Origin of the sequence: Acinetobacter sp. yr461 (assembly GCF_900110445.1) — a bacterium.
Lineage (GTDB): Bacteria > Pseudomonadota > Gammaproteobacteria > Pseudomonadales > Moraxellaceae > Acinetobacter > Acinetobacter calcoaceticus.
In genome coordinates this window covers 57,672-107,864 of sequence record NZ_FODU01000010.1, presented here as the reverse complement: position 1 = coordinate 107,864, position 50,193 = coordinate 57,672, and the positions used below count along the sequence as shown (strand labels likewise).

Sequence of the window (50,193 nt, the reverse complement as noted above, 5' to 3'; positions counted from 1 at the left end):
GTATTAGCTGTATTAGCTGTATTAGCTGTATTAGCTGTATTAGCTGTATTAGCTGTATTAGCTGTATTAGCTGTATTAGCTGTATTAGCTGTATTGAAACATCCAGAAATTAATAAGACTAGTATTAATAATAAGGTATTTTTCATTGGGTTATCTCTATATGCATTGCACCTTCTCCAGGTTCATCCCCAGAAATAAAGCCACTAATGATACCATTAAGCTTAGCATCCTTACAGGCTTGCTTAAATTTTTTCCCTTGTGCATTCAAGTGACTATTAGTACCAAAACCATTACTATTTAATCCTATATCTACTACATTAACCTTGTTATATTGTTCAGTACTGACACAATGTTTGGAAACTTTTTTATTTTGTTTTTGTAATTCAATAATTTTCTCTACCATTTTACTAATGGTTTGTTCCTTCGTCATATTCTTGGCTTTACATTCATCTCTGACTTTTTTTACTTCTTCTCCCGGTGCAGTATACCTAATATTCTGACTATACATTGCGTTAGCTTGAGATTCAGCTGTTCGAATTGTGCTTGTTATATATATTTTATTCATTCCCGCTTCTTTAGCTAAAAATGCTAATATTTTTTTGGTTTTTTCAGAAACAATCTTTCGTCTCCACTCTTCATTCACTCCGCTAAATAGAACACTTACTCCTTCAACCTTAGCTACTTCTGCTTTTTGAATTTTCAAATTAATCGTTGCCATACTATTTTCAATTTTTCCATCAAAAATAATTTTCTCTTTATTGGATTCCAAAACTATAATCCTAATAGATTCATTTATTACTCCCTTATGAATTTTTTTACCTAGCCCATTTGCACCACTGACATGACTACGTTTTGTTCCTTTATACTCAACAATATAACTACCACCATTAAATAATTGATTAGTTTTAATGTCATAAGTTAAAACTGTAAATTCAACTTCTCTACTATCATTAACCACCATTTTGGGATGACCATCTTTACTTACCGCAGTGTTTTCATCTCTCTTAGGAGTAGAGTCATGAGTTTCAACTGGCTTATCAACAGGTTGCTTATGTTTTGATGAAGGAACGGGTTGTTTAGATTGAGGTATTTCTACAACTTTAGCACCTGTCTTTATATTTTTTGATGCTTGTTCTATTGCTGAAGAATCAACATCAATAATACGAAGCGATTTATTTTTATCAACTTTGATAGTTAATAAATTCCTTTCATCTCTTAATTTATAATTCAGCTCGAATCCTGGCATTGCACTAACAGTTATCTTTCCATTACCATCAGTCTTTTTTTGCTTTAGCTGATTTCTATATTTTTGAATTAAATTCAAATTTGTTATAGGTTTTTTCGTATCTTTATGTCTGAAAAGAATATTAAAAGTATGTAAATTAAGCTTTATCGTCTTTTCGCCCATACCTTCTTGTGCTGTAAAACGAATAATTTCTTGTTTTGAGTCTAGCCCACTAATTAAAAATGTAATCTCCTCGCCACTTAATGCTGTTAAGCTATTTTCAATACCATTAGCACCTACACTATGCTTCTTTTCTGCATTTTTATATTTCAGAAAATAGGAAAAATTTGGAATCACTTTATTTTCACTGTCTATGACCTTAATACTAAAATTAACATTTTTTTGCTGATCATTACTTTTACTCACTTTCGCATTTTGCTCAACACTTGCTTTATTGTCTACTTTCACAGGCTCCGATTTCTGCGAAGGAGTCGGTTGTTGGGTATGGATATCTGTTTGGGATTTGATTCCACTTATACCATTTGCAACCACCAAAACTGCGGAATGATTTTTACCATCAGCAATTAATAGTACTGGCTTTTGATTATTATCAACAACAGGTTCTCCATCAACGGTAATCCTTGCTCCCCATCCTCCTTTCACTAAAATAGATCTAATTTTTCCTTGACTATTTGTCAATAAATTACTAAGAGTTGGCACTACTTTTGTTTTTTTGTAACCGATATCTACTCTAGAGTTAGCTAATGGGTGAGTACTTTTATCTACAAATTGCAAGTAAAACCGTGAAGTACCTTTGTATCTATGCCAACTCATATCATCATTTTCAGTACCTTTTATTTCAACTTTTTCCGTTTCAGAGTTTACAAATGCTGGTGGATACTTATAAATTTTCGGCTTATCTTTATGTAGTTGTGCTTGTGCTTGTGGGCTCCAATATAGCACGATGCCATTTGTAAAATCCTCTTCTTGTCTATTATAAATTGGTGACACCAAATCAATAATATGCTGAGTAGATTTAGAAATTTTATTAGATTTCATTTCCAATCTAACTTGCCGAACAGCATCAGTTTCATCTGTTAAAGCATCAAAATCATTTTTTAAATATCCCATTATACTTGTGTGTTGAGCCCATTCACCAAAACCTATTCTGTTCATTATACAATGTGCAACGGCTCTCTTTGAAATGTCTCCACAAATACCCGCTTCGCCTTTTATAGTTGCGATAAAATCAATAAATTCTTCAGAATAACTCATCGTTATTCTCCACATGGATTAGCTATTTTTTTATTAGCTAATACGGTTGATTCATTATTTGCTATTAAATTTAAACTACCATCAGGTGAAAAAGAACTCATCTTTTTGAAATAACTATAATAATCAAATCTTTCTATCAATCCATTAAATTCTTTAGTTTTTAAATTGACAATCTTTCTAGCCTTATTTGTAAACAATTTTCTTGCATAAATGACTTTCTTTTCACTATCACTTTCAATCAAACAATTATTCTTATTATCAATGGCAATAAATTCGTCTGTGGAATCCTCTTTATTTTGACTATAGAAAAGCGTAACTGAACATGGAGACCCACAAGATGTTTTTACTTTATATAAGTTTTGATTTATTTTTGAAATATTTAAAAGTTTGACACCTTTTATAACTATTTCATTCTGAGCATTTACAGTTCTCACAATGTCACAACTAGAATTATATTCATCCTTACATTTCGCCGAAACTACAAAAGTATCGTCATTTGCGTAAAGATTAAAACTAAAAATAATTGTGCTCAATAAAAAAATTGATATAAAAGTCTTTTTCATATTGAATCTCGAAACTTGCGTTGTTTTTCGTTTAAATATTTCAATCATGTTCATGCTCTTCTCCACACCCACAGCCATCAATCTCTTCACCGTCTAGTGATTCAGCTTCCTGTTCAGAAATTAACTCTTTAATCTCTGTTAAATAAGCTCCAGGTACTAAAGCCAGTTCTACATTATCAACAGAATCGCTGTAAACTCTCGCGCTACTTGCTTGATCAAACTCATATACTGCTTCGATTTTCTTAGAGTGATTAATCAATTTATATTTCATATTTTTTAATATTTTAGTATCAAATATCTCACTTAAATCAAATCTCATACTATACATCCCTGTTGCTGGCATTTTCGGCAACTCAGCATTTACTGTTGCCCCACCCGTAAACAAATGCTGCCCAGCTTTACTTTCAAACTTACCGCCTGTTGTTGAAAATACGCCATCCGCATTAATTTTGAGCTGCGACCCACCCGCTGTTAATACGATTTCTTTTGGGCTCGTAAGTTCGATTTTATCTTCAGTAGAAATGAGCTTAATGACCTTCTTGGCAATGGCTTCAATAGCATCATCTTGCGCTTGTAGCTCGAGCTTTCCTTTTGCTGCATAAGCCCGAAAACCCTTTTGTGCAGCAAACAAACTGATTTTTTCTTGTGCATGCCCAATAATATTTTTCTGCGCACTCAAATTAATTGAACCGCTGGCACTTTCAGCAATATCTTGCGAAGCTTGCAAAATAATATTTTCAGGTGTTGTTAGAGCAATGCCATTTGGCGATGCTAATAACATCAGAGCTTGTCTAAAGATTTTGCCTTGTTCTTGCTGTTTCACATCCGAACTACTTTCTAAACCTTGGGTATAACCCTCCATAAAGCCTTGTAAAGAACCCAATGCTTTAGAAGGTGTCACTTCCAATTTACTGCCTTTACTAAAAGTTCCACATACACTCATCAAGTCAAAATCTTTAGTCTCGACATTCCCTAAGACTTTGCTGACCTCTTTAAGACTTTCAAATGGATTTTGATGAATTCGATCTTTAATGCTTGCGAGTTTACCTTTAACAATGTCAGCGCCATGTTCTTCAACATTTTCAATAAAGGCTTTTAAATTCTCTACAGCATCTTTAGCATCGCTAAAGAAAGTATTAAATTCATCTACAACTCCTTTTGCATCGCCACCTAGTGCACCAATGTCTTGAATAAAACCACCACAATCTTTTAATGCATGAATAGGATCGTTATTAATCCCTTCTTTAAATAGATTTACCGTACTATTTAATGCCTGCCCCGTGGTTTTCAATTCAAGTGATTGGATGAATTTGGGTAACCGGTTAATCACGTTCAAAGCATCAGTTTGTTGCTTGGCTGCAACTTCACTGAGCATTTTCATGCTTTCATAGCCTTGTGAAAGTAAGGATTGAGCTTGTGCAGCTTCTAAATGATCTGCAATTGCCTGCTCTTGTGCATAGGTACTGATGAGCATGCCTTTGCCCGCACGCACAGCTCCCCACGCATCGGTTCTCAGCTCAAAGCCTTCACCACGACCCTGACTGGTTGCTTGTTCTTTAGGATGGCTTAAGTTACCTAAGTTCAGTTGCGTCGCTGCATGACTACTTTGTAGTTGGGTACTGATTTGCCCTGTTGTGTCATCAAATCGTAATTGGTTAAACCCACTGCCACTAACTTCCTGACTACGAATACCGCTGAGTTTTTTAGTATCAGGAAGCTGTCCTTTCACATCAAACTTGGTTGGTGAACGCTGCGCTTCATGGATTCGTCCCGTCACAAATGGACGATCGATATTGCCATCAAAGAAGTCAATGACCACTACTTCACCAATACGCGGTAAGAAGCGTGCTCCATAGCCTTCACCCGCCCACGGAGTCAGTACATCGACCCAAGCCGAGTCGGTATCATTGTCATTGCTGCCTGCCCCACCATCATGGCCATGATCATCACTACGGGTAAACAGAAAACGTACCTTAATACGCCCCCATTCATCAACATGAATGGTTTCTCCCTCTGGCCCCACGACTTTCGCTCTTTGTGGGTAGGCAATTGGTCGATGTTGTTCTGGATTATATTCAGGTGCAGTTTTAATTTGACGGCGTATTAAGGTCAGCTCATTACCTTGACGCTCAATATCTTCATAACCATGTTTATCCCAACGACTTTGGGTTAACAACTGGCTAACTTGCTGATGCAAATCTTTTGGTAAATTGTTTTGGTTGTAGAAATTTTTAGCGATAATCAGGAACTCTTGATCAACCCCTTCATGCTGATCAATTTCAGGATGCTCTCGAAGATTAAACCAATAGCCAACTTGGCTATCTCTGACACTGCTATAAGCCTTAAAGTATTTAGCCTGACTCGCATACATGTCATTAAACTGCTGATTCAATTTCTCTAGCTGATTACTAGTTGAAGCAGTAGCTTGATCCTCACCTTTTAAATCTTGCATCCAAGCTGGACTCATGTGCCATGCTTGCTCAAGGCTTAAACTCGCCGAATCAAAGTTATCTGAATGTGTATGGGTAGTGATGACGGAACCAGCGCCTTCTTCTTGTGCTAAGGCATCGGGCTGCCAGCGTTGCACATGTACCGCAGTCGGTTGCAAACTCCGCACCGCAACAAAACCTGTAATGCTATCTTGATATTCTGTTGCACTACTTCTGTGATAGCGAATGCTACGACGTGCTAAAGCTTGGTACTGGCTATTATCATCAATTAATCTAAGCTTTTGGGCCTGTACCGGAGCAGTAAAATGAGGAACAAAAAGCTCTGATTCATCAATTAACCAACTGACACCTTCACTTCGCCATAAACGCGTAAGAAAGTCATAGTCGGATTCATTATGCTGCATGATAAATGGACGAGTATCATAACTCTGGCTTAACCCACTCAGGTCTAGGCTTAAACTTGTCGCAAAAAGTGGACTTTTTTCTTGCCATTCTTTGAATAGAACTTCCGTGACTTCTACGATACTTTTATTCATAAAAACACGACTATTACGGCGTTTGTGCCATAAATTTGTCGCGTCTTTTAAGGTCAATTTATAAAGCGTTAAAGCGCCATCACTTTGGCCATAGCTGGCTTTAGTCACAATTCCTGTAGTTCGAAATAATAGTCCAGAATCTGTAACCTGATCAACAGCCACCTGAACGCCTATAAACTGCTTCAATGCAATTTGGGCACTCGTCGAAAGGCAAATTAACTCAGCTTCAATTCCCCCATTTAGCTGATGTTGGCCTTCTATACGTTGTAAAAAAACTTGGTGATTGAGCAATTCATTAGAAAATTGCACGTGGATCGCACGTTTCTGTGCACTTAATCCTATTTTTTCCAAAACATTAAAGATATTAAAAAACATTTTTTATAATCATAAGGATATAAAACGGCTGCACTTTATAAAAAACAGACCTATCTGTCTATATCATTATGCTTTTTTTTAATTCATTTTTTTATATTTTGATTAATTCTAAAACAATAAAAAAAGCCCAACATTATGTTGGGCTTTTTTTAATCTATTTAAACTCTTTTTTAGCAGTCTTAAACACTGGGTAGAAGCGGAACAATTGCCATAAACATACGAGTAATAGCAAAATGAAATAGACCAATGACCAAACTGGTAAAGACTGGCCTAAAAAGGTCCAGTCAATTGCTGCACATTCACCTGAACCTGACAATACTTCTTGCAAAACTGTTTTCATTGGTAAGGCATCAACTAAATAGTTTAAGCCCGGACCACAGCTTGGTACTTGATCAGGTGGTAAATGTTGTAGCCAGACATGACGCCCTGCTACACCCACTGACCATAAAATTGCGATGCCAGCCAAAAATGCGTAAAAGCGTTTAACCGCTTTAGAAACAGGGTTATGCAAAAATGCAATCAGTGCCACAAGGCCCATTGCCATTAAGCCAACACGTTGAAAAATACAGAGCGGACATGGCTCTAAACCTTTTACATGTTCCAGATACAACGCAAAAGACATGCCGACAATACTTGCTAAAACAAGTAGTCCACTCACCAAACGGTAACTTAATCGCATGTAAAACCTCATTTTATTATCGATATTGTTCAAGATATTGGTCAAAACTGACCTGAGTATCTTGCTCAAGTTGTTCTTGCTGCTGTAAAGATTGTGCAGCCAATTGCTCAAAATGTTTCAAGGTTTCCACACTAAGCTCATGCTCCTCATAACTTTCAGCATGTAACTGGGCCATGTGGCTACCAAAACTCCAAGTTCCACCATGCTTTAACGTATCGTCAATCACATGGGCTGACAAAGTTTCATCAACTTCATCAATTCGTGCTTGCATGATCGCTAATGCAGAACCATACAGTTCTGTTGCATAGGTCTGATCGAGTAACTGCGCACAATCTTGCATTTGAGCAATATACAAACGTGCCCAATCTTCGATGTGATAAGACCCGTTTAAATCTGTAATGGTTGCATTCGGCGCTCGGCCACGATTCACCACTTCAGTCTGGTTCTTTTCAATCAAATCTTGCTCAGGGCCTAACAGCTCTGGGCTATCACTTAACAAGCAATAAAGTGCTAACACTTCAAGGAAGCCAGCTGTCGTTTCATCAACGCCAATTGACGAATATGGGTTTACATCAACAGCACGTAGTTCAACATAACCCACTCCTCGATTTTTCAAGGCTTGAGACGGCGTTTCACCTGCTTGAGGCACCTGTTTTGGACGTACGAGACTGTAATATTCATTCTCGATCTGCAAAACATGATCATTAATTTGCAACGGCTCACCAGCGGCATCATTTAACCCTAAACGGCTAAATGGTGGGTAAGGAGAATGAACGGCTTTTTGTAAACCATCCAAATAGCCACATAAATTGTTGTAATGAATACCTAAGCTTTTTTGGGCTGAGTTTTGATAGCCCAATCGCCCCATACGTAAAGCTGTAGCATACGGTAAATAGTATGAACCTTTGATTAAAGGCAACAACTGATGTTTATGTCCGGTCAAGAAACAACGACATACCGTTGGACTGGCACCTACCAAGAACATAACCAGTGGTGTTAAACGGATAAAGTTACGAATAAGACCAAAATAACGATGGCTACGATAATCCTGCAAACTTAATGATTTTAATTGTTCGTCAGTTTCGTGAGCTTGCAACTCAGCAAAAAGCGTATCTGGAAAAGATAAATTGTAATGCACACCTGAAATCGTCTGCATACGACGACCATAACGAATTCCTAACCCACGACGGTATAGTGTTTTAAAGCGACCAATATTAGAAGTGCCATACTGCGCTAGACGAATCCGTTCTTCATTGTCATCTAACATACATGGCATAGATAGCGGCCAAAGTTTTTCACCATTTTCTAAATGACGATGCACAATTGCATGAATATCTGTGAGCTCATGTAAAGCTTCACCAATGGTTGGCTTTGGAGAAGTAATAAACTCCATCAATGCTTCTGAATAATCAGTCGTAATTTGCGGATGTGTTAAAGCCGAACCTAATGCTTTTGGATGTAACTCTTGCGATAAGAACCCATTACTTTGCATACGTAGGCTTTCACGCTCTATTCCACGTAACATGCCTTGTAGTAGCGACGAATCCACCCAAGCAGGAATAACTGATTGAGATGGTGTAGTGGGTTGACTCATGCATTTGCTCGCTTATTAAAGATCACTATATACAAAATCGTGAGATGATACGGCTATTTATATAATCACATCATTCCAGTTTGGCAATTTTTATCACAATCTTGTTATTTAAGACACGAAAGAATTGTGATTTTATTGAAGAATAATTGCTAAAGAGTTGTCAATATCATGAACGATCAAGACATTTTAAACTTCTGGTTTTCACCTGAACACCGTTCACTTTGGTTTGCAAAAAGTGATGATTTTGACAAAAAAATTTGTGGAAATTTTTCTGACGTTCATCGACAGGCAACTCAAGCAGAACTCTGGTCTTGGCGAAAAACGGCTGAAGGCCGTCTGGCAGAGATTATTGTACTAGACCAGTTTTCTCGCAACATTTATCGTGATCAACCACAATCTTTTGCTTACGACAGCCTTGCTTTAGCTTTAGCACAAGAAACAATTAGCTTGCAATTAGATGCACAGCTTAATCCAGAGCAACGCTCTTTTTTATATATGCCGTTTATGCATAGTGAATCAAAATTGATCCATGAGTTTGCCTTGAAACTATTTCAACGCCTCGGCAATGAAATTAATTTAAGCTTTGAGAAAAAGCATAAAGTGATTATCGATCGCTTTGGTCGTTATCCTCATCGCAATGCCATTCTTGGACGTGTCTCCACTCCAGAGGAAACCGAATTTTTATTAGAACCGAACAGTAGTTTTTAAAACTTCTTAATTTTTAACGCTGAGTCATTTATTTTTTAATGCTTAGCTGGGAGTTCATCATGAAATATCTCTCTTTTTGTTTAGCCTTAGGCACTGCCTTAACTTTAACTGCTTGTGCAACGACTCCAAACAAACCAAGAACCTTTGATCAGCTTGGTCAGTTTTCAGCATATCCTTTAAATGCCCAAACTTTTCGGATTAGTTTTCAAGCCGACCCGAATATGAGCTATGGTGCAGCTGAAGAAATCACTTTGGTAAAATCAGCACAAACGACAGTACAAAAAGGCTTCCGCTTTTTTAAAGTGCAAAATGATCCAAGTAATCAAAGTCAGAAACCGCCACGTCAAGCTGTGGTTTACCCATCTGCTCCAAGTTTTTACCCATATGGTTACGGTCGTCGTTACCCTGGTTTCTGGCATGATCCGTTCTATGATTACCCACAAGTGGTCAATATCGATCCTGTTCAAGTGTCGTATACTATTGAATGTTATCGGGATCAGAAGCAGGCTCCTCAGGATGCTTTTGATGCAACCTTGATCTTGAAATCAATCGGACAAAAATATGGATTGAGTCCGACAGGAGAGCTGTTGCCCCCGCCTGAGCCTCCAGTAAAACAAAAATGAATAGGATAAATTTATGAACATGGCAGAAGAAGTCCACCACGTGCCCAGTCTTAAACGTAGCAAATATTTTGCCACTCTAGCGCTTATTATTGTCGTTGTGCTGTGGGTTGCACTGATGGTAGCCGACCGTTTTCTGCCAGAGTACACAGGTTTTATTCATATTTTGATGTTAGGGGCTGAAGCCGGCGTGGTAGGTGGTTTAGCCGACTGGTACGCGATTACAGTTCTATTTCGGAACCCTTTTGGTAAGTTACCGATTCCTAAATTTTTAAGGGACCACACCGAGATTATTCCACGAAACAAAGCACGCATTGCAGAGTCAATGGGCCGTTTTGTACAGGAAAATTTTCTTTCGCCTCAAGTTGTAGAACGAAGCTTAGAAAAAACTGACTTAAGCCTCGCAATTGGTCAATGGCTAGCAAGTCCACAAAACAATACGCAAGTGGTACAGCTTATTCAGCAAACCGTTCCGAAAATTTTTGAGTTTGTTAGCCAAGATCAAATTGCCAATTTTGTGCAAAACAATAGTGTGCAGTGGGTGCGTAATACCGAAGTCAATAAACTCGCAAGTGAAATGCTCCGCGCGGTATTGGAAAATGACTTCCATCAAGACGTTTTACAGCGTGGACTCGATATCGCCCATGAGTGGGTGGTACAAAACCCAGATAAAACCCGTGAATTGACCCGAAAGATGTTTAAAGCGCTTGGTGTCTGGTCACTTGCAAAAGGCGCAAGCTGGATTGGTATTGATGTTCAACAACGCACCATCGACTCACTCGTTGAAAAAGTAGAATCGATGCTAGCAGACCATGAACACCCATGGCGACAAGAAATTGAAACCATTGCCCACTCGCTCATGCTAGAGCTGGCAAAACCAGACAGTGCTGCTAGCCAACGCCTAAATAGCGGTAAAGATGCTCTTTTAGACAGCCCTCAAGTCCTAAATTTTATCAGTGGTGCCGTCACCATTTTGTGTGATGCCATTAAAGAAGATTTAATGAAAAAAGACTCAGGTATTGCAATGAACCTTCGGGCTGCTATTCAGCAACTAGGTGAAAATCTTGTTCAAAATGCCAAAGTACGTGAAGTGTTGAACAAAGAAATGACAGGCCTTGCGCTGACTTTTACAGATCAATATAGCCATAAAATCATCCGCTATGTCAGCGAACGCATTCATGAATGGGATTCGCGCGAAATGATTGGAAAAATTGAAAACGAAGTCGGTGGCGACTTACATATGATCCGTGTGAACGGCGTTGTAGTCGGGGCATTTATTGGTTTAACACTCGGTGTAATTCGGGCAGTGATTGAATCAATTTTATAACTTTAAATATTTTTAATAAGAGAACAATATGCTACAGCTTCAGTCAAAATTGGCCACTCAAGGCGTGACTATTTTTAGCACCATGACGGCAATGGCACATCGACTAGGTGCACTCAACCTGTCACAAGGTTTTCCAGATTTTCCGGCACCACAGGCCTTACTGGAAGCCTTATCTCAGGCGACTTTGGCTGGGCATAATCAATACCCACCTGGCGATGGTATTCTCGCTTTACGTGAACAGCTTGCTTTACAATTTCACCAACGCGACCAACTTCAACTTGATCCTGTCACTCAAATTACCATTACGCCCGGCGCAACCATTGCAATTTTTTGTGCCATACAGGCATGCATTAATGCGGGTGATGAGGTCATTATTTTTGATCCAAGTTACGACAGCTACGGCCCATCCGTGCAGTTAGCAGGTGGTAAAGCCATTCACATCGCTCTTGAAGCACCCGATTTTAAGGTGAACTGGCAACAGGTTAAAGATCTGATTAACGATAAAACTCGAATGATTGTGGTGAATACTCCCCATAATCCAACAGGCACAATCTGGGATAAACAGGACTGGTTAGAACTCATTGCACTGATTCAAGATAAAAATATTGTGATTTTATCTGATGAGGTCTATGAACACTTGGTCTTTGATGGTCAACAACACTTCAGCGCATTGCATTTTCCAGAGCTCAGAGAGCGTAGTTTTGTGATTGGTTCTTTTGGAAAAACCTTTCATGTAACAGGCTGGAAAACAGGCTACTGTGTCGCTTCACCTGAATTAATGCGTTTATTCCGCCAAATTTACCAATATGCGAATTTCTGTGGCACGACACCTTGTCAGATTGCTCTAGCGCAATATATGGAGCAACATCCAGAACATATTCAAGAGCTTCCACAGTTTTACCAAACTAAGCGAGATCGTTTTAATCAGGCGATTCACCATAGCCGTTTCTTGCTAAAACCGTCTCAAGGTACTTATTTCCAAAATCTCGATTACAGTCAAATTAGACCCGACTTAAACGATGTTGAAATGTGCCAGTTTCTAGCAGAACAACATAAGATTGTGGCTATCCCAGTTTCGGTTTTCTACAAGCAAGCGCCGGAGTCTTTGCGTTTGATTCGTTTCTGCTTTGCTAAAAATGATGAGACATTGCAAAAAGCAGGAGAAATTCTGAATCAATGTTAATAAATTTAGCCACTTAGCATAGTAAAAACACTACAAGCCATTTGCTCTAACTATGCTAAGTTGGATATCTGCCCCGCTCATCAAAGAGATGGGCGATGGAGAATGCATGCCACCAAGACAGTCTTTAATTCATCAGCAAAATCTATGGAAAACATTTTTTGTTTTCTTGCTACCCCTGATTGCAACCAATATTTTGCAGAACTTGTCCGGAACGATTAACACCATCTTTGTTGGTCAAATGATGGGGGTAGATGCGATTGCTGCCGTCTCTGTTTTTTTCCCTATTTTATTTTTGCTACTCGCTTTTATTATCGGCATTTCAACAGGTACGACTGTTTTAGTAGGGCAAGCATGGGGCGCGCAAAATATTGAAAAAGTCCAAAGTGTGGTGGGTTCCACCCTCTTTATGACACTGATTGGTGGAGTAATTACCGCGATCATTGGTGTGTGTTTTGCCCATGATATTTTAGAACTATTAGGCACTGACCCCAAGGTAATGCATCTTGCTTTGCCTTATGTGCAGTGGATGCTGGCAGGCAGCCCGCTTCTTTTTGTTTATATTATCTATACTTCAATTTTACGTGGTGTAGGCGACAGTACCACGCCTTTACTTGCCCTTGCTTTAACTAGCGTTATTGGTTTGGTGATTACCCCGATATTGCTTAAAGGTTATTTTGGCTTACCAGCTCTGGGAATTATTGCTCCAGCAATTGCAACGATCACGGGTTATGTGGCTATTTTGATTTTTCTTGCCATCTACTTAAACAGGAAAAAGCATCCACTTCGGCCGAATCGTCAGCTTCTGCAACATATCCGTCATAATCCAGAACTGAGCAAAATCATTTTGCGCTTAGGCGTCCCAACAGGCATTCAAATGATTACGACCTCAATGGCTGGCTTGGTTATTGTTGGGTTGGTTAACCATTATGGTTCACATGCTACAGCAGCATATGGTGCGGTAAATCAGGTGCTCAATTACATTCAGTTCCCTGCAATCTCTATTTCAATTGCGGCTTCAATTTTTGCAGCCCAAGCAATTGGTGCAGGTAAATCTGACTTGTTGTCTCGTGTGACTCGTACTGCCCTAGGCATGAACTTTTTATTTACGGGTACCTTAATTGCACTTGGCTATCTATTTTCAAAATATCTCATGGCTCTGTTCATTACCGACCCAACCGTGGTGGTATTGGGCCAGCAACTTTTATTTATTGTGCTTTGGGCAATTTTATTCTTTGGTGCGGGTGCCATTTTTGCATCGATCATGCGTGCCAGCGGTACCGTGACTGTCCCAATGCTTATAAATATTTCTGCCATTTTGTTTATTGAGATTCCATGTGCTTACTGGTTTAGCTCAATGTGGGGGCTTAAAGGGATCTGGGTTGCTTATGCCTTGGCATTTGTCAGTTTATGTATTATTCAAGGGCTCTATTACCAATTCATCTGGAAGAAAAAGAAGATCAAAGTTCTTATTTAGAACCAATCAATTCTTATAAAAAAAGCCATCAATTGATGGCTTTTTTTGACTTTAAAATTATTTCATTAACTTGGTCACAATGGTAGAAGCACGTTGATATCCAGTCGGGAATAAACGCTGGAATGCATCAAGAATTTTTGCATCACTACCAATCAATAAACGACGTTTATCTTTTAAGACTGCTTGTAAAATTTGACGAGCCGCCTCTTCAGGTGGAGTACGTAATAACTTGTCAAAATTTTGAATCGATTTAGTCGGGTCCATACCCAAACTATTCAAGCTATCACTCATTTTTGCAGATTTAGCAATATTGGTGCGGATTCCACCTGGGTGCACGCACAAAGAGCTTACGCCACTTTTTTCAATATCTAACTCTTGACGCAATGACTCGGTAAAACCACGCACAGCAAATTTAGTCGCGTTATAGCCAGATTGAGTTGGTTGAGCTGTTAAACCGAATAGGCTTGAAATATTAATAATATGGCCATCTTGAGTTTGCTTAATGAACGGTAAGAACTCTTTCGTTCCGTACACTACACCCCAGAAGTTAATCCCAACGATCCACTCTAAATCTTCGTAGGTCGCCCCTTCAACAGTTGAACCTAGGGCTACACCAGCATTGTTAAAAATCAGGTTAACTGACCCATGATCTTGAACAGTTTCTTGGGCCCACTGCTTTACCGCTTCACGGTCAGAAACATCAAGCTTTTTGGTCGTCACAGTAATCGTGCTATACGGTTTTAAAAGCTCAACGGTTTGCTCTAATCCCTTCTCATTAATATCACTCAACGAAAGATGGCAGCCCTGTTTTGCCAAAAGAATTGCGAGTTGTTGCCCAATGCCAGAACCTGCGCCCGTAATTGCAGCGACTTTGTTTTTAAAATTTTTCATTGTCCATCCTTTGTTTTTCGATATTTGCACAATCGGTTCATTGCATGTGCAGCTTAGACATCTTTAATATAATTTTGACAATATCCATTGTCAATATAGTACACTGTAATTTCAGATAGAATGGCACAATTCTGCTGAGGGCTTTATCATAGTAAGTATATTTGGCCAAAACCTATAAATTAGGAAACCATTCTTTAGGAAACAATTTATTTATGGCGACAAACGACTCAACCAGTAAAAAGAAAACAAAAACTGTGAGTAAAGAACGTCAGTTCAAAGGGTTATCTCTATCTGAACGTAAAGAGGCACGCCGAGAAAAACTGATTGAAGCTGGTATCGCGACCTACGGAACACTCGGTTTTTTTTCCGTGACGGTTAAGGATGTCTGCCAAGAGGCAAAACTCACAGAACGCTATTTCTATGAATCATTTAAGAAGAGTGAAGATTTATTTCAAACCATCTTTTTAAAAATGATTGAAGAATTACAGCAAAACCTGATGCAAGCCGTCATTAAAGCGACACCAGATCCAGAAAAAATGGTCGATGCTGGGTTAAGGGCACTGCTGACGACATTAAAAGACGACCCAAGATTAGCTCGCATTGTCTATGTTGACGCAGTTCTGGTACAAGAATTACATAATCAGGCCACCATTCAAGAAACGCTCGCACAGTTTGATCGAATGATTCAGGCCTTTGTTATGTTGACCATGCCGCAAATCCAACACAACGAAAATGAGCTCTCTTTAATCGCGACAGGCTTAAATGGATATGTCACTCAAATTGCGATTCGATGGGTCATGGGAGGCTTTGAGCAGTCTCTTGAACAGGTTTTAACCGCATGCCGTATTGTTTTCTTATCTTTATTGGCCAAGGTTTCAAAATAATATTAAAGTTTTTTGACACTCTAAAATGTGCGAAACCAGTTAAGCTTTGAAGATGATAACTCATTGAATGGTTTTAAGAATATTTAAGCTTTCATGTCATCATTCGGTCACACCTTTGCCTTACTTTTGTCACAAATTATTGCTAAATTCAATTTTATAGACTTTTCTGCAATGAAATTGTCATAATTAATCTTTGTAATAAGCCTGTCATAACTACAAAACGGTTCACCGTTAAATCTATAGGATATTGCGCTGTGAAAGATGACTATATTTTAATTGTCGATGATGAGCTTCCTATTCGTGAAATGATCCATACTTCTTTGGACATGGCAGGCTTTCAATGTTTGCAGGCAGAAGATGCCAAACAAGCTCATCAAATTATCGTCGACCAACGTCCGGCGCTTATCTTGCTCGATTGGATGTTACCTGGAGGCGTAAGTGGTGTCGATTTATGTCGCCGCTTAAAACGTGATGAGAACTTAGCAGAAATTCCAGTAATTATGCTTACCGCTCGCGGAGAAGAAGACCACAAAGTACAAGGTCTGGATGCTGGCGCAGATGATTACATGACGAAGCCTTTCTCAACACGTGAACTGGTTTCACGTATTAAAGCGGTTCTGCGTCGTGCAAATGCATTAAGTGGCGAAAAAATGATTGACGCCAATGGTTTAATTCTTGATCCTGTAAGCCAACGTGTAAGCTTTGGCGACAGCATTTTAGATATGGGCCCAACTGAATATCGCTTACTTGCGTTTTTTATGACCCATCCAGAGCGTGCATATACACGTGCCCAGTTGCTCGATCAGGTGTGGGGCGGTAATGTATACATCGAAGATCGAACTATCGATGTGCACATCCGTCGTTTGCGTAAAGTTTTAGAACCTTTTGGTGTTGACCGATTTGTTCAGACCGTACGTGGAACTGGCTACCGCTTCTCAACACGTGCAGATTTAGCCGCAGGTTAACCAAGATTTATGTATGAACCCTACCCCGTCCCCGAACAGGTACGTGAACAAAAGCTTTCCCGCTACAGTAGTTTATGGACGTTTGCTAAACAAGATTTACGGCTTTTATTATTTTTTATAATTATTGCCGGTTTAGTCGGTTTAGGCCTTGGGTATTTCTGGAGCTGTATTTTTATCGCCTTTGTGGTGTTTTTTACACTCCAGTTGCGTTCGCTTTATCTGGTCAATGACTGGATTGCAAATAAACCTTATGACGTTCCTCCAAACCTAAATGGGATTTGGGGAGCGTTATTGTTTAATGTTTACCGTGCCCAGCGTCAGGAACGAATCGTTCAAGCAGAAATGGTCGGTTTAATTGATCGCGCTCAGTCTTCTTTAGTTGCACTTGCCGAAGCAGTTGTCCTCATTGATGATCAACATAAAATTGAATGGTGGAACCCTGCTGCTGAACGTTTGTTGGGTATCAGCCCTCTCGACCGTGGTCGAAATTTATTAACGATTTTACGCCAGCCGACCTTTATTGAATATTTTAACAATATTGATCAAGCACCCGACGGTATTAAACTACAGTCGAGTTTTGACGATGACCGATATGTGCAGGTCAAGCTCACACGATTTGGTGGAGAAAGCCGTTTATTGGTGGCTTACGACGTTACTCGTATGCACAACCTTGAGCAAATGCGTAAAGACTTTGTAGATAATATTTCTCATGAACTTCGTACACCATTAACTGTACTGAGTGGTTATATCGAGACATTTACCGATCAAGAAGATATTAGTCCACGCTGGAAACGTGCGTTTGATCAGATGCAGTCACAAACCAAACGTATGAATGCTTTGGTGAATGATTTACTGCTGTTATCGAATTTAGAAAATAATAAGAAAATTGCAAAAAATCAGATTATTGAAATGCCGAGTTTAATGAATCAACTCTTTGATGATGCTCAGGCCTACAATGCCGATTATGGCCATACACTCAATTTACATATTGATAGTCACTGTGACCTGATTGGTTCTGACATGGAAATCGCCAGCGCGTTTAGTAACTTAATTACCAATGCCATCAAATACACGCCAAAAGGTGGAACGATTACTATTGGCTGGCATGATGATGGTGAACATGCCTACTTTAGCGTACAAGACACAGGTATCGGGATTAACCCTAAACATTTGCCACGACTGACTGAACGCTTCTATCGTGTTGACAGCGACCGTAGTCGTCAAACAGGCGGTACAGGTTTAGGTTTGGCCATTGTGAAGCATGTATTGATGCAACATGGCGCTTATTTAGATGTCCAGTCTAAAGAAAATGAAGGTTCAACTTTTACAGTGGTTTTTCCTAAAGAAAGACTATATAACATGGCTTAAAGTTATCTCCCTTCAAATATAAAAAGCCGACTCATGAAAAGTCGGCTTTTTTAGCATTTAAACCAATTTACTTAGAAGTCGAGCAATAGAACTTACTTTGGTTTTTCTCTATTACATTTAAAAAGTTAGTAGCAAAAGTATTGCTCTGGCGTAGTGCATCACGATGATCTCCGCCATCAATCGTTTGATATATCGTTGGTTTTTTTAATTTACATAGCTGTTGATAATAGGCATATGTCCCTCTCGGATCGACTAAATGATCTTTAGAACCCTGAACAATCATTAACGGTACGGTAGGCACCATATTTTCAATCGACTGTTGTTTTAGATAAGCCAAGAGAGGTTTTAAATCAGCGTCAGGTCGAAATATGCTAGACGGAGATTTCTTTAAATCAGTTTGAAGTTCAGATAAACAGCGGCTGTGCGCTTGAGTCAGCACCGCGTTCATTTCTGGACTGACTAAATTCTCAGGAACTATACTCGGCTCTGCTGCTTGTGCTCCTAATAGCACAATCGGGAAGAAAGCAGCTACGCTAGGTTCTGGGTTTGGATGACTCTGCACATATTCTGCAATACCTTCATATTGATAGCCACCCGGAGCAAGCGCTATCGCGCCTTTTAAATCTAGTTCAGGTGCATCTTTTTGACCATAGGCAGACACTGCAATTGCCGCAGCTCCGCCTTGGCTATGCCCCATCACCAACCACTGTTTATTAAAGCTCTTGGGTTTAAGTAGATGTAATGCACGCACTGCATCGACCACCGTATGCAATTGGCTCTTTGCATTCATATAGGGATGCGCGCCTAATGTACCTAAACCCTGATAATCAGGTGCGACAACTGCATAGCCACGTGCAAGCCAACTATCTAAGGCTTTTGAGGCAACTTCTTGATATGAATGAACTGGCCCACCCACATAATCACCCGAAGGCGCACAAGTATCGGCGACTCCAGTCGTACCATGTGCCCAAGCGAGTATAGGCCAGCCATTTTTTGGAGGGGTGCCTTTGGGTAATAAAATAAAAGCCGATGCAACAATAGGTTCGCCCTGAATACCTCGACTACGATAATTTACCAACAAGCGCTGATCTGCATGAGGAAATAAATCCGTCACAGCTTGCTGTTCTAGCGACAATATTGAACCCGGTTTTTCGCTCACAATTTGCTTATTCAAATCTGTAATTGGAGCAGCCATAGCAGCACCAGTCACTAAACAAGCACTGCTAAATAAAATTTTAAAAAAAGAATTACTTTTTCTAATCAAGGGATTACTCCTCTATTATTTACATTATATCTATCTAAATCATCAATTTATAAAATCTAAACTACCATAAAACTATCTATATTTATATTCAATTCAAACTCAATTACATTTATATATAACCACTTAAAATTTAATTAAAATATATTTTAAAGAAAGGTATTATAAATATCGTTGCAAAAATTAATCCAACTTAAATAATAAAAAATATATGCTGATATTTTCTTAATTACTATAGCTATGAAAATGTTAAAACAATATAAATTTATACCATATCTAATTTCCTTAACTCTCTGTTATATACCGATCAATACTATGGCAGACATTAATATATATGGTCCTGGTGGGCCAGCACCCGCAATGAAAGAAGCCGCCAAACAATTCACCAATAAAACTGGAATAGCTGTCCATGTGACATCTGGTCCTACTTCTCAATGGTCTGACCAAGCTAAATTAGATGCCGATATTATATATAGTGGTTCCGAAGCCATGATGTCTGATTTCGAAAATGCTTTTTCTGCACAAATTATAAAAGACTCGGTGGAACCTTTATATTTACGTCCTGCAGCCATTTTAGTGAGAAAAGGGAATCCTAAAAATATTAAAGGTTTTAAAGACCTAGCTAAATCCAACATTAAGGTTTTAGTTACACATGGCGCAGGTCAAGTCGGTATGTGGGAGGATATTGCGGGTAGAACTGGAAATATTGAGTTAACCAAATCTTTCAGAAAAAATATTGCCACCTATGCAGCCAATACAGGTATTGCCAAGGAAAACTGGGAAGAAAATAGTAGCTACGATGCTTGGTTAGTCTTTAATATTTGGGGAATTAGTAACCCAGATGTTGGACAAATTATACCTATAGAGAAAGAACTAGTTGTCTATCGCGATACAGGTGTTGCTTTAACAAAGCATAGTTTAAAAGATGCTGAAGCTAAACGCTTTGTAGAGTTTTTATCGTCTCAGCAAGGCAATACTATTTTCAAAAAATATGGTTGGACTAAATAATTTAAAAGGGAGCTAAGCTCCCTTTTTTATTATTTACTATCAAACTCTTTAAAATCAGCTTTTCTGATTTTTGCATGGATCCCTTTGGTTTTATCTACAACTTGTGAAACTTCAAAATCAGTTGCAGCACTTAAATACGCATACGCTGTTGCTTCATCAATACCATATTCTTGATTTAAGAAACGAATAGCTTCACGTGTAGATTTTTTCATGGCTTCATCTAAATCTTCATCAAGTCCCGGCGTTATCCAAAACTCAGCATTTTCAGCTAAAGGTTGTTTTAAATCTTTGCCCGGTATTTTGTCTTTACCGGCCTTGAGCAAGGTAAATTTTAGTGTCGCACGTGCTGAAGCTTCTAGTGCAGTTAATGCTACTTCTCCATCCCCTTGAGCAAAATGACTATCACCCGTATAGAATAACGCGCCTTTGACCTGAACAGGATAATAGGCTGTTGAACCTGCGCCTAGTTCATTAATATCAATATTTCCGCCATACATCGCAGGTGGTACAGAGTGAACAGGCTCAGAAGTATTGGCTGCTACACCCATAATTCCCATAAAAGGATACAGCGGGAAACGTATTGATTTACCCGATTCTGTTTTTAATACACCTTCATATTCACCTTTAGCATTTTTTTCAATTGGTGTGAAAATTGAGACATTTCCATAGCGTTCAGGGTGCTCAGCTGATGCATTTTCTTGCTTTGCTTTTTTAGGAAATTCCCCCACTAAAGCACCTTTACCATGCCGATTTGAAATAACACCATAAGGTACACGCGGCTCAACTTTAAGTACTTCAACTTTCAAAATATCACCGGGCTGTGCGCCTTCAATTGCAACGGGACCTGTCACAATATGTGGACCATCTTTATGAAAATCATGCTTTAAATTTGACTGCGTAATTGTTTTTGCATCTTCCAATATTTCATTAGATTTTACACCTTTCGATTGAAAGAACTTTTCAGCATTACGCCCTTGGTCTTCAAGCAAACCTTCATGAGAAACCGTATCAAATGTCACAACACTACCCGACGGAACAGTAAGTACGGGTTTGGCTTCCCGATTCGGTAAATAGCCCCATGTAATGGTATTTAAAGTAGATGGAACGTAATAATTACCTTTATATTCGCCACTTTGAAGTTGAGTAGGCTGTTTTGAAATTTGATTTAAAACTTTAAAATCATTGGCATGGCTGAGTGAAATACAAAGTACAGATAAAACCGAAGCTGTCAGACGTTTAACTTTTAACATGATTTCAGAACCTAAAAAATATGAAAATTACAGTAAGATCCTGAATAGTTAGCAAGCATTGTGCCAAGGCTAAAGGCTGTGCAATATCTAAAAAGCACTTCATATTTATAAAATTAAATAATTTTTTTATATTTAATAACTTATCTTCAAATAAAATTAAAATTACGACTTAAGTCTAACTTAAATATTTCTTTCTATTTTTATTTATTAATTTTCAATCATATTAATATTCTTGCTCTCTTCAGCCACATATGAATAGCCTAGTTCATATAACGTACTAACTTAGATCACTTAATAAAAATTATATTTCCATATAATATAAATATAAACACAGTTATATATTTTACTTTTATATAATTTAAATCAAAAAATAAGTCCTGAATAATTAAATTCAGGGCTTATTTGTATTATACAGGCTATAAAAGTGACTAAACTGTATGTCCCATACGCTCGCCCATTACAACTACAGACTCAGCTTTAAAACGTTGTTCCCATTCGATCTTATCTTTTTCAAATAAAATAACTGCCGTAGAACCTAAATAAAAACGTCCAAGTTCGGCACCTTTTTCCAGCTTCAACTGATGATGCTGTAATTCGATACGACCTGAAGGTTTTACTTTACCTGTTGCCACAGTTTCAATACCTGCAACAATCATTGCACCCACTAACACAACAGCCATACGGCCAAGTTCAGTATCAAACAAACACACCATGCGTTCATTACGGGCAAATAGTCCCGGTACATTTTCAGCAGTCACCTGATTTACCGAAAATAGCTCACCCGGTACATACAAAGTTTCAGTTAATGTACCTGCAAACGGCATATGTACACGGTGGTAATCGCGTGGAGATAGATAGACTGTCGCGAACTCACCTTCTTGAAATGGCTGAGCAAGTTGTGGGTCGCCAATGAGTTTCTCTACAGAGAAGCTTTGGCCTTTTGCTTGAAATACTTCACCCGCTGTAATTTTACCAATCTGAGAAATAGCACCATCAGCAGGTGACACGATGCTATCTGCATTTTCGTCAACCAGACGAACACCATCTTTCAAAGCACGAGTAAAAAAGTCATTAAAAGATTTATATTTTAGTGCGTTGCCTTGTTCAGCAATCGATAAATCAATCCCGTATTTAGTTTTAAATGCATGAATAACAGCAGTTTTCACAACTGGATTTTCACTCGCAGCAACTTTACCAACCACACGGCTCAATTGATGCTGTGGTACAAGGTTTTGTGCCTTAATAAATAATTCTTTTTTTAATCGAGATGTGAAACTCACGACGGTGATTCTCCAGTAATAATAGGACTATCGAGGCGATTGCCCCATTCACTCCACGCACCATCATAGGCTTTTGCTTCCCAGCCCAAGAGTCTAGCCAAAATATAGGCTAAACCGGAACGGTGATGTGACTGGCAGTACACAACTACGGGTTGCTGTAAATCAAACCCTAATTGTTCAAGGCGCTGCCGCGTGCGTTCAAGCGGATGCAATTTTAGATGATTTTGACGATTAAGTGCAGTACTCCATTCAAAATGGAGGGCATTTGGAATGTGACCGCCGCGTCGCGCTGCTAAACGGACACCACTATATTCATCACTCGTTCGGCAATCCCACAATTGAACATTTTCTTGTTCGACTTGGTTTCGTAGTTCTTCATAATTCACTCGGAACTGAGCAGCATGCGATAAATCAATCTGGATTAAATTATCAACCCGAGGAAGTTCTTCAATGTCGGCAGTGGTCGGCAATCCTGCTCCTAACCACGCATGAATACCGCCATTAATTAAACTAGTGCGCGTAAATCCTAAGCAATGCAAATTCCAGATTAAACGCCCAGCCCATGCCCCACCTTCGTCATCATAGACCACCACATGATGATTTGGCGAAATGTTCAGTTTTTCAATCAGTGCTTGTAAACCCGCTTCATCTGGCAAAATACCAGTGGCTTCTTCTTGTTGAGCCACTAACCATTTAGGCTTTAAGTGAATGGCATGAGGGATATGGAGTTGCTCATAAACAGAAGCACGGCTCAAATCTACAATGCGAATATATTCATTGCCTAAATAAGGCACTAATTCTTCTGCTTCTATTAATAAATCGAGTTTAAAATCCGGGAGTGTCATCGTCATGGTTTCTTTTTATACCAGCTTAATTTCATATTAGCATAAGCATATATCTATCAAACTCTGATTTTCTGCTACTCTTTAGCAGAAAATCAGATATCAGCATTCTTACTTTAAAAAATACAAAATAGTGAGACTACTTTTTTACTTAAACGACTTCTTCAAGTTCTTCGATTTCAAAAACCTGACGTAAATAAGCCAAGAAAGTATCATTATCAGTCATGGTTTTACCGGGACTATCAGAAATTTTCGCAACTGACTGACCATTACATTCGACTAGTTTCAACACAATATTGAGCGGCTTTTGGCCCATGTCATTGGTCAAATTAGTTCCAATACCAAAACTGACCTGAAAACGGTCTTTAAAGTATTGATGCAATTCCCATGCTTTTGGCAAATTAAGGCCATCGCTAAAAGTCAGCATTTTGGTTTTAGTATCAATTTTTAATTTACGGTAGTGCGCATAGGCCTTATCACCCCATTCATATGGGTCACCACTGTCATGACGTAAGCCATCAAATAGTTTGGCGAAATACAGATCAAAATCTCGGAGGAAAGCATCCATACCAACAACGTCAGTCAAAGCAATTCCTAAATCTCCACGATATTCTTGAACCCACGTCTCTAAAGCAGCTTTTTGAAAGTCACGCAAACGGACATCAAGTGCCTGAAAAGCCTGTAAAAACTCATGGGCCATGGTGCCAATTGGCGTAATGTTTAACTCTTTAGCAAGTAACACATTACTTGTACCACGGAATACATTTGGCACGGTTTTATGAAAAGCTGCCACAACATGCTTTTGCCATACGAAGCTATAACGGCGACGTGTACCAAAATCAGAGACTAAAAATGGCGGGTCATTCGGTTTTTGAGTTTTTTCATATTGCTGAACCAATTCAAGCTTAGCTTGTAAACGGCGTTCACCCTCAGCCCATACTTCATCGTTTTTAATACGGCTAAAATAAAGTTCATTTACAATTGCCAATACAAAAATTTCAAACATCATGGCTTGGACCATCGGACCTTCAATATGAATATCCAAACGACCTTCCGCATCGATGCTAGCCCGAATAAAGCGTCGCTTCAGTTGAAACAGTTCTAAATAATCAACAAAGTCACTTTTGATAAAGCGTAATTTACGCAAATATTGAAGCTCGTCTTCTTTATATTTAAGACTACATAAATAGTCGAGTTGCTGATTTAAATCATCCAAAATATCTACTAGTGGATAGACAGTATCTTCTAAATTTCTACAGCGGAAATGATAGACACTATGTGTTTGCGGAAACTTATGCAAAACCACCTGTAACATCGTAAATTTGTACAAGTCTGTATCTAGTAAAGAATGGATAATTGGAGACATAGTCAGTGATTATTCGCTTGCTTCTTAGCATTAAAGCATATTTTTATAAATGAATTGCGAGCTTTTAGACCATTGTTGCAGCTCTGTGAAATTTCCTTTTAAAAATCATTTAATTTAATTTCTGCTAAACTACGCCAATTCAATCAATTGCAGAAATTTGCTTTAACTATGCGTGCTTTAATACAACGAGTTCTTGAAGCTAAAGTGGTGGTTGACGGTGAGACTACCGGTGAAATCCAACAAGGCTTATTGGTTTTTTTAGGCATCGGCCGAGATGACACTTTAGCGATTGGCCAAAAGCTTATTGATAAGATTTTGAAATATCGTATCTTTGATGACGAACAGGGCAAAATGGGCTGGAATGTCTCTCAAGCAAATGGTGGAATCCTGCTTGTTTCACAATTTACCCTTATGGCTCAAACCCAAAAAGGTTTACGTCCAGATTTTGGTCCAGCCATGCCGCCAGCAGATGCCAAAGCGTTATATGAACAGCTGGTTGAATATACACATTCACAATTTGAAAAAGTTCAAACCGGCATTTTTGCAGCCGATATGAAAGTTCATTTAATTAATGATGGTCCAGTTACGTTTAACTTGGAAGTCGAAGCGTAGATATAAAAAAACTCCCGAACGGGAGTTTTTTTTATATCTGGCGATTAACGACCAGTTTTCTCTTTAATAAAAGCACGTGCCTGACGTACTTTATCTTTAACTGGTTTTGGCAACTTAGGTGGAATGAGTCTAGCCACTTGGTTAAACCAAACCAATAGGCTGAAGTCACCTTCCATTTTAATGCTGCCGTTTTGCATACCTGTCATAAATGCTGTTGGGTCACCTTTAATCAAAGTTTTTACACCCTGTTCGCTATCTGCAAACTGCAAGATAAAATCAGCTTTTTCAGCTGCACCTGCAACAGTATCGATCTGTCCATTATTAATAATGATCTGACGTGCAACACCTAAATCCGTACCGATCTGAATACGGAAAGCGCGGTCATGAATCAATTCAATAAACTTAGGGCTAGTACGTGCCAATTGCTTCATACGCAGCACTAAACCTGCTACCAATAAATCTAACGGGTCTGTACTGACATCAACGAGAGGTAACTTGACTACAGGTATAGAAGAAAGTTTCATGAACATTCACGCCTATTGTATTTTTATGAAAACTTTAGAGCAAAACTCAACAAGGACATACCATTGCTTGTGTTTTGTGCATCAACTGATAATTTTTAGCTGGCAACGCAATCTAGATGAAACGTCAACAGACGCGTCTATCGTAGCATAACTGGCTATTTTTTAATAAATGCTTTGTATAATAAAAATCACGTTTCGTAAATAAAAAAGGCATGCTGTGCATACCTCTTTACCGTTAGATAACAATTTAATTATCGGCTAGAACATTGCTGCTGATCATCTTCATATACTGGCGTGTGTTCTATATATTGGCGATTTGCCAAAGCCTTTTGTGCCTGTTTATCCTCACGTAACAAAATAAATGTAACCATTACCATCGCTAGACTTAGTGCAGTTAAATAACTATATGTGACTGGCATTTCAAAAGTGACTTGAACTCCAAAACGGACCACTTCCAATAGCCCCCAAAAGAACATCCCTGCAAGCATAAAACCAAGCCAACGACGGTAAGGAGAAAAGAAAACAGCAACAAGCGCGACAGCGATCAAGCTGAATCCGGCGATAGCGGCAAAATTCGCTGTTACCATAGAAACCTCCGTCTTAATGAAAACGTCTAAAAAGATTCGGTCTTAAAAACCCGACCTCATTCCAAAAACAACTTTAATTCATAATTTGTGTTGAAGCTTAGGATGCATTATGGATGTTTTTTTTTAGAAAAAAAGACCCGTTATTTCTTAATGCGACACACTTTGTCGCAACATTCTTTTGTCATTACATTTTTGTAAAATTCAAAAAGTTCGATTCCCTATATGGCATCAATTCTGGCGTGTCATTACAAAAAAATATGCTGTTTTTAAGGACCAAAATAAGTTTTTTTCAGATTTTTTTATTGCCTTTTTTCTGTGCACTATTTGAGCATAACACCCTTGATTTTATAACTATTCTGCATAAAAAAAGCGCTACTCTGAAGTAGCGCTTAAAGCTTAGCCCTATAGGTTAAGCACGGTTTAAATCTTTGTCATGCATGCCCAGCAAATACAGCACACCATCCAAACCAACACTTGAAATGGCCTGATTTGCATTTTGACGAACTAAAGGTTTAGCACGGTAAGCCACACCGAGGCCCGCAATCGCAAGCATAGGTAGATCGTTTGCGCCATCGCCTACCGCCATCGCTTGCTCTAGAGAAATACCCATTTTATTCGCAAGTTCGCGTAATAGCTCAGCTTTACGTGCGCCATCAACAATCGCACCTTTAACCTCACCTGTTACAAAGCCATCTTGCACATCTAAAATGTTGGCATGAACTTCATCAATACCAAGTTTACCTTGTAGATATTCAGCAAAATATTGGAATCCACCAGATAAAATTGCTGTTTTATAGCCGAGCGCCTTCAATGTTGAAATGAGGCGTTCTGCACCTTCAGTAATGGTTAAACGCTCTGCAATTTTAGGTAAAACAGCAGCATCCAGCCCTTTTAATAATGCAACACGAGCACGGAAGCTTTGCTGGAAATCAAGTTCGCCTTGCATCGCTCTTTCAGTAATTTCAGCAACTTGGGCGCCTACCCCTGCTTCAATCGCCAACTCATCAATAACTTCTTGTTCAATTAATGTTGAGTCCATATCAAAACAAACTAAACGACGGTTACGTCGATAAGCGTTGTCTTCTTGAACAGCAACATCAATATTTAATTCGCTTGAAAGACGTAAACATGCTGCACGCATGGCTTGTGCGTCTAAAGTTGGACCACTACTTAAACCAAACTGTACACATGCACGACGTGGAAATGCGCTATCCTTTTCAAAGTCGACACGGCCTGATAATCGGGTAACAGTTTCAATGTTAAAGCCTTGGCTAGACACAATTTGTGTAACTGCTTGTAAGTGGGCAGCAGTGAGTTCAGGTGCCAAAGCCGTGACGATATAACGAGTACGACCGCCTTCACCTACCCATTGATCGTATTCTGCGCCTGTGATTGGTTTAAAGCGCACTGTTAAGCCAATATCATGTGCTAAAATCAGAATTTCTTTCATTGCCAATGCGGTCGCAGTTTCATTATCTGACGCGACTACAATGCCCAATGTGAGTTGATTATGAATAACAGCCTGACCTACATCCAGTATTTGCAATGAATGTACGGATAGTACTTGCATTAATCGGGTAAACTGGTTTGGTTGGTCTGGTCCTAAAAAGGATATAAGAATGATTTCTCGCATGAATTGACTCTAGTCTGAGTGACAACTATTGTAAGAATCATAATCGAATTTCAATATAATTGCCTTGGAAGTTTAACTTGATTGCGCCTAGACAAGGGCTATTTGCTAGCCTACTGATCGTTAGTTTTGCATTGCATACCTTTTTATTGGTGATTGCAACGACACACCAGCTCAATGAAAACCGTGCGAGTCAAGGTCAGCTCATGACCAGTCAGCTCGTTGCAGACAGCTTATCCGAGCTAGAACCGGCAAATACGGTATCTTTAGCTCTGATTGCCAATCGCTATGCGACCAATCCAAGCGTTGCGTCTATTCGCATTCTTGACGCCAACAAACAAGTGCTGGCAACGAGCGGAATTTCGAAAACTCGCCAAGGTGAGATTTTTGCTCGCGATGCGCTGCAAAATGAAAAGAAAGTGGGTTCTATTGAGATTACGCTTATTCAGCCAAGTATTGGGGAAATTCTCCGCACTCAATGGCTGGCAATCTTAGCTTCTCTGTTTTTGCATGTTTTATTATGGCTTGCCTATCGCGCCATTGCTCGTCCGACCCGTAGCGAATATTTGGCACGCATTAATGAAGAGAACCGCTTGAAACATGAAATTCAGCAGTTAACTCAAGCATTGGCTCTAGAAAAACAAAATACAGTAACGTTAGTTGCTCAAGCTCAACAGCAAGCGAAAGGTAAACCAGCGGTTCGTCCTCAGCCTGAGAAAACTACAGATTCAGCTGACCAACATATGTTGGCACTCAATATTCAGTTTTATGATCCTAAACAGTTATTAAGCAGTGTTAACCAGTCAGTATCTGTCCCGTACTTTAAACTCTGTCAGCTCTTTTTAAACAAGAGTATTGAGTTGTGCGTTAAGCATTACCAGTTAAAGTTAGCGGACATTGAAGTCGTCAATGAATTTAATGCTGACGGCGCTACACTTGCGATTTCAACCTCGCATAGTCACGCTGTAGAGTGTCTGCTTATGGTTGGAACCGTATTCCAGTTGCTCTCTGACGTTTTATATAAACGTTACCGCGAAGATAAACGCTTTGCTTTGCAAACGCGTAGTGCAACTTGTAATGCTGTAGAAGCTATGCAAATTGATGCGAAAGAAGCTGCTCAACGTTTAGCACAGCATCTCCATGCGAAAGAATCTGCTTTATATCTTGAGAATGATCAACTCAAGGCAATTCAAGACAGCTATCAACTTGTTGCGATGCCGAACCCAAGTAATGTCATGACTCGCCATGCCTTTATGATCAATGGCATGAATGCAGAATGTGCTGAACTTGCTCAAAATATCCGCACTGAAATTTTGATGGGGAAAAAATCAATCCCACAAAATGATAGTCCAAGCAGTGCAGCTTCATAAAAAATAACCGCGCATATTGGAACCTAGCCTTTTGGCTAGGTTTTTTTATTTAAATTCATCGTTTTTATTTTAAATTATTCCATTTTCTTATGATTTATTTGTATAAATAAAGCTGGATCTATTCTATCTCGTTGCAAAGTTGGATAAATCAGAATCATAGGCAAAATTCTCTAAACAGCGTAAACTATGCAAAATTTATTAAATAGAAATTGTCTTACGACAAAAAAAGGTGAAAGCGAATGCCGCTGAGTCGTGTTGAAGATCTTGTCGCCGATATTCGTGCAGGCAAAATGGTTATCTTGATGGATGACGAAGATCGCGAAAATGAAGGTGATCTTGTCATTGCAGCAACGCATGTTCGTCCTGAAGATATTAACTTCATGATTACCCATGCACGTGGTCTAGTTTGCCTAACGTTAAGCCGTGAGCGCTGTAAGCAGTTAAACCTTCCGTTGATGGTTGACCAAAACGGTGCTCAGCATAGTACAAACTTTACACTATCAATCGAAGCAGCTGAAGGTATTACAACTGGTATTTCAGCAGCAGAGCGTGCACATACAATTCAAGCTGCTGTCGCAGCGCATGCAAAGCCAAGTGATATTGTACAACCGGGCCATATTTTCCCATTAATGGCACAACCAGGCGGTGTTCTACATCGTGCGGGTCATACTGAAGCGGGCTGTGATTTAACACGCTTAGCAGGTCTTGAACCGGCTTCTGTCATTTGTGAAATCATCAATGAAGATGGCACAATGGCGCGCCGTGCAGATTTAGAAATTTTTGCCGAGAAGCATGGCTTAAAAATTGGTACAATTGCGGACTTGATTCATTACCGCATGACCAATGAGCAAACAGTTGAACGTCTGGATCAAAAAACCATTCAAACAGAATATGGTTCATTTGAACTCTATCGTTATCGTGAGATTGGTAACCCAGACATCCATTTGGCTTTAGTCAAAGGCGAGCCAAAAGAAGGTGTTACAACAGTACGTGTACATGGTTTCAGTCCAATTCGCGATTTGCTTAAGCTAAATAAGGCTGATGGTGAACCTGCGTGGAATCTAGACCGTGCACTACAGACAATTGCAGCGAGTGATCGCGGTGTTTTAGTCTGGATCGGGCAAGATCATTTGCAAGACTTGGGACCAGCGTTGGATGATTTAAATAAGCCAAAACCGGTGAAATCCAATGCAGCTCTTTCACATCAATATCAAACCATTGGTGTAGGCGCTCAAATTTTGCGTGACTTAGGTGTTGAAAAAATGAAGCTTCTTAGCTCACCATTACGTTTCAATGCTTTATCTGGCTTTAATTTAGAAGTAGTGGAATATGTCACTGCTGATCAAATCACAACGAAATAATCGAGGTTGCTATGGCAATTCGCCGTATTGAAGGTTTATTACATCTCGCAAGCGAAGGTCGTTATGCGATTTTAGTGGGTCGTTTCAACAGTTTTGTTGTTGAACACTTATTGGATGGTGCAATCGACACATTAAAACGTCATGGTGTAAATGAAGATAACATTACTGTTATTCATGCTCCTGGCGCATGGGAACTCCCGATTGTTGCTAAAAAATTAGCTACATCAAACCAGTTTGATGCAATCATCGCACTTGGCGCAGTTATTCGTGGTAGCACACCACACTTTGACTTCGTTGCTGGTGAATGTGCAAAAGGTTTAGGTGTAGTCGCGTTAGAAAGCAGCTTGCCTGTCATCAATGGTGTATTAACTACTGATAGCATCGAGCAAGCCATCGAACGTTCAGGTACAAAAGCAGGTAATAAAGGTAGCGAAGCTGCTTTAACTGCAATTGAAATGGTTAATTTATTAAAGGCAATTTAAAGCATGTCTCAAACACTGCAAGCCGCTTATGCAGCAAAACGCAAAGCACGTCGTTTTGCTGTACAAGGTATTTATGAGTGGCAAATGAGTCACAATCCTGTACATGAAATTGAAGCACGTACACGTGCTGAAAATGCGATGCACAAGGTAGACTTAAACTACTATCACGAACTATTAACGCAAGTGATTGCACAGCGCGAAGATCTTGATGCACTGTTAATTCCGGTACTTGACCGTGAACTTGATGCACTTGATGGTGTAGAGCTCGCAACCTTACGTTTAGGTGCTTATGAGTTACGTGATCATTTAGAAGTACCTTATCGTGTAGTTCTTGATGAAGCCATTGAACTCGCCAAACACTTTGGTGGAGCAGATAGCCATAAATACATTAATGGCGTTTTAGATCGTTTAAGTTCAACACTACGTAGTGCTGAAAAACAACAAGCAAACTAATAGGTTTGAAGTTGATATGGCTGAGTTTTCTATTATTGACCAATACTTTAACAGACAATCTTATACAGATGTCACCTTAGGTATTGGAGATGACTCAGCCTTAATCACCCCTCCAAGAAACCAACAATTGGTGATCTGTGCAGATACGCTAGTTGCTGGTCGTCACTTCCCTCTTGATACCTCTCCCCATGCAATTGGCTGGAAAAGTGTGGCTGTCAATCTTTCAGATATTGCTGCCATGGGTGCTAAACCTCATAGTATTTTACTTGCGTTAAGCTTACCTACCATTGACCATGAATGGCTTGAAGGATTCAGTCAGGGAATCTATGACTGCTGTAATAAATTTGGTGTTGCTCTCATTGGTGGAGATACGACCCAAGGTCCACATCTCACCATTACCGTCACGGCCATGGGCTGGATTGAAACCGGACAAGCTGTGTTACGTTCAGGTGCAAAAGTGGGTGACTATGTTTGTGTGAGTGGTCAAGTTGGAGATGCAGCCTATGGTTTACAACACCTAGGTCATCCCTTACAACAACGACTAGACTACCCAACACCACGTTGTCAGCTTGGACAACAGTTGAAAGGTCTTGCTTCTAGCATGATTGATATTTCTGATGGATTAGCCCAAGATTTAGGCCATATTTTAAAAGCTTCAAAGGTCGGTGCTCGATTACTTTTAGAAAAGTTACCGATTGATTCAACGCTAGAAAAACTACCAGAACAGCAGCGCTGGCAATATGCGCTAGCTGGTGGTGATGACTACGAATTATGTTTTACAATAACACCGCAAAATTATGAAAAACTTTTGCAAAAACAACTAGACATTAAGATTACAATGATCGGACAGATCGTTGAGCAAACACAACTAACTTTTGAGCATTTGGGTTCAGATTACCCATTGCAAATTCATGGATACCAACACTTTGCATAAGCCGCCGATTCATTTTAAAGACATGTCTTGGTTCAACCGCTGCATCGTTTTCTGTGGAGTTGGTTTCGGATCTGGTCTCGCACCTAAAGCCCCTGGTACTTTTGGCTCTGCCTTTGCCCTACTCTTCGTTCCGATCTGGTTATCGCTTGGATTTAACTTAAGCTTAATCGCGATGATTATCATGTCCTTGGTCGGGATTTATATCTGTGGTCAAACTGCAAAAGTCATAAATGTACACGATGATGGTCGAATTGTGTGGGATGAATTTGCAGGGCAATCTATTACCTTTCTTCCTCTCATTTACTTACAACAAATGAACTGGATGTGGGTGATCGTCGGCTTCATATTATTTCGAATTTTCGATGTTTGGAAACCTTGGCCTATCCGTGTTATTGATCGTCAAGTGCATGGTGGTTTTGGTATTATGCTTGACGATATTATTGCCGGTGTATGGGCTGCTCTTTGTACACTAATTATTATCCATTTGACTTAATCATTAGAGTTATACATGTCAACTACCGTCATTATTCTTGCTGCTGGCAAAGGAACGCGTATGCGTTCTCAGCTTCCTAAAGTATTACAACCTTTAGCTGGTCGCCCACTATTAGGGCATGTCATTCAAACAGCAAAACAATTACAAGCTAAAAATATTATTACGATTTATGGTCATGGTGGTGACCGCGTACAACAAACATTTGCCCAAGAAAACATTGAGTGGGTTGAACAAGCTGAACAACTTGGTACAGGTCATGCAGTACAAATGACTTTACCCGTACTTCCTAAAGAGGGTGTTTCACTGATTTTATCAGGCGATGTGCCATGTATTAATGCAAATACGCTACAAAAATTATTAGATGCATCGACCCAGACAGGAATTGGCTTAGTTACGCTCACTTTAGATGATGCTACAGGTTATGGCCGCATTGTGCGTCAAGATGGCAAAATTCAGGCCATTGTTGAACATAAAGATGCAAACGAAGCACAACGCCAAATTAAAGAATTCAATACAGGCATTTACTGTGTTAGCAACGTAAAACTTCATGAGTGGTTGCCTAAACTTTCAAATGAAAATGCACAGGGCGAATATTACTTAACTGACATCGTTGCAATGGCAATTGCAGATGGTTTAGAAGTTGCCTCTGTTGAACCAGAACTTGCTTTTGAAGTTGAAGGTGTTAATGACCGCTTACAACTTGCCGCTTTAGAACGCCAGTTCCAACAAGAACAAGTCAAAAAGCTAATGCAGCAAGGTGTAATGTTCTTTGATCCTGCACGTTTTGATTTACGCGGCTCTGTAAAAGTTGGACAAGACGTTCGTATTGACATCAATGTTATTATTGAAGGTGAATGTGAGCTTGGTGATTTTGTAGAAATCGGCGCTGGCTGTATTTTAAAGAACACCAAAATTGCAGCAGGCACTAAAGTTCAAGCCTATAGCGTTTTTGATGGCGCAGTTGTAGGCGAAAATGCTCAAATTGGACCATTTGCACGCTTACGCCCAGGGGCTAAATTGGCAAATGAAGTGCATATCGGCAACTTTGTTGAAGTTAAAAACACATCGATTGGATTAGGTAGTAAAGCTAACCATTTCACTTATTTAGGTGATGCCGAAATCGGTGCTGAATCAAATATTGGGGCAGGAACAATTACCTGCAATTATGACGGTGCAAATAAACACAAAACCACTATTGGCGATGCCGTTTTTATCGGTTCTAATAGCTCGCTGGTTGCTCCGGTGACCATTGGGAATGGCGCAACAGTTGGTGCGGGTTCTGTGATTACGAAAGATGTAGCCGAACAAAGTCTCTCCTTTGAACGTGCGCAACAAATTTCAAAAGCAAATTATCAACGTCCCCAAAAGGTTAAAAAATAAGAGGATTGAAGTATGTGTGGTATCGTCGGAGGCGTTGCAGAGCGTTGTGTAACCGAGATTTTAATTGAAGGTTTAAAACGTCTTGAATACCGTGGTTATGATTCTGCGGGTGTTGCTTTACTAAATAATCAACAAATTTTACGTGAGCGTCGTGTAGGTAAAGTCATCAATCTTGCAGATGCAGTTGCTGAACACCAACTTACAGGGGCTATCGGCATTGCGCATACACGTTGGGCGACCCATGGTAAGCCAACTGAAAACAATGCTCACCCGCATATGTCTGGTAAGGTTGCTGTTGTACATAACGGTATCATTGAGAACTATCAAGAGTTAAAAGACGACCTACAAGCGTTAGGTTATGTTTTTACTTCTCAAACAGATACTGAAGTTGTTGCACACTTAGTTGCTGAAGCCCTAAAAAGCACAGATAGCCTTTTAGATGCTGTTGAAACTGTTGTACCTCAGCTTAAAGGTGCTTACGCGCTAGGTATTATCCACAGCGATTATCCAGATGAACTCATTACTGTACGAGAAGGTTCACCTTTAGTGATTGGCGTAGGTATTGGTGAAAACTTTATCAGTTCAGACCAACTTGCACTTTTACCTGTGACTAACCGCTTTATGTACCTAGAAGAAGGTGATATTGCGCGTCTTACACGTACTTCAATTGAAGTATTTGCAAATGGCGAACGCGTTGAACGTCCAGTGAGAGAGCTTGATGCAACCGTAAGTAGTGCATCAAAAGGTGAATACAAACACTACATGCTCAAAGAAATTTATGAGCAGCCAGAAGCAATCAAGCAAACGATTTCTCAAGCACTTGATGGTAATAGTTTACGTGATGATTTCTTGAAAAATGCTGAAGCAGATTTCAATAAAATTCAAAGCGTACAAATCATCGCTTGTGGTACAAGTTACCACTCAGGAATGATTGCGAAATATTGGTTTGAACAACTGATTGGTGTGCCTTGCCAAGTTGAAATCGCGAGTGAATTCCGCTATCGCACACCTGTGATTGTTGAAAATACACTTTATATTTGCATTTCACAGTCAGGTGAAACAGCCGATACTTTAGCTGCACTACGTGAAACTCAAAAACGTGCGAAAGCAAACAATATCGATATTCAGACTTTAACCATCTGTAACGTTGCAACGTCTTCAATGGTTCGTGAAACTGATCATCACTTATTGACTCTTGCTGGTCCTGAAATTGGTGTTGCTTCAACTAAAGCGTTTACGACTCAGCTTGCTGCGCTTATGTTGTTGATCTTGAAAATTGGTCAAGTGAAACAACGTATTAGCCCTGCTCTGCTTGAAGAAATTACGCGTGAGTTATGGCATAGCCCGAAAGTTATTCTTGATACCCTCAAAAATGACCCAGAAATTTTGCGTTTGTCTGAATTATTCGTTGAAAAAAATCACTGCTTATTCTTAGGCCGTGGTACGAATTATCCAATCGCATTGGAAGGCGCGTTAAAACTGAAAGAAATTTCGTATATTCATGCAGAAGGCTATGCGGCTGGCGAGTTAAAACACGGTCCATTGGCACTTGTTGATAATGAAATGCCGATCGTTATTCTTGCTCCAAATGACGAAATGCTTGATAAGCTAAAATCAAATATGGAAGAAGTTCAGGCACGTGGTGGTGAATTATTCGTTTTCGCTGATGAAAATAGCGGAGTGAATGAAAAAGACCGTCAACACGTTGTACATATTCCAGCAGTAAACGAATGGCTAGCTCCAATTGTTTATAGCGTACCAGTTCAGTTGTTGTCTTATCACGTTGCTGTATTACGTGGTACAGATGTCGACCAGCCACGTAACTTGGCGAAGTCAGTAACTGTAGAGTAATTCAAAAAATATCATTATTAAGGCATCACCTGCTTTAATAATTGATTGATTAAGCCCGATATGTATTCAGCATATCGGGCTTTTTTATTGCATTCATATCGCTGCACAGCCCCTTTCCCGTGAAAGAAAATAGAGAACACTCCCCTAGGACTCTGTGCCACAACGGACTTTTGCGCTGATTTAAAGTTTGAGAGATCATTGCGACACAGAGATAAAGGAGCTAAACGAACTTAGCCCATTTCATCTTTGTCGCAGCGTTGAATGCTGCTGAACAAGTTAGGGGCAAAGTCCTGTGGGAGATCAGGACTTTGCAAACTGGTGTGCTTTAAACGTTGAACGGTTTGAGGCGAATACACCTGTGCAAGCTGTTGGCAAATACAATCGCAACTGGCTTGCATGTGTTCACCTGACAAGCAAATTCTTTTAAATTCCTGCTGAGCATTGGCGTCATCATTTGTAATACCGTAAGCACCAACCACAAGGTTTAAAAACAATATAAATTTATGAAATTTCATATTATTCTCATGATTATTTATATCTTTAAATAAAATAAAAATATTATTCGTTAAATATTAAAATAATTTTTTTAAATAATAATTAATCCTCCCCAAAACACAGGAAAATAAAATAATTAAAATTTTAAAATAAAAATAATTTATAAATTTAAAAAATCAGGTCGCAGAAAACCCAAATTTTAAATAAATAAAATAGTTAAATGAGAGAGAAAATGAGTTTGAATAATGGCATGGCCAACTCCTTAAAAAATGGAGTCCTACCACCAAATCACCGCGAATTAATTTATGGTGGTAGAACGAAAGAGGGTTGACAGACTAGACTTAGCGACCAGCACGCGCGAACGCGTCCCCCTTCCGCCCTACCATAGAGAAAAAGGGGGCACAAAGGTTCCACATGGGAAATACTAAGGAAGTATAACCCATTTGCTAAGTACGGTCTGTCAAAACCGTCTGGCAATGTAGGCCAGCAACGAGATAATAATCGGTGATTTTAATTTCGTCAATTTATTTTAATGAAAAAGTTTAAATATAATAATTTTATTAATGTTTAAATAATATTATTCTATTTTTTATATTCATGACTTTTAATTAAATTTAAAATATAAACCTGGGTTATATATATTTAGTTAATAAAATAGATTAATCATTAAGTAATTTAAAAATATATTGTTCTCAAAACAACCATAACTTTGATAACTCATCTATTAAAAAGCCTGATATGTCTTTGAAATACATATTGGAATTTTTTATTGCGTTCATAAAGCTCTAAAACATAGTAGCTCCCTTTTATTAAGGTATTCTAATAAATATAGATAATTCAATATGTTATATACAAAAACCAACAAAAACACTTGGATTTATACATGAAAAGTTATGGTATAAATCACGCTTCGAAATTTGCCTAATAACTATAAATTTCGACTATTACAAAACACTTTCTAATTATAAGGAGCAACTTATCATGGCTAACGGATTCCCAACTGGAAACTTTAGAATCGTTAACAAAGAAACAGGTGCGTGTATTTCAAGTTTGTACGGTGGTCAAACCGATGGTGTACACACGGTATCTAGACGTGGTGAAACGGGTCATTTTGCATATTCTCATACAAATGACCGAAAATTTACGGTACATGACAAGGTTAAAAACATAGACGAAGAGCTTTGGTATTTTGACAGCCACGAATATCGCAGTGGGCGAGAGAATAAGCTATTCAACAAAGTTAAAGATATCCGTTCTAGTTGGGTACTCGGTGCTTACGTTAAAACAAAAGTGATTGGATGGAAACTGAAAGACAAAGACCTAGAACATTTTGTTAGTCTTTTACCCAAGCAAGATGAAGAAACACTAGCCCACTTAAAAACGAATGCATGTCTTGATATTGTTCGCTTATTAGAGACATTTATTGATATTAACGGTGAAGAAACCATTAAATCGGAGCTTGTTGGTAAACTCGATGAGACTAAGTTGAATGACTTTTTAAATCCAGTCCTCGCACATGAGTCAATTCGTAGCATTGAGCGAAAATTCTATGAGCTTGCTTCCTCTCCTTGGCTACGTTTAAATATTCCTGGTTTTGAAGGTATTCCTGAACTTGATGAACAACTCTATAAGATCATTTTTGCTTCTGTGCAATTAGATGTTTTGGATCAAAAAGATTGGCAATCAGATTCCGTGTTCCGCTTGTATCTACGCAATTACGATATCAATGAACTTCTAAAAAAAATTAAAAAAGAGAGCCTTGAGGAACTACAAGAAAAAGCATGGACAGAACTTCAAGATGTAGAAGACCCTCAAAAAGAAGCCGTAAAAATTATTCTAGAGCTTAGAAAAACTCTAGATTTACATATTGATGAGAAAAATATGAATACTGCCCAAAAGGTTTTACAGACAGCTTTAAAGTCAAATGAGTCTTTTGAACAACTCAAAGCAGCATTAGAGAGTACGAATAATAAAGAGTTACAAACAGTTAATAAGCATAGTGGCGATATTTTCTTGCAAGGAGCGGGTCGTCAGTACCAGACTAGTTGGGCATTTAAAGATGGTTATATCTTTGTAGAAGGCCAACCAGATGCTGTACTAACGCATCTCTGGGGTTCATCTGTAGGTATTAGTCAACGATCTAATGACCCAAGACAGCGCTGGGAACTTAAAAGAGCTTAATTTGAGCTAGTACAAAGATGGTAAGAGAAAATCCTCTTACCATCTTTTCTAGAGCTTATTTTTCTACAGCTTTTACTGGTAAATGTTTACCTAACAAAGAAAAAGTAACATCCGCAACTTCCAACGGGTCTGAACTGGTCCAAATAATATGATTCCCCTCATTTGGACTTTCAGAACTTAAACTGTAGTGATTGAGCTGCCGAATTAATTGCGCTGTTACAGCTTCCGAAGGCTCAATAATTTGAATATTAGAGCCTACAATTTCTTGAATCGTATTTGTGACAAATGGATAGTGTGTGCATCCTAAAATAATCGTATCGACTTTTTGCTCGACCAACGGCGCCAAAATATTTTTTAAATAATCTTTAACTTCCGCTGTATGCGCCTTGCCAGTTTCAATTTTTTCGGCCAGACCAATACACGGAACTAAAGACACTTTAATATCTTGCGCATACGTTTCAATCAAACTTTTTAAGTTTTTGCCCTTAACCGTGGTTGCAGTTGCCAAAACAGCAATATGCTTGCTTTGTGTGATTGCCACAGCAGGTTTTACGGCTGGTTCTATTGCAATCAGTGGCACATTAATTTGCGCTCTAATCGTTTCAATCGCTACAGCCGTCATGGTGTTACAAGCAATCACGATCGCTTTGCATTTGCCATGATCCACTAAATTTGAAATTAAATGCGTGGTTCTTGAAACAATCCAGTCACTTTCTTTGTCTCCATACGGGACATATTTCGAGTCAGCAAAGTAAATAATATCTTCATTCGGAAGGGCCTGCCGAATGTGCTTAAAGAGAGACAGCCCACCTAAACCAGAATCAATCATTCCAATCGGGTTATTCTTCTGGTTCATTATTTTTCCAACTTAAAATTCTAAAAGAAACTATATTTTTCATTATTATATTCTGTTTTCTATCGGTTTTTAAATCAGGCCCAACGAGGACCTGACCTAAATTTCGAATTTTGTTTTAAGCTGCCGCTTTTTGTTCCTTAATCCAATTTTTAATACGTGCATCCAATATATTTAAAGGCAAGGTTCCTGCATTTAAGATCATGTCATGGAATGCTTTTATATCAAAACGATCTCCAAGCTCATGTTTCGCGAGCTCTCGTAGCTCTAAAATTTTTAGTTGGCCCATCTTGTATGCCAATGCTTGTGCAGGAATAGCAATATAGCGATCTGTCTCTGCCTGAATGTCAGGTTCATCTAAAGCAGAATGTTCTCGCATAAAATCAATCATTTGCTGGCGTGTCCATTTCTTATAATGCACACCTGTATCGACCACTAGCCGACAAGCACGGAACAACTCACTCGATAGTCTTCCATAGTCTGAAAGCGGGTCTTTATAAAAACCAACATCTTTACCCAATTGCTCTGCATAAAGTGCCCATCCTTCAATATAAGCGGTGTGATTGGGCTGCTTTCGGAACATTGGCAAATTTGGCAGGTTTTGGGCAATATCAATCTGCATATGATGCCCCGGAATTGCCTCATGGTAAGCAGTCGCTTCCATTGATATTTTTGAACGTTCAGAGAAGTCCCCTGTATTCACATACACTTGTCCAGGTCGTGAACCATCAGGTGTTCCTTGATGATATTCGGCGCCTGCTGCTTCTTTTTCTCGATATTGCTCTACAGGTAAAACTTCGACTTTATTTTTTGGTAATAGACCAAATAGCTTCGGCAGCTCTGGTTGCATTTGGGCAATATATCCCCGATAAATTTCTAAAATTTCTTCACGAGATTTGGGGAAAACAGCTGGATTTATTTTTAAGGATTGTTGGAAACTTTTTAAATCGTTGAAACCTTGTGCTTTTGCAATTTTAAGCATTTCCGCCTCTATACGAGCAACTTCTTTTAATCCGAGCTGATGAATATTTTCAGGGCTTTCTGACGTGGTTGTATTATTTTCTACATAAAAGCGATAGAGCTCATCACCTTTTGGCAAGCTCCATATACCCTCGTGTTGTCGTCCATAAGGTAAGTACTCTTTCTGAATAAATGTCTCTAGTTTTTGATAAGCGGGACGAACATTCTGGTCTATGGCCTGTAGCATTTCACGGCTTAAACGCTCTTGTTCTGCTTTCGAAATGTTATTTGGAAATTGCTTTAATGGAGAAGCAAAAACACTGTCCTTCCCTGCGGGAGTTGCAATGCTATCAATCTGCTTTGCTACCTTCTCAAGTAAATACTTCGGTGGCATCAATCCATCTTTTTGTCCTTGTTTCGCTAACTGAACACCTTGATCAAGAATAAGAGGGATTTGTTTTAAACGAGCAATATAGTCTTGATATTGCTCAGTATTATTAAATGGAATCGAACTAATAAATCCCGGAAATTGTAAATGTAGTCCCCACATTTGATTGAAAGGCATCTCATACAATTTCAAATCATAACTTTTAAGTGACTCTTTCAACTGATAAATCATTAAATCTTTATTTAATTGATCAGTTGCTGAAAACCCTGTGCTATTAATCGCTTCAAAACGTTTTAAAAAATTTTGAGTGCTTTTTTTATCTTTCTCGATCTGATTTTTTGAAAACTCGGTCCATCGATCGTTGTAGCGTAAATCGCCTAAAGTCGTTGCAGTTTCAGGGTTATTTTTCAAAGTATATTCCCACTGTTCTTGTAAAAGCTGGTTTAAAACTTTCACCCGAACAGAGACATCACTGTTTTGTTTAGATTGTGATTTTTCGATGGTATTTGTATTAATTTCGGGGGTTGCAGCATCAGAAGAATGAGACATCCAAAATAAAACACTGATACAAGCAAAATGTAAGGTTCTGTTTTTCATTTAATTATCCAGAAATATTTAACGAAGTTTAAAATATAGACAAAACAAATTACGTGCCAAGCAGCATATAAAATGGTGTAAAAATCGAGTATTTTTTTAACTAAATGATTTTATAAATTAATTTTCTTTTTAATTAAATTATTTATAGTTGCTATCTATATTCTCTATCTGACTTTAATTTACCAGAAAGTCAAAAAAAGAGCACATGAGCGATCTCAGTGCACTTTTTCATTTCTACATTAAAAATTCTTTCTCAAGAAAACAAATATTGATAAACAATATAGGCAGCCAATTTTGCAGTTCTGTTGTCTAAGTCAAACTTTGGATTGCACTCTGCAATATCTAAAAGTTTGATTTTGCCAGTCTCTTGAATATGCTTAAAAATTGCTTCAAAAGTCGCTAAATCAATTCCTTTTACAGCAGGTGCACTCACCCCAGGTGCTACTGCAGCAGCAAATACATCTAGATCAATCGTAACGTACAAACAGTCCACTTTCTCAATAAAAGCATCAACCGCCGCAAGTACGTTGTTCAGGTTAAAAACATTAACCTCATGATCACGTAAATATGAGCAATTTAGAGCATCGGCTGTATCAAACAAAACTTTAGTATTGGCATGGTTGGCGACCCCAATACATAAATAATTAAATTGTTTTTGATATTGTTCTGAAAGTCGAGCTGCCTGTAAGAAAGGTGTTCCAGATGTCGCCTGCTCTGCTTCACGCAAATCAAAATGGGCATCGAAGTTAATAATACCTATTTTTTGTTCAGGCGCATGTGCTTGTACATATTGGAACAGACCGCTAAAGCTACCAAATGCAACCTCATGTCCACCGCCCAATACAATCGGCTTTAAACCATTTTGCAGGCTGTTTGCAACTTGTTCAGCCAACTCACTTTGTGCTTGCTCTAAATTCTCATATTCACAAGTCACTGTACCCAAATCGACAATACTGACTGGACGATGAATAGGTAAATTAGCAAGCTGGTTACGGATTGCATCTGGCGCATCAGCAGCACCGACTCGACCTTTGTTACGTTTCACGCCTTCATCAGAGCTAAAACCAATCAGCGCAAATTCGGCATGTTGGGTTTTATTCATAATATGATGAATGCGTTGGTGTGCTTCACCTTCGCCATCATGGCGGCCTTGCCATTTAAATGTGTGATTCATGGTGATACCGTTTAAAAAATAACTTCTTGTCCATGCTGAATTACTCGCTTAGGCAAATCTCCGCCAAGCCAGTAAACAATTTCAGATGGATGTTCAATATCCCAAGCCACAAAGTCAGCGACTTTACCCTGCTCCAAACTGCCATGCGTTTGCTCTAAACCGAGTGCTTGTGCAGCATGAATGGTGACACCCGCTAATGCTTGCTCAGGTGTAAGACGGAATAACGTGCTGCCCATATTCAGCATTAAACGTAAAGAAAGTGCCGGAGATGTACCCGGGTTTAAATCACTCGACAGTGCAATACGCACGCCATGCTTAATAAGGCTTTCAATTGGCGGATATTGTGTTTCACGCAGCAAATAAAAAGCACCCGGCAATAACACAGCAACCGTACCCGACTCTGCCATGGCTTTAACATCATCTTCGGTCATGTACTCTAAATGGTCGGCTGACAAAGCATGATAACGTGCTGCCAAGCTTGAACCACCTAGCGATGAAAGCTGTTCAGCGTGAAGCTTAACTGGTAGACCCAATGATTGTGCCGTTTTAAAAACACGTTCGACCTGAGCAGGTGAAAATGCTAAATGCTCACAGAAAGCATCAACCGCATCGACTAAACCTTCAGCATGCAGTTTAGGCAGCATTTCTGTACAGATATGCTCGATATAAGCATCACTTTGATCTTTGTATTCTGGCGGTAAAGCATGCGCGGCTAAACAAGTGCTTTTTACCGTCATCGGTAAAGCTTCACCAATTTGACGGATCACGCGCAACATTTTGCGTTCATTTTCGTAGTTAAGTCCGTAACCAGACTTAATCTCGATGGTGGTTACACCGTCTTGTTGCATACAGCGAATGCGCTTAAGTGCCGAATTTAATAATTGTTCTTCGCTTGCTTCACGCGTTGCACGCACTGTACTTGCAATGCCACCACCGCTTGCTGCAATCTCAGCATAGCTCACACCTTGCAAGCGTTTTTCAAACTCAACACTACGGTTGCCACCAAATACACTATGCGTATGGCAGTCAATAAACCCTGGGGTTACCCAAGCGCCTTTTAAATCAACTGTTTCGGAATATGTGTCGGTAGGAAGTTGTTGTTGTTTTCCAATCCACTGAATGAGATGCCCTTCTGTGACAATTGCAGCATCTTCAATGTAGGAGTATTGCCCATTTTGCATGGTCGCAATGTGGCAATTTTGCCAAAGTTTTTTCATGAGCCTTTCCTCAAAACTGCCCAATAGTTAAACCATTGGGCAGTTCATTTGTTAGCTTTCTATCTCAACATTTTGCTGGATAGGATTACTTTCCTTTCCCAAGTTTTGCTGTGGTTTTACCCATATGCGATAAGCAAGAGTGAGGAGAGCAAGCCATGTTATACCTACATAAATTGCAGGACGTGAATCAGGGAAATAACCCATCATGACTAAAATGAACACCATAAAACCAATCGCAAACGCAGGTGCATATGGCCAACCCCATACAGGGAAATCAAGTGCTTTAATTTCAGCAGTAGATAATTTACGGCGCATCGCAACTTGCGAAAGCAAAATCATGAGCCAAACCCATACAGTTGCAAAAGTTGCAATTGACGCAATGATCATGAACACATTTTCAGGAATCAGGTAGTTCAGCACCACACCAATTAACAGCACACCAGCCATGACCACAACGGTCATCCATGGCACACCATTACGCGATAACTTTTGGAATATGCGAGGTGCTTGCCCACGGTTTGCCATACCATAAAGCATACGGCCTGCGCCAAACACATCACTATTAATTGCCGAAATCGCAGCGGTCACCACCACAATATTTAAAATATTTGCTGCTGATTTAATGCCTAAATTTTCAAAAATTTGGACAAATGGACTACCTTGGCTACCAATTTGGTTCCATGGGAAAATCGACATCAAAACAAAAATGGTAAGTACATAAAAAAGTAAAATACGAACCGGAACTGCATTAATTGCTTTTGGCAAAGTCGTTTTCGGATCTTGAGACTCGCCTGCGGTTAAACCAATAATCTCAATACCACCAAAAGCAAATACCACTACAGATAAACATGCAACCAAGCCAGCAATGCCATTCGGCATAAAGCCATCATAAACCCATAGGTTCGAAATGCCTGGCACGATATTGCTATGATCAGCGTGGAAGCCATAGAACATAAGGCCTAAACCGCCTACAATCATGGCAACAATGGCAGTAACTTTGATAATAGACAACCAAAATTCGAGTTCACCGAAGACTTTAACGTGAATTAAGTTAATGGCACCCAAGAACATAATTAACGATAAAATCCAGATCCACCTTGGTACATCGGGATACCAGAATCCCATATAAATACCAAAAGCAGTGACATCAGCAAGTGCAACAATCACCATTTCAAAAACATAAGTCCAACCTGTGGTAAAACCAGCTAGTGGACTAATGTATTGTGATGCATAGTGGCTAAATGAACCGGATACTGGGTTATGGACAGCCATTTCACCCAGTGCGCGCATAACAATATAAATTGCAATCCCTGCAACAATATACGCTAATAATACTGAAGGCCCCGCCATTTTAATGGCAGTTGCCGAACCATAGAAAAGCCCAGTTCCAATTGCTGAGCCCAATGCCAAGAACCGAATATGGCGGGTGTTCAAACCCCGCTGTAGTGTGGAGTTTTGTGACATTATAATCTCCAATCCTTGAGGATATTTAGTTAGATTCGGCCACTCCATGTGACCGTTTTATTAATCACACTTCAGATAGACTAGGGAGTAGGTTTGGAATAATTAACTCGTTTAGACAACCACTCGACAGTAATTCACTTGCCTGTTCAATATCAGGAGCAAAGAAACGGTCTTCGCTGTAGTACGGCACTTGAGCGCGCAAGATTTTACGGGCTTGTTCCAGTTTAGGCGAGCTTTTTAGGCCTTCACGGAAATCTAAACCCTGACAAGCGCCTAACCATTCAACAGCTAGAATGCCGCGCACGTTATCAGCCATTGGCCAAAGACGTTTACCCGCGTTAGGTGCCATTGAAACATGGTCTTCCTGATTCGCTGAAGTCGGTAAACTATCAACACTCGCCGGATGCGCTAGTGCTTTGTTATCACTCGCAAGCGCTGCTGCTGTAACTTGAGCAATCATGAAACCTGAGTTAACGCCACCATTTGCGACCAAGAACGGTGGAAGCTGTGACATGTGGCGGTCCATCATCATCGAAATACGGCGTTCTGAAAGTGAACCAATTTCTGCAATTGCCAATGCCAGATTATCTGCCGCCATTGCTACAGGTTCTGCGTGGAAGTTACCACCAGAAATCACATCACCTTCTGCTGCAAAAACAAGAGGGTTATCAGACACTGCGTTTGCTTCAATTGCTAAAACTTCAGCAGCCTGACGGATTTGAGTTAGACATGCACCCATCACCTGTGGCTGACAACGCAATGAATACGGATCTTGAACTTTGCTACAGTCTTCATGTGAATGTGCAATTTCACTTGATTCTGTTAAGAGGTCACGATAAGCCGCAGCCACATCAATTTGACCACGTTGACCACGTACTTCATGAATACGTGCATCGAACGGTGAACGTGAACCAAGCATTGCTTCGACGCTTAAACCACCGCATACAGTTGCAGCAGCAAATAAATCTTCAGCTTCAAACAAACCACGTAAAGCATAAGCGGTCGAAACTTGTGTACCGTTTAGAAGTGCCAAGCCTTCTTTAGCTGCTAAAGAAATTGGCTCTAAGCCTGCAATTTTTAAAGCTTCAACTGCTGGTATCCATTCACCTTTATAACGCGCCTTACTTTCACCCAACAAAATCAATGACATATGTGCAAGTGGTGCCAAGTCACCCGAAGCACCTACTGAGCCTTTAAGAGGAATGTGCGGATAAACTTCTGCATTAATTAAAGCCAACAATGCATCAATGACTTTACGGCGAATACCTGAGAAACCACGTGCCAAGCTATTTGCTTTCAATAGAATAATTAAACGAACCATTGCATCATCAAGTGGCTCACCTACACCTGCTGCATGCGAAAGAACCAATGAACGCTGTAATTGTTCTAAATCTTCAGGAGCAATCTTGGTTGAAGCAAGTAAACCAAAACCTGTGTTAATGCCGTAAGCTGTACGCCCTTCATTTACAATCTGTTCTACACAAGCCACGCTTGCGTTAATTGCAGCTGAAGCACTGTCATCTAATTTAACTTTAATCGGGTTGAGGTAAGCTTGACGTAAATCAGCTAAGGTTAATTTTCCCGGTTGGATCAATAATTCCATGTTGGCTTCCTAATTTTTGGCACTATATTCTGCTGAGACAGTGCTTTTCACAATTGCAAAAAGCACCGCTAGTTTTTCCATGTGTTTTTATTGAGTGATCATTGGCAAGTTTAAGCCTTGCTCTTTCGCACAGTTAATCGCAATTTCATAACCTGCATCGGCATGACGCATAACACCTGTTGCAGGGTCATTGGTCAGTACACGAGCAATACGTGCAGCAGCGTCATCTGTACCATCACACACAATCACAACGCCTGAATGTTGAGAGAAGCCCATACCTACACCACCACCATGGTGTAAAGACACCCAAGTTGCTCCGCCTGCTGTATTTAACAATGCATTTAATAAAGGCCAGTCTGATACCGCGTCTGATCCATCTTGCATTGCTTCAGTTTCACGGTTTGGACTCGCAACTGAGCCTGAGTCTAAGTGGTCACGACCAATCACGACTGGTGCTGATAATTCACCACTACGAACCATTTCGTTAAAAGCTAAGCCAAGTTTTGCACGTAAGCCTAAACCAACCCAGCAAATACGAGCTGGTAAGCCTTGGAAGCTAATGCGTTCACGTGCCATGTCTAACCAGTGATGCAAATGTTCATCATCAGGAATTAACTCTTTAACTTTGGCATCTGTTTTATAAATGTCTTCTGGGTCACCAGAAAGCGCTGCCCAACGGAATGGACCAATACCACGGCAGAACAATGGACGGATATAAGCAGGAACAAAACCAGGGAAATCAAATGCGTTTTCTACGCCTTCTTCTTTCGCCATTTGACGAATGTTATTACCATAGTCAAAAGTTGGAACACCCATTTTTTGGAAATCGAGCATTGCTTGTACGTGCTTCGCCATTGACTGTTTTGCAGCTTTTACAACAGCTTCTGGTTCTGTTTTCGCACGTTCACGGTATTTATCCCAAGTCCAGCCTACTGGTAAGTAACCATTCAGTGGATCGTGTGCACTTGTTTGGTCTGTTACCATGTCTGGACGTACACCACGGCGCACAAGCTCAGGTAAAATTTCAGCGGCGTTACCATGAAGTGCAATTGAAATAACCTTACCTTCTTTTGTGTAACGATCGATACGCGCTAAAGCATCATCTAAATCAGTTGCTTGTTCATCTACATAACGGGTACGTAAACGGAAATCGATACTTGCTTGCTGACATTCGATGTTTAAAGAACACGCACCTGCAAGTGTTGCAGCTAAAGGTTGAGCGCCACCCATACCACCTAAACCGGCAGTTAATACCCAACGACCATTTAAATCACCGTTGTAGTGTTGGCGGCCTGCTTCAACGAAAGTTTCGTAAGTACCCTGCACAATGCCTTGGCTACCAATATAGATCCAAGAACCTGCTGTCATTTGACCGTACATTGCGAGTGCTTTTGCATCTAACTCGTTAAAGTGTTCCCAGTTTGCCCAGTGTGGTACAAGGTTTGAGTTTGCAATTAAAACGCGTGGTGCATCTTTATGAGTTTTAAATACACCTACTGGTTTACCTGATTGAACTAATAAAGTTTCATCAGTTTCAAGATTTTTTAAAGTATCTACAATTTTGTCGAAACATTCCCAGTTTCGTGCTGCACGGCCAATACCACCGTATACAACCAACTCTTTCGGGTTTTCTGCAACGTCCGGATCAAGGTTATTCATCAACATACGTAATGGCGCTTCAGTTAACCAACTTTTAGCCGTCAATTCAGTGCCGCGTGGCGCACGAATTTCTACATCACGAAATTTTGTTGTCGTTGTTGTTGTCACAGGCGGACTCCTTCCTTTGAGCTTACATCAGCAGAACATCACTTGTTTCTGCATTTGTATAGTAATGTATTAACTTGTATATACATCCATATACTACACAAATATTTTACGGCGTGAAGAGTCTTGCTCATATTTTTTTGCAAAAAATTAATAAGCCAATGAATTAAAATAATTTATTTTTATAAACCGCATAAAAAAAGCACATATCCTTTCACTAGACATGTGCTTTAAAAAAATAACTTATTTAGTTTTAACGTTGAATTAACTCAATAACATAACAATTTTTTGCCCAATTTTGAGGGAAATAAACTGAGGTAATCGCAGTGGTTTTCTCAATTTTTAAAGTCTCGTGAGCAGCAAGCAAAAAGGTTTTGTCCTCAATCGCTACTTCAGTGTCAGAACCACTATTAAAAATAAAAATCAGATCTGCCGAGCTTAAAAAAGTCTGTGCTTCTGTACCATTTACTCTCTGAAAACGGGCATGAAACTTTGCAGAATCATAAATTAGATTTAGATCTCGAATTGCACCGTCAACCAGTTCACTATGCACCTGACTTTCGCCATGGAAAGCAAAAATATCGCCCAGCTTAAATGACCTAGCAGGCAGATCATCGACATGTAATTCAATACCTTTCCCATCAAGTACACTAATAATTCGCTGCTTATTGGGAAAAATAGAAAATGGTCCCGAAG

The 50,193-nt window shown here is 39.5% G+C and carries 41 protein-coding genes and 1 pseudogene (1 of these 42 cut by a window edge); 19 read left to right on the top strand and 23 right to left on the bottom strand.

The genetic code is table 11. The features are described from left to right. Window positions 1-142: 142 nt before the first annotated feature. The 5 genes from BMW38_RS14225 to gshA all read right to left on the bottom strand — a co-directional run bounded on the left by BMW38_RS14225 (window position 143) and on the right by gshA (window position 8,697). Window positions 143-2,500, bottom strand: a complete 2,358-nt coding sequence (locus BMW38_RS14225; protein ID WP_092709210.1) for a hypothetical protein — start codon at window positions 2,498-2,500, stop codon at window positions 143-145. Window positions 2,501-2,502: 2 nt separating this feature from the next. Next, window positions 2,503-3,117 (bottom strand): hypothetical protein, encoded by a 615-nt coding sequence (locus BMW38_RS14220; protein ID WP_092709207.1) that lies wholly within the window; start codon window positions 3,115-3,117, stop codon window positions 2,503-2,505. Further along, window positions 3,104-6,424 (bottom strand): type VI secretion system Vgr family protein, encoded by a 3,321-nt coding sequence (locus tag BMW38_RS14215; RefSeq protein ID WP_092709203.1) that lies wholly within the window; start codon window positions 6,422-6,424, stop codon window positions 3,104-3,106. The genes BMW38_RS14220 and BMW38_RS14215 overlap by 14 nt, the downstream gene beginning before the upstream one ends. A gap of 154 nt (window positions 6,425-6,578) precedes the next feature. Further along, window positions 6,579-7,103 (bottom strand): disulfide bond formation protein B, encoded by a 525-nt coding sequence (locus BMW38_RS14210; protein WP_092709200.1) that lies wholly within the window; start codon window positions 7,101-7,103, stop codon window positions 6,579-6,581. A 16-nt stretch (window positions 7,104-7,119) separates the two neighbouring features. Next, window positions 7,120-8,697, bottom strand: coding sequence for a glutamate--cysteine ligase (gene gshA, locus BMW38_RS14205; RefSeq protein ID WP_092709197.1), 1,578 nt, complete (start codon window positions 8,695-8,697; stop codon window positions 7,120-7,122). Window positions 8,698-8,865: 168 nt separating this feature from the next. Between gshA and BMW38_RS14200 the strand changes: the two genes are divergently transcribed. The 5 genes from BMW38_RS14200 to BMW38_RS14180 all read left to right on the top strand — a co-directional run bounded on the left by BMW38_RS14200 (window position 8,866) and on the right by BMW38_RS14180 (window position 14,009). Beyond that, a complete protein-coding gene (locus tag BMW38_RS14200; RefSeq protein WP_092709194.1) occupies window positions 8,866-9,405 on the top strand; it encodes a DUF924 family protein in 540 nt (179 codons plus the stop codon). Window positions 9,406-9,464: 59 nt separating this feature from the next. After that, window positions 9,465-10,028 carry a CC0125/CC1285 family lipoprotein gene (locus BMW38_RS14195; RefSeq protein ID WP_092709191.1) on the top strand — a complete coding sequence of 188 codons (564 nt, stop codon included), beginning with the start codon at window positions 9,465-9,467 and terminating at the stop codon, window positions 10,026-10,028. A gap of 13 nt (window positions 10,029-10,041) precedes the next feature. Further along, the gene (locus BMW38_RS14190; protein WP_003654158.1) at window positions 10,042-11,352 is read left to right on the top strand and encodes a DUF445 domain-containing protein; all 1,311 of its coding nucleotides are present in this window, start codon (window positions 10,042-10,044) and stop codon (window positions 11,350-11,352) included. 28 nt (window positions 11,353-11,380) lie between these two features. Next, entirely contained in the window at window positions 11,381-12,535 is a 1,155-nt protein-coding gene (locus tag BMW38_RS14185) for a pyridoxal phosphate-dependent aminotransferase (protein WP_092709189.1), read from the top strand. Window positions 12,536-12,641: 106 nt separating this feature from the next. Then, window positions 12,642-14,009 (top strand): MATE family efflux transporter, encoded by a 1,368-nt coding sequence (locus BMW38_RS14180; protein ID WP_213031170.1) that lies wholly within the window; start codon window positions 12,642-12,644, stop codon window positions 14,007-14,009. A 57-nt stretch (window positions 14,010-14,066) separates the two neighbouring features. On the opposite strand, the gene BMW38_RS14175 is transcribed toward BMW38_RS14180, so the two are convergent. After that, on the bottom strand, window positions 14,067-14,900 hold the full coding sequence (locus tag BMW38_RS14175; protein WP_092709184.1) for an SDR family NAD(P)-dependent oxidoreductase: 834 nt from the start codon (window positions 14,898-14,900) through the stop codon (window positions 14,067-14,069). A 212-nt stretch (window positions 14,901-15,112) separates the two neighbouring features. Between BMW38_RS14175 and BMW38_RS14170 the strand changes: the two genes are divergently transcribed. The 3 genes from BMW38_RS14170 to phoR all read left to right on the top strand — a co-directional run bounded on the left by BMW38_RS14170 (window position 15,113) and on the right by phoR (window position 18,117). Then, window positions 15,113-15,784, top strand: coding sequence for a TetR/AcrR family transcriptional regulator (locus BMW38_RS14170; protein ID WP_003654165.1), 672 nt, complete (start codon window positions 15,113-15,115; stop codon window positions 15,782-15,784). A 254-nt stretch (window positions 15,785-16,038) separates the two neighbouring features. Next, window positions 16,039-16,749, top strand: a complete 711-nt coding sequence (gene phoB / locus BMW38_RS14165; RefSeq protein WP_003654166.1) for a phosphate regulon transcriptional regulator PhoB — start codon at window positions 16,039-16,041, stop codon at window positions 16,747-16,749. A 9-nt stretch (window positions 16,750-16,758) separates the two neighbouring features. Further along, window positions 16,759-18,117, top strand: a complete 1,359-nt coding sequence (gene phoR / locus BMW38_RS14160; protein ID WP_003654168.1) for a phosphate regulon sensor histidine kinase PhoR — start codon at window positions 16,759-16,761, stop codon at window positions 18,115-18,117. A 67-nt stretch (window positions 18,118-18,184) separates the two neighbouring features. Here the strand turns inward: phoR and BMW38_RS14155 are convergent, their stop codons facing one another. Beyond that, window positions 18,185-19,381, bottom strand: a complete 1,197-nt coding sequence (locus tag BMW38_RS14155; protein ID WP_213031169.1) for an alpha/beta fold hydrolase — start codon at window positions 19,379-19,381, stop codon at window positions 18,185-18,187. A 243-nt stretch (window positions 19,382-19,624) separates the two neighbouring features. On the opposite strand from BMW38_RS14155, the gene BMW38_RS14150 reads away from it, so the two are divergent. Then, complete coding sequence (locus BMW38_RS14150; protein ID WP_092709181.1) at window positions 19,625-20,386, top strand: AcfC family putative adhesin; 762 nt, start codon at window positions 19,625-19,627, stop codon at window positions 20,384-20,386. Window positions 20,387-20,415: 29 nt separating this feature from the next. Here the strand turns inward: BMW38_RS14150 and BMW38_RS14145 are convergent, their stop codons facing one another. From BMW38_RS14145 to pncB, 4 genes are all read right to left on the bottom strand, one after another. After that, window positions 20,416-21,636, bottom strand: a complete 1,221-nt coding sequence (locus tag BMW38_RS14145; protein WP_092709178.1) for an acetamidase/formamidase family protein — start codon at window positions 21,634-21,636, stop codon at window positions 20,416-20,418. A 428-nt stretch (window positions 21,637-22,064) separates the two neighbouring features. Further along, window positions 22,065-22,916, bottom strand: coding sequence for an archaetidylserine decarboxylase (gene asd / locus BMW38_RS14140; protein WP_004790127.1), 852 nt, complete (start codon window positions 22,914-22,916; stop codon window positions 22,065-22,067). Next, window positions 22,913-23,761, bottom strand: coding sequence for a sulfurtransferase (locus BMW38_RS14135; RefSeq protein WP_092709175.1), 849 nt, complete (start codon window positions 23,759-23,761; stop codon window positions 22,913-22,915). Before BMW38_RS14135 ends, asd begins: the two co-directional genes overlap by 4 nt. 148 nt (window positions 23,762-23,909) lie before the next feature. Next, on the bottom strand, window positions 23,910-25,124 hold the full coding sequence (pncB, locus tag BMW38_RS14130; protein WP_092709172.1) for a nicotinate phosphoribosyltransferase: 1,215 nt from the start codon (window positions 25,122-25,124) through the stop codon (window positions 23,910-23,912). Between the two features lie 168 nt (window positions 25,125-25,292). On the opposite strand from pncB, the gene dtd reads away from it, so the two are divergent. Then, window positions 25,293-25,736, top strand: coding sequence for a D-aminoacyl-tRNA deacylase (gene dtd / locus BMW38_RS14125; RefSeq protein ID WP_003654183.1), 444 nt, complete (start codon window positions 25,293-25,295; stop codon window positions 25,734-25,736). Window positions 25,737-25,780: 44 nt separating this feature from the next. Here dtd and BMW38_RS14120 read toward each other — a convergent pair whose 3' ends face one another. The 3 genes from BMW38_RS14120 to serB form a co-directional block, all read right to left on the bottom strand. After that, complete coding sequence (locus tag BMW38_RS14120; protein ID WP_035366362.1) at window positions 25,781-26,260, bottom strand: hypothetical protein; 480 nt, start codon at window positions 26,258-26,260, stop codon at window positions 25,781-25,783. A gap of 251 nt (window positions 26,261-26,511) precedes the next feature. Next, entirely contained in the window at window positions 26,512-26,847 is a 336-nt protein-coding gene (gene aciT / locus BMW38_RS14115) for a ciprofloxacin tolerance protein AciT (RefSeq protein WP_002119105.1), read from the bottom strand. 409 nt (window positions 26,848-27,256) lie between these two features. Then, on the bottom strand, window positions 27,257-28,480 hold the full coding sequence (gene serB, locus BMW38_RS14105; protein WP_005037920.1) for a phosphoserine phosphatase SerB: 1,224 nt from the start codon (window positions 28,478-28,480) through the stop codon (window positions 27,257-27,259). Window positions 28,481-28,539: 59 nt separating this feature from the next. Here serB and BMW38_RS14100 point away from each other — a divergent pair, with 59 nt between their 5' ends. The 8 genes from BMW38_RS14100 to glmS all read left to right on the top strand — a co-directional run bounded on the left by BMW38_RS14100 (window position 28,540) and on the right by glmS (window position 36,801). Further along, window positions 28,540-29,847 (top strand): hypothetical protein, encoded by a 1,308-nt coding sequence (locus tag BMW38_RS14100; protein ID WP_092709166.1) that lies wholly within the window; start codon window positions 28,540-28,542, stop codon window positions 29,845-29,847. 239 nt (window positions 29,848-30,086) lie between these two features. Continuing rightward, window positions 30,087-31,208, top strand: a complete 1,122-nt coding sequence (gene ribBA, locus BMW38_RS14095) for a bifunctional 3,4-dihydroxy-2-butanone-4-phosphate synthase/GTP cyclohydrolase II (RefSeq protein ID WP_003654193.1) — start codon at window positions 30,087-30,089, stop codon at window positions 31,206-31,208. A gap of 11 nt (window positions 31,209-31,219) precedes the next feature. Beyond that, a complete protein-coding gene (gene ribE / locus BMW38_RS14090; RefSeq protein ID WP_002119264.1) occupies window positions 31,220-31,690 on the top strand; it encodes a 6,7-dimethyl-8-ribityllumazine synthase in 471 nt (156 codons plus the stop codon). A gap of 3 nt (window positions 31,691-31,693) precedes the next feature. Further along, the gene (gene nusB, locus BMW38_RS14085; protein ID WP_092709163.1) at window positions 31,694-32,143 is read left to right on the top strand and encodes a transcription antitermination factor NusB; all 450 of its coding nucleotides are present in this window, start codon (window positions 31,694-31,696) and stop codon (window positions 32,141-32,143) included. 16 nt (window positions 32,144-32,159) lie between these two features. Continuing rightward, window positions 32,160-33,077, top strand: coding sequence for a thiamine-phosphate kinase (gene thiL / locus BMW38_RS14080; protein ID WP_092709160.1), 918 nt, complete (start codon window positions 32,160-32,162; stop codon window positions 33,075-33,077). Next, a complete protein-coding gene (locus tag BMW38_RS14075; RefSeq protein WP_005044357.1) occupies window positions 33,055-33,570 on the top strand; it encodes a phosphatidylglycerophosphatase A family protein in 516 nt (171 codons plus the stop codon). Before thiL ends, BMW38_RS14075 begins: the two co-directional genes overlap by 23 nt. Before the next feature lie 15 nt (window positions 33,571-33,585). Further along, complete coding sequence (glmU, locus tag BMW38_RS14070; protein ID WP_092709157.1) at window positions 33,586-34,950, top strand: bifunctional UDP-N-acetylglucosamine diphosphorylase/glucosamine-1-phosphate N-acetyltransferase GlmU; 1,365 nt, start codon at window positions 33,586-33,588, stop codon at window positions 34,948-34,950. A 12-nt stretch (window positions 34,951-34,962) separates the two neighbouring features. Then, entirely contained in the window at window positions 34,963-36,801 is a 1,839-nt protein-coding gene (gene glmS, locus BMW38_RS14065) for a glutamine--fructose-6-phosphate transaminase (isomerizing) (RefSeq protein WP_092709154.1), read from the top strand. A 220-nt stretch (window positions 36,802-37,021) separates the two neighbouring features. On the opposite strand, the pseudogene BMW38_RS14060 reads toward glmS, so the two are convergent. Continuing rightward, window positions 37,022-37,316 (bottom strand): annotated as a pseudogene (locus BMW38_RS14060) (hypothetical protein). 961 nt (window positions 37,317-38,277) lie between these two features. On the opposite strand from BMW38_RS14060, the gene BMW38_RS14055 reads away from it, so the two are divergent. After that, window positions 38,278-39,477, top strand: coding sequence for a hypothetical protein (locus tag BMW38_RS14055; protein WP_092709150.1), 1,200 nt, complete (start codon window positions 38,278-38,280; stop codon window positions 39,475-39,477). A 55-nt stretch (window positions 39,478-39,532) separates the two neighbouring features. Here BMW38_RS14055 and murI read toward each other — a convergent pair whose 3' ends face one another. The 8 genes from murI to BMW38_RS14015 all read right to left on the bottom strand — a co-directional run. After that, complete coding sequence (gene murI / locus BMW38_RS14050; protein ID WP_092709144.1) at window positions 39,533-40,333, bottom strand: glutamate racemase; 801 nt, start codon at window positions 40,331-40,333, stop codon at window positions 39,533-39,535. Between the two features lie 115 nt (window positions 40,334-40,448). Beyond that, window positions 40,449-42,275 (bottom strand): DUF885 domain-containing protein, encoded by a 1,827-nt coding sequence (locus tag BMW38_RS14045; RefSeq protein ID WP_092709141.1) that lies wholly within the window; start codon window positions 42,273-42,275, stop codon window positions 40,449-40,451. A 253-nt stretch (window positions 42,276-42,528) separates the two neighbouring features. Further along, entirely contained in the window at window positions 42,529-43,449 is a 921-nt protein-coding gene (hutG, locus tag BMW38_RS14040; RefSeq protein ID WP_092709138.1) for a formimidoylglutamase, read from the bottom strand. 11 nt (window positions 43,450-43,460) lie between these two features. Then, window positions 43,461-44,666, bottom strand: coding sequence for an imidazolonepropionase (gene hutI / locus BMW38_RS14035; RefSeq protein WP_092709135.1), 1,206 nt, complete (start codon window positions 44,664-44,666; stop codon window positions 43,461-43,463). Between the two features lie 51 nt (window positions 44,667-44,717). Then, entirely contained in the window at window positions 44,718-46,130 is a 1,413-nt protein-coding gene (locus tag BMW38_RS14030; protein ID WP_092709132.1) for an amino acid permease, read from the bottom strand. A 64-nt stretch (window positions 46,131-46,194) separates the two neighbouring features. Next, window positions 46,195-47,733 (bottom strand): histidine ammonia-lyase, encoded by a 1,539-nt coding sequence (gene hutH / locus BMW38_RS14025; RefSeq protein ID WP_003654215.1) that lies wholly within the window; start codon window positions 47,731-47,733, stop codon window positions 46,195-46,197. Window positions 47,734-47,820: 87 nt separating this feature from the next. Continuing rightward, on the bottom strand, window positions 47,821-49,500 hold the full coding sequence (hutU, locus tag BMW38_RS14020; RefSeq protein ID WP_092709130.1) for a urocanate hydratase: 1,680 nt from the start codon (window positions 49,498-49,500) through the stop codon (window positions 47,821-47,823). Window positions 49,501-49,750: 250 nt separating this feature from the next. After that, window positions 49,751-50,193 carry the 3' portion of a HutD/Ves family protein gene (locus BMW38_RS14015; RefSeq protein ID WP_092709127.1) on the bottom strand. The gene runs 133 nt beyond the window's last position, so 443 of the gene's 576 nt are visible here — the last part of the coding sequence; the start codon falls outside the window, past its right edge; its stop codon occupies window positions 49,751-49,753.

Excerpts from the sequence above, each read along its gene's own strand:
- BMW38_RS14225 (WP_092709210.1), bottom strand. The coding sequence starts at position 2,500 with ATGAGTTATTCTGAAGAATTTATTGATTTTATCGCAACTATAAAAGGC.
- BMW38_RS14220 (WP_092709207.1), bottom strand. The coding sequence starts at position 3,117 with ATGAACATGATTGAAATATTTAAACGAAAAACAACGCAAGTTTCGAGA.
- BMW38_RS14215 (WP_092709203.1), bottom strand. The coding sequence starts at position 6,424 with ATGTTTTTTAATATCTTTAATGTTTTGGAAAAAATAGGATTAAGTGCA.
- BMW38_RS14210 (WP_092709200.1), bottom strand. The coding sequence starts at position 7,103 with ATGCGATTAAGTTACCGTTTGGTGAGTGGACTACTTGTTTTAGCAAGT.
- gshA (WP_092709197.1), bottom strand. The coding sequence starts at position 8,697 with ATGAGTCAACCCACTACACCATCTCAATCAGTTATTCCTGCTTGGGTG.
- BMW38_RS14200 (WP_092709194.1), top strand. The coding sequence starts at position 8,866 with ATGAACGATCAAGACATTTTAAACTTCTGGTTTTCACCTGAACACCGT.
- BMW38_RS14195 (WP_092709191.1), top strand. The coding sequence starts at position 9,465 with ATGAAATATCTCTCTTTTTGTTTAGCCTTAGGCACTGCCTTAACTTTA.
- BMW38_RS14190 (WP_003654158.1), top strand. The coding sequence starts at position 10,042 with ATGAACATGGCAGAAGAAGTCCACCACGTGCCCAGTCTTAAACGTAGC.
- BMW38_RS14185 (WP_092709189.1), top strand. The coding sequence starts at position 11,381 with ATGCTACAGCTTCAGTCAAAATTGGCCACTCAAGGCGTGACTATTTTT.
- BMW38_RS14180 (WP_213031170.1), top strand. The coding sequence starts at position 12,642 with ATGCCACCAAGACAGTCTTTAATTCATCAGCAAAATCTATGGAAAACA.
- BMW38_RS14175 (WP_092709184.1), bottom strand. The coding sequence starts at position 14,900 with ATGAAAAATTTTAAAAACAAAGTCGCTGCAATTACGGGCGCAGGTTCT.
- BMW38_RS14170 (WP_003654165.1), top strand. The coding sequence starts at position 15,113 with ATGGCGACAAACGACTCAACCAGTAAAAAGAAAACAAAAACTGTGAGT.
- phoR (WP_003654168.1), top strand. The coding sequence starts at position 16,759 with ATGTATGAACCCTACCCCGTCCCCGAACAGGTACGTGAACAAAAGCTT.
- BMW38_RS14150 (WP_092709181.1), top strand. The coding sequence starts at position 19,625 with ATGTTAAAACAATATAAATTTATACCATATCTAATTTCCTTAACTCTC.
- BMW38_RS14145 (WP_092709178.1), bottom strand. The coding sequence starts at position 21,636 with ATGTTAAAAGTTAAACGTCTGACAGCTTCGGTTTTATCTGTACTTTGT.
- BMW38_RS14135 (WP_092709175.1), bottom strand. The coding sequence starts at position 23,761 with ATGACACTCCCGGATTTTAAACTCGATTTATTAATAGAAGCAGAAGAA.
- pncB (WP_092709172.1), bottom strand. The coding sequence starts at position 25,124 with ATGTCTCCAATTATCCATTCTTTACTAGATACAGACTTGTACAAATTT.
- dtd (WP_003654183.1), top strand. The coding sequence starts at position 25,293 with ATGCGTGCTTTAATACAACGAGTTCTTGAAGCTAAAGTGGTGGTTGAC.
- BMW38_RS14120 (WP_035366362.1), bottom strand. The coding sequence starts at position 26,260 with ATGAAACTTTCTTCTATACCTGTAGTCAAGTTACCTCTCGTTGATGTC.
- aciT (WP_002119105.1), bottom strand. The coding sequence starts at position 26,847 with ATGGTAACAGCGAATTTTGCCGCTATCGCCGGATTCAGCTTGATCGCT.
- serB (WP_005037920.1), bottom strand. The coding sequence starts at position 28,480 with ATGCGAGAAATCATTCTTATATCCTTTTTAGGACCAGACCAACCAAAC.
- ribBA (WP_003654193.1), top strand. The coding sequence starts at position 30,087 with ATGCCGCTGAGTCGTGTTGAAGATCTTGTCGCCGATATTCGTGCAGGC.
- ribE (WP_002119264.1), top strand. The coding sequence starts at position 31,220 with ATGGCAATTCGCCGTATTGAAGGTTTATTACATCTCGCAAGCGAAGGT.
- nusB (WP_092709163.1), top strand. The coding sequence starts at position 31,694 with ATGTCTCAAACACTGCAAGCCGCTTATGCAGCAAAACGCAAAGCACGT.
- thiL (WP_092709160.1), top strand. The coding sequence starts at position 32,160 with ATGGCTGAGTTTTCTATTATTGACCAATACTTTAACAGACAATCTTAT.
- BMW38_RS14075 (WP_005044357.1), top strand. The coding sequence starts at position 33,055 with ATGGATACCAACACTTTGCATAAGCCGCCGATTCATTTTAAAGACATG.
- glmU (WP_092709157.1), top strand. The coding sequence starts at position 33,586 with ATGTCAACTACCGTCATTATTCTTGCTGCTGGCAAAGGAACGCGTATG.
- glmS (WP_092709154.1), top strand. The coding sequence starts at position 34,963 with ATGTGTGGTATCGTCGGAGGCGTTGCAGAGCGTTGTGTAACCGAGATT.
- BMW38_RS14055 (WP_092709150.1), top strand. The coding sequence starts at position 38,278 with ATGGCTAACGGATTCCCAACTGGAAACTTTAGAATCGTTAACAAAGAA.
- murI (WP_092709144.1), bottom strand. The coding sequence starts at position 40,333 with ATGAACCAGAAGAATAACCCGATTGGAATGATTGATTCTGGTTTAGGT.
- BMW38_RS14045 (WP_092709141.1), bottom strand. The coding sequence starts at position 42,275 with ATGAAAAACAGAACCTTACATTTTGCTTGTATCAGTGTTTTATTTTGG.
- hutG (WP_092709138.1), bottom strand. The coding sequence starts at position 43,449 with ATGAATCACACATTTAAATGGCAAGGCCGCCATGATGGCGAAGGTGAA.
- hutI (WP_092709135.1), bottom strand. The coding sequence starts at position 44,666 with ATGAAAAAACTTTGGCAAAATTGCCACATTGCGACCATGCAAAATGGG.
- BMW38_RS14030 (WP_092709132.1), bottom strand. The coding sequence starts at position 46,130 with ATGTCACAAAACTCCACACTACAGCGGGGTTTGAACACCCGCCATATT.
- hutH (WP_003654215.1), bottom strand. The coding sequence starts at position 47,733 with ATGGAATTATTGATCCAACCGGGAAAATTAACCTTAGCTGATTTACGT.